The sequence below is a fragment of the Hydrogenophaga sp. H7 genome, assembly GCF_002025745.1.
Classification (GTDB): domain Bacteria; phylum Pseudomonadota; class Gammaproteobacteria; order Burkholderiales; family Burkholderiaceae_C; genus Hydrogenophaga; species Hydrogenophaga pseudoflava.
The window spans coordinates 614970-670783 of record NZ_MCIC01000001.1 but is presented as its reverse complement, the minus strand read 5'-3'; the positions used below and the strand labels follow the sequence as shown (position 1 = coordinate 670783).

The 55814-nt window shown below is 69.8% G+C and carries 54 protein-coding genes and 1 pseudogene (2 of these 55 cut by a window edge); 28 read left to right on the top strand and 27 right to left on the bottom strand.

What is annotated here, in order from left to right:
* From bioF to BC358_RS03255, 4 genes are all read left to right on the top strand, one after another.
* Positions 1-975: the 3' portion of an 8-amino-7-oxononanoate synthase gene (bioF, locus tag BC358_RS03270; RefSeq protein WP_079364633.1), read on the top strand. 291 nt of this gene lie to the left of the window's left edge; 975 of the gene's 1266 nt are visible here — the last part of the coding sequence; the start codon falls outside the window, past its left edge; the stop codon is at positions 973-975.
* A gap of 2 nt (positions 976-977) precedes the next feature.
* Positions 978-1757, top strand: coding sequence for a thiazole synthase (locus BC358_RS03265; RefSeq protein ID WP_079364632.1), 780 nt, complete (start codon positions 978-980; stop codon positions 1755-1757).
* Complete coding sequence (thiD, locus tag BC358_RS03260; protein WP_079364631.1) at positions 1754-3352, top strand: bifunctional hydroxymethylpyrimidine kinase/phosphomethylpyrimidine kinase; 1599 nt, start codon at positions 1754-1756, stop codon at positions 3350-3352. The genes BC358_RS03265 and thiD overlap by 4 nt, the downstream gene beginning before the upstream one ends.
* Before the next feature lie 97 nt (positions 3353-3449).
* Complete coding sequence (locus BC358_RS03255; protein WP_079364630.1) at positions 3450-4532, top strand: TRAP transporter substrate-binding protein; 1083 nt, start codon at positions 3450-3452, stop codon at positions 4530-4532.
* A 22-nt stretch (positions 4533-4554) separates the two neighbouring features.
* On the opposite strand, the gene BC358_RS03250 is transcribed toward BC358_RS03255, so the two are convergent.
* The 3 genes from BC358_RS03250 to BC358_RS03240 form a co-directional block, all read right to left on the bottom strand.
* On the bottom strand, positions 4555-6336 hold the full coding sequence (locus BC358_RS03250) for a monovalent cation:proton antiporter-2 (CPA2) family protein (protein ID WP_079364629.1): 1782 nt from the start codon (positions 6334-6336) through the stop codon (positions 4555-4557).
* 152 nt (positions 6337-6488) lie between these two features.
* Positions 6489-7838 (bottom strand): dicarboxylate/amino acid:cation symporter, encoded by a 1350-nt coding sequence (locus tag BC358_RS03245; protein WP_079364628.1) that lies wholly within the window; start codon positions 7836-7838, stop codon positions 6489-6491.
* A gap of 105 nt (positions 7839-7943) precedes the next feature.
* On the bottom strand, positions 7944-8966 hold the full coding sequence (locus BC358_RS03240) for a DctP family TRAP transporter solute-binding subunit (RefSeq protein WP_079364627.1): 1023 nt from the start codon (positions 8964-8966) through the stop codon (positions 7944-7946).
* Positions 8967-8987: 21 nt separating this feature from the next.
* On the opposite strand from BC358_RS03240, the gene BC358_RS03235 reads away from it, so the two are divergent.
* The 4 genes and pseudogenes from BC358_RS03235 (at position 8988) to BC358_RS22240 (ending at position 12091) form a co-directional block, all read left to right on the top strand.
* Positions 8988-10961, top strand: coding sequence for a nitrogen regulation protein NR(II) (locus BC358_RS03235; RefSeq protein ID WP_079364626.1), 1974 nt, complete (start codon positions 8988-8990; stop codon positions 10959-10961).
* Entirely contained in the window at positions 10940-11596 is a 657-nt protein-coding gene (locus BC358_RS03230; RefSeq protein ID WP_256861406.1) for a response regulator transcription factor, read from the top strand. The genes BC358_RS03235 and BC358_RS03230 overlap by 22 nt, the downstream gene beginning before the upstream one ends.
* A gap of 24 nt (positions 11597-11620) precedes the next feature.
* Positions 11621-11851: pseudogene (locus BC358_RS22245) on the top strand (DUF1653 domain-containing protein); the annotation flags it as partial.
* A 21-nt stretch (positions 11852-11872) separates the two neighbouring features.
* A complete protein-coding gene (locus BC358_RS22240; protein WP_371836598.1) occupies positions 11873-12091 on the top strand; it encodes an oxidoreductase-like domain-containing protein in 219 nt (72 codons plus the stop codon).
* Here the strand turns inward: BC358_RS22240 and BC358_RS03220 are convergent.
* The gene (locus BC358_RS03220; RefSeq protein ID WP_079364624.1) at positions 12088-13182 is read right to left on the bottom strand and encodes a PA0069 family radical SAM protein; all 1095 of its coding nucleotides are present in this window, start codon (positions 13180-13182) and stop codon (positions 12088-12090) included. The genes BC358_RS22240 and BC358_RS03220 overlap by 4 nt on opposite strands.
* Before the next feature lie 133 nt (positions 13183-13315).
* Here BC358_RS03220 and BC358_RS03215 point away from each other — a divergent pair, with 133 nt between their 5' ends.
* The 6 genes from BC358_RS03215 to BC358_RS03190 all read left to right on the top strand — a co-directional run bounded on the left by BC358_RS03215 (position 13316) and on the right by BC358_RS03190 (position 18872).
* Positions 13316-14839 carry a wax ester/triacylglycerol synthase family O-acyltransferase gene (locus BC358_RS03215; protein WP_179129998.1) on the top strand — a complete coding sequence of 508 codons (1524 nt, stop codon included), beginning with the start codon at positions 13316-13318 and terminating at the stop codon, positions 14837-14839.
* 9 nt (positions 14840-14848) lie between these two features.
* Positions 14849-15724, top strand: a complete 876-nt coding sequence (locus BC358_RS03210) for a triacylglycerol lipase (protein WP_256861405.1) — start codon at positions 14849-14851, stop codon at positions 15722-15724.
* 2 nt (positions 15725-15726) lie between these two features.
* Entirely contained in the window at positions 15727-16605 is an 879-nt protein-coding gene (locus BC358_RS03205; RefSeq protein WP_079364621.1) for an alpha/beta fold hydrolase, read from the top strand.
* A gap of 33 nt (positions 16606-16638) precedes the next feature.
* Entirely contained in the window at positions 16639-17601 is a 963-nt protein-coding gene (locus BC358_RS03200; protein ID WP_079364620.1) for an ABC transporter ATP-binding protein, read from the top strand.
* Between the two features lie 100 nt (positions 17602-17701).
* Positions 17702-18463 carry an ABC transporter permease gene (locus tag BC358_RS03195; RefSeq protein WP_079364769.1) on the top strand — a complete coding sequence of 254 codons (762 nt, stop codon included), beginning with the start codon at positions 17702-17704 and terminating at the stop codon, positions 18461-18463.
* Between the two features lie 22 nt (positions 18464-18485).
* Positions 18486-18872 (top strand): DUF488 domain-containing protein, encoded by a 387-nt coding sequence (locus BC358_RS03190; RefSeq protein ID WP_079364619.1) that lies wholly within the window; start codon positions 18486-18488, stop codon positions 18870-18872.
* Positions 18873-18967: 95 nt separating this feature from the next.
* Here BC358_RS03190 and BC358_RS03185 read toward each other — a convergent pair whose 3' ends face one another.
* The 4 genes from BC358_RS03185 to BC358_RS03170 form a co-directional block, all read right to left on the bottom strand.
* Positions 18968-19324, bottom strand: a complete 357-nt coding sequence (locus BC358_RS03185; RefSeq protein ID WP_066156195.1) for an RNA-binding protein — start codon at positions 19322-19324, stop codon at positions 18968-18970.
* Between the two features lie 187 nt (positions 19325-19511).
* Positions 19512-20471 carry a PAS domain S-box protein gene (locus BC358_RS03180; RefSeq protein WP_179129997.1) on the bottom strand — a complete coding sequence of 320 codons (960 nt, stop codon included), beginning with the start codon at positions 20469-20471 and terminating at the stop codon, positions 19512-19514.
* Entirely contained in the window at positions 20464-21471 is a 1008-nt protein-coding gene (locus BC358_RS03175; protein WP_179129996.1) for a PAS domain-containing protein, read from the bottom strand. Before BC358_RS03175 ends, BC358_RS03180 begins: the two co-directional genes overlap by 8 nt.
* Before the next feature lie 58 nt (positions 21472-21529).
* Positions 21530-22009 carry a hypothetical protein gene (locus BC358_RS03170; protein WP_079364616.1) on the bottom strand — a complete coding sequence of 160 codons (480 nt, stop codon included), beginning with the start codon at positions 22007-22009 and terminating at the stop codon, positions 21530-21532.
* Between the two features lie 57 nt (positions 22010-22066).
* Between BC358_RS03170 and BC358_RS03165 the strand changes: the two genes are divergently transcribed.
* A complete protein-coding gene (locus BC358_RS03165) occupies positions 22067-22711 on the top strand; it encodes a glutathione S-transferase (protein WP_079364615.1) in 645 nt (214 codons plus the stop codon).
* A gap of 26 nt (positions 22712-22737) precedes the next feature.
* Here BC358_RS03165 and BC358_RS03160 read toward each other — a convergent pair whose 3' ends face one another.
* The 11 genes from BC358_RS03160 to gcl form a co-directional block, all read right to left on the bottom strand.
* Positions 22738-23127 (bottom strand): DUF2894 domain-containing protein, encoded by a 390-nt coding sequence (locus BC358_RS03160; protein ID WP_079364614.1) that lies wholly within the window; start codon positions 23125-23127, stop codon positions 22738-22740.
* A gap of 2 nt (positions 23128-23129) precedes the next feature.
* Positions 23130-23825 (bottom strand): OmpA family protein, encoded by a 696-nt coding sequence (locus BC358_RS03155; protein WP_243721685.1) that lies wholly within the window; start codon positions 23823-23825, stop codon positions 23130-23132.
* Complete coding sequence (locus tag BC358_RS03150) at positions 23822-26107, bottom strand: DUF802 domain-containing protein (RefSeq protein ID WP_079364613.1); 2286 nt, start codon at positions 26105-26107, stop codon at positions 23822-23824. Before BC358_RS03150 ends, BC358_RS03155 begins: the two co-directional genes overlap by 4 nt.
* Positions 26097-26816 carry a DUF3348 family protein gene (locus BC358_RS03145; protein ID WP_165961653.1) on the bottom strand — a complete coding sequence of 240 codons (720 nt, stop codon included), beginning with the start codon at positions 26814-26816 and terminating at the stop codon, positions 26097-26099. Before BC358_RS03145 ends, BC358_RS03150 begins: the two co-directional genes overlap by 11 nt.
* A 163-nt stretch (positions 26817-26979) precedes the next feature.
* Positions 26980-27360, bottom strand: coding sequence for a glyoxalase/bleomycin resistance/extradiol dioxygenase family protein (locus BC358_RS03140; RefSeq protein ID WP_066156168.1), 381 nt, complete (start codon positions 27358-27360; stop codon positions 26980-26982).
* Between the two features lie 10 nt (positions 27361-27370).
* Positions 27371-28528, bottom strand: coding sequence for an MFS transporter (locus BC358_RS03135; protein ID WP_079364611.1), 1158 nt, complete (start codon positions 28526-28528; stop codon positions 27371-27373).
* 7 nt (positions 28529-28535) lie between these two features.
* Positions 28536-29312 carry a DeoR/GlpR family DNA-binding transcription regulator gene (locus tag BC358_RS03130; protein ID WP_079364610.1) on the bottom strand — a complete coding sequence of 259 codons (777 nt, stop codon included), beginning with the start codon at positions 29310-29312 and terminating at the stop codon, positions 28536-28538.
* Positions 29313-29371: 59 nt separating this feature from the next.
* Positions 29372-30700: a glycerate kinase gene (locus BC358_RS03125; protein WP_079364609.1), complete on the bottom strand. Its 1329-nt coding sequence runs from the start codon at positions 30698-30700 to the stop codon at positions 29372-29374.
* A 120-nt stretch (positions 30701-30820) separates the two neighbouring features.
* Complete coding sequence (glxR, locus tag BC358_RS03120; RefSeq protein WP_079364608.1) at positions 30821-31717, bottom strand: 2-hydroxy-3-oxopropionate reductase; 897 nt, start codon at positions 31715-31717, stop codon at positions 30821-30823.
* A 26-nt stretch (positions 31718-31743) separates the two neighbouring features.
* A complete protein-coding gene (hyi, locus tag BC358_RS03115; protein ID WP_079364607.1) occupies positions 31744-32541 on the bottom strand; it encodes a hydroxypyruvate isomerase in 798 nt (265 codons plus the stop codon).
* A 23-nt stretch (positions 32542-32564) separates the two neighbouring features.
* Positions 32565-34352: a glyoxylate carboligase gene (gene gcl, locus BC358_RS03110; protein ID WP_079364606.1), complete on the bottom strand. Its 1788-nt coding sequence runs from the start codon at positions 34350-34352 to the stop codon at positions 32565-32567.
* Positions 34353-34475: 123 nt separating this feature from the next.
* On the opposite strand from gcl, the gene BC358_RS03105 reads away from it, so the two are divergent.
* Positions 34476-35381 (top strand): LysR family transcriptional regulator, encoded by a 906-nt coding sequence (locus tag BC358_RS03105; RefSeq protein ID WP_066156143.1) that lies wholly within the window; start codon positions 34476-34478, stop codon positions 35379-35381.
* 1 nt (position 35382) lies between these two features.
* Positions 35383-36831 carry an 8-oxoguanine deaminase gene (locus tag BC358_RS03100; RefSeq protein ID WP_079364605.1) on the top strand — a complete coding sequence of 483 codons (1449 nt, stop codon included), beginning with the start codon at positions 35383-35385 and terminating at the stop codon, positions 36829-36831.
* Between the two features lie 12 nt (positions 36832-36843).
* Here the strand turns inward: BC358_RS03100 and BC358_RS03095 are convergent, their stop codons facing one another.
* Complete coding sequence (locus BC358_RS03095; protein ID WP_066156136.1) at positions 36844-37560, bottom strand: alpha/beta hydrolase; 717 nt, start codon at positions 37558-37560, stop codon at positions 36844-36846.
* A gap of 94 nt (positions 37561-37654) precedes the next feature.
* Positions 37655-38356, bottom strand: a complete 702-nt coding sequence (locus BC358_RS03090; RefSeq protein ID WP_079364604.1) for an alpha/beta hydrolase — start codon at positions 38354-38356, stop codon at positions 37655-37657.
* Positions 38357-38514: 158 nt separating this feature from the next.
* On the opposite strand from BC358_RS03090, the gene BC358_RS03085 reads away from it, so the two are divergent.
* From BC358_RS03085 to BC358_RS03070, 4 genes are all read left to right on the top strand, one after another.
* Positions 38515-40203, top strand: a complete 1689-nt coding sequence (locus BC358_RS03085; RefSeq protein ID WP_079364603.1) for an AMP-binding protein — start codon at positions 38515-38517, stop codon at positions 40201-40203.
* 95 nt (positions 40204-40298) lie between these two features.
* Positions 40299-40700, top strand: coding sequence for a hypothetical protein (locus BC358_RS03080; protein WP_079364602.1), 402 nt, complete (start codon positions 40299-40301; stop codon positions 40698-40700).
* Between the two features lie 5 nt (positions 40701-40705).
* Complete coding sequence (locus BC358_RS03075) at positions 40706-41224, top strand: sigma-70 family RNA polymerase sigma factor (protein ID WP_143434141.1); 519 nt, start codon at positions 40706-40708, stop codon at positions 41222-41224.
* Positions 41225-41227: 3 nt separating this feature from the next.
* Positions 41228-42010 carry an anti-sigma factor gene (locus BC358_RS03070; protein WP_079364601.1) on the top strand — a complete coding sequence of 261 codons (783 nt, stop codon included), beginning with the start codon at positions 41228-41230 and terminating at the stop codon, positions 42008-42010.
* A 28-nt stretch (positions 42011-42038) separates the two neighbouring features.
* Here the strand turns inward: BC358_RS03070 and fghA are convergent, their stop codons facing one another.
* The 5 genes from fghA to xdhC form a co-directional block, all read right to left on the bottom strand.
* Positions 42039-42902, bottom strand: coding sequence for an S-formylglutathione hydrolase (gene fghA / locus BC358_RS03065; RefSeq protein WP_079364600.1), 864 nt, complete (start codon positions 42900-42902; stop codon positions 42039-42041).
* A gap of 23 nt (positions 42903-42925) precedes the next feature.
* Positions 42926-43834, bottom strand: coding sequence for an alpha/beta fold hydrolase (locus BC358_RS03060; protein ID WP_079364599.1), 909 nt, complete (start codon positions 43832-43834; stop codon positions 42926-42928).
* Positions 43835-43841: 7 nt separating this feature from the next.
* Positions 43842-44948 (bottom strand): S-(hydroxymethyl)glutathione dehydrogenase/class III alcohol dehydrogenase, encoded by a 1107-nt coding sequence (locus tag BC358_RS03055; protein ID WP_066156111.1) that lies wholly within the window; start codon positions 44946-44948, stop codon positions 43842-43844.
* A 46-nt stretch (positions 44949-44994) separates the two neighbouring features.
* Complete coding sequence (locus BC358_RS03050) at positions 44995-46194, bottom strand: urate hydroxylase PuuD (protein WP_079364598.1); 1200 nt, start codon at positions 46192-46194, stop codon at positions 44995-44997.
* Positions 46195-46368: 174 nt separating this feature from the next.
* Positions 46369-47190 carry a xanthine dehydrogenase accessory protein XdhC gene (xdhC, locus tag BC358_RS03045; RefSeq protein ID WP_079364597.1) on the bottom strand — a complete coding sequence of 274 codons (822 nt, stop codon included), beginning with the start codon at positions 47188-47190 and terminating at the stop codon, positions 46369-46371.
* 163 nt (positions 47191-47353) lie between these two features.
* On the opposite strand from xdhC, the gene BC358_RS03040 reads away from it, so the two are divergent.
* Positions 47354-47872, top strand: coding sequence for a hypothetical protein (locus BC358_RS03040; RefSeq protein WP_127803316.1), 519 nt, complete (start codon positions 47354-47356; stop codon positions 47870-47872).
* A 12-nt stretch (positions 47873-47884) separates the two neighbouring features.
* On the opposite strand, the gene uraH is transcribed toward BC358_RS03040, so the two are convergent.
* A complete protein-coding gene (gene uraH / locus BC358_RS03035) occupies positions 47885-48238 on the bottom strand; it encodes a hydroxyisourate hydrolase (RefSeq protein ID WP_079364596.1) in 354 nt (117 codons plus the stop codon).
* Between the two features lie 71 nt (positions 48239-48309).
* On the opposite strand from uraH, the gene BC358_RS03030 reads away from it, so the two are divergent.
* From BC358_RS03030 to BC358_RS03005, 6 genes are all read left to right on the top strand, one after another.
* Entirely contained in the window at positions 48310-48978 is a 669-nt protein-coding gene (locus BC358_RS03030; RefSeq protein WP_079364595.1) for a GntR family transcriptional regulator, read from the top strand.
* A gap of 8 nt (positions 48979-48986) precedes the next feature.
* Positions 48987-49937, top strand: a complete 951-nt coding sequence (gene puuE, locus BC358_RS03025) for an allantoinase PuuE (RefSeq protein WP_079364594.1) — start codon at positions 48987-48989, stop codon at positions 49935-49937.
* A gap of 10 nt (positions 49938-49947) precedes the next feature.
* Positions 49948-51723 (top strand): 2-oxo-4-hydroxy-4-carboxy-5-ureidoimidazoline decarboxylase, encoded by a 1776-nt coding sequence (gene uraD / locus BC358_RS03020; protein ID WP_079364593.1) that lies wholly within the window; start codon positions 49948-49950, stop codon positions 51721-51723.
* 8 nt (positions 51724-51731) lie between these two features.
* On the top strand, positions 51732-52985 hold the full coding sequence (locus tag BC358_RS03015) for an ArgE/DapE family deacylase (RefSeq protein ID WP_079364592.1): 1254 nt from the start codon (positions 51732-51734) through the stop codon (positions 52983-52985).
* A gap of 67 nt (positions 52986-53052) precedes the next feature.
* The gene (locus BC358_RS03010) at positions 53053-55353 is read left to right on the top strand and encodes an NADP-dependent malic enzyme (RefSeq protein ID WP_079364591.1); all 2301 of its coding nucleotides are present in this window, start codon (positions 53053-53055) and stop codon (positions 55351-55353) included.
* Between the two features lie 166 nt (positions 55354-55519).
* Positions 55520-55814, top strand: partial view of a nucleobase:cation symporter-2 family protein gene (locus BC358_RS03005; RefSeq protein WP_066160676.1) — the start only. Its footprint extends 1193 nt past the window's final position; 295 of the gene's 1488 nt are visible here — the first part of the coding sequence; its start codon is at positions 55520-55522; its stop codon lies off the right edge, out of view.

The window sequence follows — 55814 nt, the reverse complement described above, 5'->3', positions numbered from 1 at the left end:
GAGGCGCTGGAGCGCGAGCTGGCCGCCTTCGTGGGCCTGCCGCGCGCGCTCTACTTCTACGCCGGCTACGCCACCAACATCGGCATCGTGCCGGCCCTGGTGGGCGACGGCGACGCGATCTTTTCCGACGCGCTCAACCACGCCTGCCTGATCGACGGCGCGCGGCTCTCGCGCGCGCGCATCCACCGCTTCGCCCACGCCGACCTGGCGGACCTCGCGACCCAGCTCGCCGCCAGCACGTCCCGGCGCAAGCTGGTGATCAGCGATGCGGTGTTCAGCATGGACGGCGATGTGGCCGACATCCCCGCGCTGCTCGCGCTGTGCGAGCGGCACGACGCGCTGCTGCTGCTGGACGACGCGCATGGCTTCGGCGTCTGCGGCCCGCAGGGGCGTGGCAGCCTGGCCGCCGTGGGCCTGAGCGGCGCCAGTGCCTCGCGCCGCGTGCTCTACATGGCCACGCTGGGCAAGGCCGCGGGCGTGGCCGGCGCCTTCGTGGCCGGGCCGGACGACCTGGTGGAGTGGCTGCTGCAGAAGACGCGCAGCTACATCTTCGCCACCGCCGCGCCCGCCCTGCTGGCCTGCGCGCTGCGCAGCAGCCTGCGGCTCATCGAACAGGGCGACGGGCGCCGCGCGCAGCTGCGGCGCCTGATCGCGCAACTGCGCCAGGGCCTGCAACCGGTGCTGGCGCGCAGCGGCTGGCAGCTCGGCCACTCGGACACACCGATCCAGCCGCTGCTGATCGGCGGCAACGCCGAGGCGCTGGCCGTGATGGAAGGCCTGCGCGAACAAGGCATCTGGGTGCCGGCCATCCGTCCACCCACCGTGCCCGAGGGCACGGCGCGGCTGCGCATCGCGCTCTCGGCCGCCCACACCGACGAGCACATCCACCGGCTGGTCCAGGCGCTGGACCGGCTCGCCCCCGCATCGGCATCCAAGCCCGCACCCATGCCCGCAGCGTCCTTGCCAGGAGCCTGAACATGAGCACCCTCACCGTCTACGGCACCGAGCTGTCCAGCCGCTTCCTGCTGGGCAGCGCGGGCTACCCCTCGCCCCAGGTGCTGCGCGAAGCCATCACCGCCAGCGGTACGCAGGTCGTCACCGTGGGCCTGCGGCGCACCCTGGCCGCGGCCGGCGACAACGGCTTCGTTCAGGGCATCGTCGACAGCGGCGTCCACCTGCTGCCCAACACCGCCGGCTGCCGCACGGCGCGCGAAGCCATCACCCTGGCCCACATGGCGCGCGAGCTCTACGGCACGCGCTGGATCAAGCTGGAGGTGGTGGGCGATGAGCACACCCTGCAGCCCGACCCCTGGGGCACGGTGGAGGCGGCGGCGCAGCTCATCAAGGACGGCTTTGCGGTCTTCCCCTATTGCACCGACGACCTGGTCACCTGCCAGCGCCTGCTGGACGCCGGCTGCGAACTGCTGATGCCCTGGGGCGCGCCGATCGGCTCGGGCCAGGGCCTGATAAACCCGTTCGCGCTGCGCACCCTGCGCGCGCGCCTGCCCGGCGTGCCGCTGGTGGTGGACGCCGGCATCGGCGCCCCCTCGCATGCCGCGCAGGCCATGGAACTGGGCTTCGACGCCGTGCTGCTGAACTCGGCGGTGAGCCAGGCGGTGGACCCGGTGCGCATGGCGCGCGCCTTCGGCCTGGCCATCGAGGCGGGACGCACCGCCTACGAAGCAGGCGTGATGGCGCCGCAGGACATGGCCGTGGCCTCGACCCCCGTCACCGGACATCCCTTCCTCATCGCATGAACACGCCCCCCATCCTCTGGAGCATCGCCGGCGCCGACAGCGGTGGCGGCGCCGGCCTGTCGGCCGACCAGCGCGCGGCCGATGCCTTCGGCGTGCACCTGTGCCCGGTGGTCGCCGCCGTCACGGCGCAGAGCACCACCGCGGTGACCCGCATCGACGCGGTGCCGCCCGATCTGCTGGACGCCCAGCTGGCCGCGCTGGCCGAGGACATGCCGCCCGCCGCCATCAAGACCGGCCTGCTGGGCAGCGCCGCCAACGCGCGGGTGGTCGCGCGCTGGGTGGACCGGCTGCGCACGCGCGCACCGCTGGCCTTCGTGATCGACCCGGTGCTGCGCGCGAGCACCGGCGCCGGTTTCGTGGACGAGGCGCTGATGCGGGTCTACCGCGACGAGCTGCTGCCCCGCGCCACCGCGATCACCCCAAACCAGCACGAGGCGGTGCTGCTGCTCGGCCCGGACGGCGACAGCGCTGTGCCGGCCATGGCCTCGGCACTGCGTGGGCAGGGCGTGCAGGCGGTGGTGGTCACCGGCGGCGACGCCGCCACGCCCGGGCTGTCGCACGACTGGATCGACACGCCGCACGCCCGCGGCTGGCTGACGCTGCCGCGGGTGGACACGCCGCACCACCACGGCACCGGCTGCACGTTCGCCACCTCACTGGCCGCCGCCCTGGCGCTCGGCTTTGTGGCGGCCGACGCCGCGGTGCTGGCCAAGATGGCGACCACCCACGCGCTGCGCCACGCGCGCGCCGTGGGGCGCGGCGCCGGGCCGGTGGTGGCCCGCGAAGGCTTCGGCACCGACCCCTGCCTGCTGCCCCGCCTGTCGCTTGGCACACAGGCGCCGACCGCCTGGCCCTCGAAAGCGCGCAGCCGCGACCCCGGGGTCTACGCCATCGTCGACAGCGCCGAGCGTGTGGAGTCGGTGCTGAGCGCCACGCCCACGGTGGACACGATCCAGTTGCGCACGAAACGCCCGGCGGGCCTGGACGACCGCACCTGGGCCACGCAGCTGCACGCCGCCATCGTCCGCAGCCAGCGCGCGGCCGACGCGGCCGGCGTCACGCTGGTGGTCAACGACCACTGGCAGACCGCGCTGCACGCCGGTGCCCGCGCCCTGCACCTGGGGCAGGAAGACCTGCTGGCACTCGGCCCCGACGAGCACGCGGCGCTGCAGGCGGCGCGCGAGGCGGGCGTGCAGCTGGGCCTGAGCTCGCACAGCCTCTGGGAGCTGTGCCGCGCCGCCGCGCTGCAGCCCGACCTGATCGCCTGCGGCCCGGTCTGGCCCACCACCACCAAGGACATGCCCTGGCGGCCCCAGGGCCTGGACAACCTGGCCTGGTGGGCCCACATGGCGCCGGCGCCGGTGGTGGGCATCGGCGGCGTCCTCGATCCGGCGCAACTGCGCGCGGTGGCCGCCGCAGGCGCGGCCGGCGGCTGCGTGGTGCGGGGCCTGGGCGACGACCCATCGCAGACCCTGCCGGCCTGGCGCAGTGCCTGGGCCGAGGGGCGGGCCGCCGCACAACGACACCCGGTGCCGGCCCTGCCACACCCCTCGCTGTCCGGCCCCTGCCAGCGTCCGGTAGGTGATAAGGGTTAACCCATCTCTCTGGTAAGGTTCACGGGTTTGCCAACCGCCGGGCGACCGGGGCGCCAGACGCCCCGGGGCACCGGCATTTTTCATCCCGGAGAAAACCATGGATCGTCGTTCCCTGATCAAAAACGCCGGCATCGCGGGCGTGCTCGCCGCTGGTGCGGCACCTGCCGTGCACGCCCAGGCCGCCGTGCGCTGGCGCCTGGCGTCGAGCTTCCCCAAGTCGCTGCCCACCATCTTCGGTTCGGCCGAGAAGTTCTCGGAAACCGTCAAGGCCCTCTCGGGTGGCAAGTTCGAGGTGTCGGTGCACGCCGCGGGCGAGCTGGTGCCGCCGTTCGGCGTGGTCGATGCGCTGCAGAACAGCACCATCGAGATGGCGCAGACTGCGTCCTACTACTTCACCGGCAAGAACTCCATCTTCGCCTTCGGCTGCGCGGTGCCTTTCGGCCTGACCGCCCGCCACATGGACGCCTGGATGGAACACGGCAACGGCCGCAAGCTGATGGACGAGTTCTACGCCGAGTACAACATCACCTCCATGAGCGCGGGCAACACCGGCACCCAGATGGGCGGCTGGTACCGCAAGGAGATCAAGTCGGCGGCCGACCTCAAGGGCCTGAAGATGCGCATGGGCGGCGGCCTGTTCGGCGAGGCCATGACCAAGCTGGGCGTGGTGGCGCAGAACATGCCCGCGGGCGAGGTTTACCAGGCGCTGGAAAAAGGCACGCTGGACGCCACCGAATTCGTCGGTCCGTTCGACGATGAAAAGCTCGGCTTCCACAAGGTCGCCAAGAACTACTACTACCCCGGCTGGTGGGAAGGCGGCGCCGAGCTGGAGTTCTTCATCAACAAGAAGGCGTTTGACGCGCTGTCGGCCGAGAACAAGGCCATCGTTCGTGCCGCCGGCGCCGTGGCCGCGCGCGACATGACCGCCAAGTACGACGCCCAGAACCCGGCCGCCCTGCGCCGCCTGGTGGCCGCCGGTACCAAGCTGCGCGCCTTCGACAAGTCCATCATGGACGCCGGCTACAAGGCGTCGATGGAGGTGTTCGCCGAGCACGAGGCCAAGTCGCCCGAGTTCAAGAAGATCCACCAGGACATGCGCGCCTTCCAGCGCGACCAGGTGCTGTGGAGCAAGTTCTCCGAGTGGCGCTACGACAGCTACATCGCCGGCCTGAAGCTCTGAACCCAGGCTGACGGCTCAGCCGTCAGCCTGTGACGCCGCCATGGGCGGCGTCCTTGTTCGCCATGTTGCGCAACACCAGGGCCCGGCCGGCGAACAGGCCGCCGGCCAGCTCCAGGTCGAAGCGGCCGGCGTCGCGGCGGCGCACCTCGGCCATGACCTCGTCGGCCTCTTCCGCGCTCGCACCGGTGGCGATCACCGCCTCGCGGCCCAGCAGCATGGCCGACTCGAACGTCTCGCGCACGAAAAAGTCGGCACCAGCCCTGGACAGCTCGATCGCATGTTCGCGGTCGAAGGCCCGCACCAGCACGCGCGCCTGCGGGCAGGCGTCCCTGGCAATCTCGGCGATGTGCGTGGCCGCCGCGCGGTCGTCGATGCACACCAGCACCGCGCTGGCAGAGTGCGCACCGGCCGCATGCAGCACGTCGGGGCGGCTGCCGTCGCCGTAATAGACCTTGAAGCCGTAGGATTCGGCGTCGCGGATCACCTGGGTGTCGTTGTCGATGATGGTCAGAGAGGCCCCGCGCGCCAGCACACCCTGGCTGGCGATCTGGCCGACACGGCCAAACCCGACGATGAGCACGCTGGCGGTGCGCTCGCCCACCGCCTCCACACCGTCCATCGACACCACGGCCTGGCGGGCGAAACGCTTGTGCAGCAGCACCGTCAGCGGCGTGAGCGCCATGGACAGCACCACGATGGCGGTCATGTTGGCATTGACCACCGGGTCGATCACCTTGGCGGCCAGCGCCGCTGCGAACAGCACGAAGGCGAATTCACCGCCCTGGGCCATCAGCACGGCACGGTCCAGCGCGTCGATGTGCGAGCTTCTGGCCAGACGCGCCACGCTGTAGATGCACAGCGCCTTGACCACCATCAGCGCCAGCACGCCCGAGACGATGAGCGGCCAGTTCTGAGCCACCACCGCCAGGTCGAGCGACATGCCCACGCCCAGGAAAAACAGCCCCAGCAGCAGGCCACGGAAAGGCTCGATGTCGGCCTCCAGCTGGTGGCGGAAGGTCGATTCCGACAGCAGCACACCGGCCAGGAATGCGCCCATGGCCATCGACAGACCACCCAGTTGCATCAGCAGCGCCGAGCCCAGCACCACCAGCAGCGCGGCGGCGGTCATGACCTCGCGCGCCTTGGCGTTGGCGAGCACGCGGAACAGCGGATTGAGCAGCCACAGGCCGGCCGCCACCAGCACGCCGATGGCGGCCAGGGCCATGCCCACCGCCGTCCAGCGCGCGCCCGCCGAGGCCGCCACCTCACCGGCGACAGGGGGTGCCATGAAGGCCACCAGCGCCAGCAGCGGCACGATCAGCAGGTCTTCGAACAGCAGGATGGCCACGATCTTCTGACCGCGCGGTGCCGCCAGATCGCCGCGTTCGCCCAGCAGCTGCATCACGATGGCGGTGGAGGTCAGCACAAAGCCCATGGCGCTGATGAAGGACACCGGCCACGAAAAGCCGGACGCCACCCCCACCAGCGTGAGCAGCGCACCGCACACCACCACCTGCAGGCTGCCCAGTCCGAAGATCGCGCGGCGCAGGTTCCACAGGTGCGAGGGCCGCATTTCCAGCCCGATCACGAACAGGAACATCACCACGCCGAGCTCGGCGGTGTGCAGGATGCTTTGCGGATCTGTGAACAAACCGGCCCCGAACGGACCGATGGCCAGACCCGCGGCCAGGTAACCCAGCACCGAGCCCAGGCCCAGTCGCTTGAACAAGAGCACGGCCACCACCGCCGCACCCAGCAGGCTCACCACCTGGATCAGGCTGCCCGAACTTGCTTCAGCCGCCATGAGTCCTGCCCGCAAGAGATGCCACAACGACCCCCACCATCGCCACGTGCATGGCACGCCTCCTCGTCAGATTGGAACGGAACAGTCGTCGACTGCCGCGCTAGTGTGACGCAAAGCTCATGGGGCCGGGTGGTCGACCGGCATGCCCCCGCTCAGCGTGGCGCGTCGGCAGCCACCGCCATGTGCGCCACCTGCTGGTCGAGGATGGCTTCGGGGTCGTCGGCTTCCTGGGCCGTGGGGTGGGCCAGGCCGTCGTTCAGGCGCTGCATGTCCAGGTCGCCGGTCCACTTGGCCACCACCAGGGTCGCCACGCCGTTGCCCACCAGGTTGGTCAGGGCGCGGGCCTCGCTCATGAAGCGGTCGATGCCCAGGATCAGCGCCAGGCCGGCCACCGGCACGCCGCCCACGGCCGAGAGCGTGGCCGCCAGCACGATGAAGCCGCTGCCGGTGATGCCGGCCGCGCCCTTGGAGGTGAGCAGCAGCACGGCCAGCAGGGTCAGCTGCTGCACCAGGGTCATGGGCGTGTCGGTGGCCTGGGCGATGAACACCGCGGCCATGGTCAGGTAGATGGACGTGCCGTCGAGGTTGAACGAATAACCGGTGGGGATCACAAGGCCGACCACCGACTTGCGGGCGCCCAGGTTCTCCATCTTCTCCATCATGCGCGGCAGCACCGATTCGCTGGACGAGGTGCCCAGCACGATCAGCAGTTCTTCCTTGATGTACTTGATGAACCGGACGATGGAGAAGCCGTGCAGGCGCGCGATCAGGCCCAGCACGCCGAACACGAAGATCAGGCAGGTCAGGTAGAAGGTGCCCATGAGCTTGCCCAGCGAGAACAGCGAATCGATGCCGTACTTGCCGATGGTGAAGGCCATGGCGCCGAAGGCACCGACGGGGGCCACCTTCATGATGATGCCGACGATGTCGAACAGCACGTGCGAGGACTTCTCGATGAAGTCGAACACCAGGGTGCCGCGGCCGCCGAACTTGTGCAGAGCGAAGCCGAACAGCACTGAGAACAGCAGCACCTGCAGGATGTCGCCCTTGGCGAAGGCGTCCACCACCGAGGTCGGGATCACGCCCATCAGGAAGTCGACCGTGCCCTTCATCTTGCCGGGCTCGGTGTAGGCGGCGATCGCCTTGGTGTCCAGCGCGGACGCGTCCACGTGCATGCCGTTGCCGGGCTGCACGAAGTTGACCACCAGCAGACCGATGACCAGCGCCAGCGTGGACACGATTTCAAAGTACAGCAGGGCCAGGCCGCCGGTCTTGCCGACCTTCTTCATGTCCTCCATGCCGGCGATGCCCACCACCACGGTGCAGAAGATGATGGGCGCGATGATCATCTTGATCAGCTTGATGAAGGCGTCGCCCAGCGGCTTCATCTGCTCCCCCAGTTCGGGGTGGAAGTGGCCCAGCAGCACGCCGATGGTGACGGCGGCCAGGACCTGGACATAGAGGGATTTGTAGAGCGGCTTGCGCTCGGCGGTTGCAGCCATGGCGTGTCTCCGTGGGGCTGTTTTGGGGGATGCGGGACGATACGCAGCCCCCCGCCGCGCGCCAACTGTGGCGTTCAACAGTCGTAGAACTACGTACCGGGCGGTTCAGCCGCTGCCGATGGCCCGCTGGACGTCGCGCAGCAGCCCCGCCCCCACGCTGCGCCCGAAGCCGTCCACCACCGGCCGCAGGTGGCGGCGCAGTGCCTCGCGCTCGGCCGCGCCCAGCGCGTGCAACCGCAGGCCGGGGGTCTGGCGCAGGGTCGCCAGGGCCTGGCGGTCCAGCGCCTCGGCCAGCCGGTTGCCGTGCGCCAGCGCCTCGGCCAGCGCGTCGTCCACCAGCGCCCGGTCGACCCGCGACAGGCTCTCCCAGAAGCGCGGGTGCGTCACCACGGCATAGCCCAGGTAGCCGTGCTGCGTCAGCGTCAGGTGCGGCTGCAGCGCGGCCAGGCCCTGCGTGAGGAAGTTCGACAGCGGGTTCTCCGCCGCGTCCACCACGCCGCTGGCCAGCGCCCGCTGGGTTTCGCCAAACGGCAGCGCCACCGGCTGCGCCCCCAGGGCGCGCATCTGCTCGCCCAGCACCTGCGAGGCCTGCACCCGCACGCGCAGACCGCGGTAATCGTCCGGCGTGCGCAGCGCGTGCCGGGCGCTCATCTGCTTGAAGCCGTTGTCCAGAAAGCCCAGCCCCCGCATCTGCTGGCGCGCCAGCCGCTCCAGCAGCCCGCGCCCCACCGCCCCCTGCGTCACGCGCCGCACCTGGGCCAGGTCGGCGAACAGGTAGGGCAGGTCGAACACCTCGAACTCGGGCACCCCGGCCATGCCGAACTTGGACAGCGAAGGCGCCAGCATCTCCACCGCGCCCAGGCGCAGCGCCTCCATCTCGTCGTCGTCGCCCCAGAGCGACGAATCCGGGTACAGCTCGACGCGGATGCGCCCACCCCCGCGCTGGTGCACCAGCGCCTGGAAGCGCAGCGCCATCTGGCCCTTGGGCGTGTCGGGCGCCACCACGTGCGAGAAGCGCAGCAGCACCGGCGGCGCACCCGCCAGCGCCGGCGCCCCCACCGCCGCACAGGCCGCCACCAGCAGGCGGCGGCGAGCGCACAACAGGGACGACGGGCGTTCGACAGACATGCTGGCTATGCTAGCGGGCCCATGGCTTCCGACACGCCCACGCGGCCCGCCCCCGACCTCGACGCGCTCGATCTGGACACGCGCCAGACCGCGGCCTTGACGCGCCGCGCGATGGGCTGGCTGGTGGCGCTGCTGCTGCTGGTGGCCGCGTCGGCGCTGGCGCTGTGGCTGTTCCTGCGCAGCGAGGAAACGCGCGAGGCCGACCGCCGACGCACCGCCGACGCCGAGTGGCTGGACCAGACCCTGCGCTTCCACTTCCGCCGCCTCGAAACCGACCTGGCCGCGCTGGCACAGGCCCACCAGAACGGCGGCGACGACCACGCGGTGGCCGCGCGCCACGGCCCCTGGTGGCAGAACCCCGGCCGCATCGCCTTTCACGGCTGGGTGCCGGCCGCGGCGCCGGGCGAGCGCAGTGGCTGGCCGGCCGAACTGCAGGCCGCGGCGCAGGACCCCGGACACGCCGCCGCCCTGGCCACCATGCTGGACACCACGCGCGGCCTGCAGCGCCCGGCCTACGCCGGCCCGTTCGCCACGGCCGACGGTGGCGACGCCTGGCTCTGGCTGGCCGTGCCGCACTTTGAACAAGGCCGTTTCACCGGCGACGCCGTGGCCGCGGTTCCGGTCCAGCGCCTGCTGGCCGACGTGCTGCCCGCCTGGTTCCTGCAGGACCACAACGTCGCGCTGGCCGACGAGAACAGCACGGCCGCACCCGACGACGGCCTGCACTTCACCGCCCCCATCCAGCTGCCGGGCGCCCAGCTGCGCCTGCGGGTCGCACTGACCGACAGCACACCCCCGCTGGCGCCGCGCGCCTTCTTCGCCGCGGCGCTGCTGTGCCTGCTGGGCATGCTGCTGGCGCTGCTGGCCCTGTGGCGCGACAGCGCGCGCCGCCAGCGCGCCGAGGCGCGGCTGCAGACCCAGCTGGCGCTGCGCACCGCCATGGAACGCTCGGTGACGCTGGGCCTGCGCGCCTGGGACACCCAGGGCCGCCTGCTGCACGTGAACCCGGCCTTCGCCCGCCTGGTGGGCTGGACACCGGCCGAGCTGATGGCACACACAGGACCACTCCCCTACTGGCCCGCCGACCAGGGCGACGAGTTCGAGCAGGTGCAGCGCGCCGCGCAAGCCCCCGAGGCCCTGGCCCTGCAGCTGCAGCACCGCGACGGCCAGCGGCTGGACGTGCTGGCGCACAGCGCGCCGCTGCGCCTGGCCAGCGGCGAGGTGGTGGGCTGGGTCGGCTCGGTGCTGGACGTGACCGAGCGCCGCCGCATCGAGCGCCTGGCCGCGCGCCAGCAGGAACAGCTCGAAGCCTCGGGCCGTCTGGTGGCCATGGGCGAGGTGGCGTCCACCCTGGCGCACGAGCTCAACCAGCCGCTGGGCGCGCTCAGCAGCTTCGCCACCGGCCTGCTCAACCGGGTGCGCGAGCAGCGCATCACACTCGAAGAGATCGTGCCGGTGGTCGAGCGCATGGAGCGCATGGCCGACAAGGCCGGCCGCGTGATCCAGCGCGTGAACGCCCTCGCCCGGCGCCAGGAAACCGTGCGCCTGCCGCTGGCGCTGGCCCCGTGGGCTGCGCGCGTGGCGCAGGCCGTGCCGCTGCCCGAGGGCGTGCGGCTGGAACTGGCCCTGCCTGGGAGCGACGGCCCCACCGTGCCGGCCGACGCGCTGCTGCTGGAAAACGCCCTGCACAACCTGGTGCTCAACGCCGGCGAGTGGGCCGCGCGCAGCGGCCGTACCCCGCCCACCGTGCGCGTAGGCCTGGTGACCGGCGACGGCCAGATCGGCCTGCGCGTGTGCGACAGCGGCCCCGGCGTGCCGCCCGAGCAGCGCGCCACGGTGTTCGACGCCTTCGCCAGCCACAAACCCGGCGGCATGGGCATGGGCCTGGCCATCTGCCGCTCCATCGCCGAAGCGCACCACGGCCACATCGACCTGAGCGACTGCCCCGACCTGCTCGGCGCACAATTCACGCTGTGGCTGCCCCTGAACCCCTGACCCCCCCGAACCCGCCGGTCCACATCGTGGACGACGACGCGGACTTCCGCGACGGCCTGGCCTGGCTGCTCGATTCGCGCGGCCTGCCCACCCGCGTGTGGACCGGGGGCGACGCCTTCGTGCAGGCGCTGCAGCGCGGCGAGCTGGGTGAACTGGCCCGGGCCTGCAGCGTGGTGCTGCTGGACATCCGCATGGAACCGCTCTCGGGCCTCGCCACCTTCGAGCAGCTCAAGGCGGCCCGCTGGCCCTGGCCGGTGCTCTTCCTCACCGGCCACGGCGACGTGGGCATGGCGGTGGCCGCGGTCAAGAACGGCGCCTGGGACTTCCTGGAAAAGCCGTTCCAGAACAACCAGCTGGTGGACAAGGTGGAGGCCGCGCGCGAGGCCGCCGTGCGCCTGCACACCGAGGCGCGGGAGAAGCTGCGCTTCCAGCAGGCCCTGGCCGCGCTGAGCGCGCGCGAGCGCGAGGTGCTCGACGAGCTGCTGGCCGGCCACTACAACAAGAACATCGCCGACCACCTGGGCATCGCCCAGCGCACAGTGGAGTTCCACCGCGCCAACATCTTCGACAAACTCGGCGTGGCGTCGGCGGTGGAACTGGCCCACCGCATGGGCCGGCTGATCGCCGACGACTGAGCGTCTTCCGTTTTCTGTTCCTGCATGACCGCGCCGACCGACCACGACCTGCCCCCGCTGAACGCCACCCCGCCCGGCCTGTACCGCCACTACAAGGGCGGCTGGTACGACGTGATCGACACCGTACGCTGCAGCGAAACCCTGCAGGGCATGACGCTGTACCGCGCGCTCTACGGCGGCTTCGGCCTGTGGGTGCGGCCGGCAGCCATGTTCGCCGAGCGCGGCGTGTTCGAGGGCAAGGAACAGCCGCGCTTCACCCCGCACGACCCGGCGCGGGTGCCGCTGGGCGACCTGGCCACCGCCCGCGCCCTGATCGCCCACCTGCGCGGTCGCGCGCAGCGGGAGCGCGGCACCGACCTGGACACCGCCCTGCGCCCGCCGCCCCCCGAGCCCGACAGCTGCTGCGGCCGTGGCTGCAACGGCTGTGTGTGGGAAGGCTTCTACGAGGCGATGCACCACTGGCGGGTGGATTCACTCGATCTGCTCAAGGCCTAGAACAGATCCCCCTGCCCGCGCAGCGCCGCCGGCCGGAATAGGCTCAGTTCCAGCGGCTCGCGCTCGCGGTTGAAACCGAGGCGGTCGCAGGTCTTCACGAAGCGCTGGCGAATCAGGTCGGCCCAGATGCCCTGGCCCTTCATGCGCGTGGCGAAGTCGGCGTCGTAGTCCTTGCCGCCGCGCAGGTCCTGCACCCGCGCCATCACACGCTCGGCCCGGTCGGGGTAGTGCAGGTCCAGCCACTGGCGGAACATGGGCGAGAGCTCCCAGGGCAGGCGCAGCACCTGGTAGAACGCGCGCCTCGCGCCGGCCTCCCAGGCCGCTTCGAGCACGCGCTCCATGTCGTCGTTGAGGAACGGGATCTGCGGCGAGACGCTCACGCCGGTGGGCACACCCGCCTCGGCCAGGGTGCGGATGGTGCGCAGCCGCCGGTGCGGCGCGGCGGCGCGCGGCTCCAGCACGCGGGCCAGCTTCGCGTCCAGCGTGGTGACCGTCACGTACACGGCCGCCAGACCGGCCTGCCCCATGGGCGCCAGCAGGTCCAGATCGCGCTCGACCCCGCTGCCCTTGGTCACCATGCCCACCGGGTGCTGCGCCGCGCTCAGCACCTCCAGCACCGCGCGCGTGAACCGCAGCTCGCGCTCCACCGGCTGGTAGGCGTCGGTCACCGTGCCCACCACCAGCAGGTCGGGCTGGTAGCGCGGGGCCAGCAGCTCGCGCCGCAGCAGCTCGGCGATGTTGCGCTTGGCGACGATCTTCGTTTCGAAATCGAGCCCCGGCGAGAGGTTGAGGTAGCTGTGCGTGGGCCGGGCGTAGCAGTAGACGCAGCCGTGTTCGCAGCCGCGGTAGGGGTTGAGGCCGAGCCGGAAGCCGATGTCGGGCGAGTCGTTGGTGGTGATCGCGCTGCGCGCCTCTTCGAACGTCACCTGGGTGGCGGGCGCGGCGGCCTCTTCGCCTTCGGCCCGCCGCGCGTCCAGCGTGTTCCAGCCGTCGTCGAAGGCGGCGCGCTGGTCGCGCTCGAAGCGGTGCGGCTGGCGGTGGGCCACGCCGCGGCCCTTGAGGGCGCTCGGAAGAATGTGGACGTCGGTCATGGCGGTGCAGGGTCGGGATGGATACTGTACATAAATACAGTCATTTCGCAAGAGGCAGGCGACGGTTTCCCGCGCTGCGGCGGCGGCCCACAATGGCCGGCAACCCACACACACACCGGGACACACCATGGGCATGCGACAACTCTCCGGACTGGACGCCACCTTCCTCTACCTGGAGACAGCGGAGATGCCGATGCACGTCGGCGCCATGCACCTGCTGGAACTGCCGGCCGGCCACCGCGGGCGGTATGTGAACGACCTGCGGCGCCACATCGCGGCCCGCTTGCCCGCCGCGCCGGTGCTGCGCCGCCGCCTGTGGTGGATGCCGCTGAACCTGGCCAACCCGGCCTGGGTGGATGCGGAACCCGACCTCAGCGAGCACATCGTCGAGATCCGGCTGCCCAGCGGCAGCGCCCGCCGCGCCGACGCACGCGCGCTGATGGAGGCGCAAGTCTCGCTATTGCACCCGGTGCTGCTCGACCGCCACCGGCCGCTGTGGAAGATGCACGTGATCGAAGGCCTGCCGCGCAGCGCGAATGGCCGCAAGCAGGTCGGCATCTACACGCAGCTGCACCACGCCGCGGTCGACGGCCAGGCCGCGGTGGCGCTGGCCAATGTGCTGTTCGACCTGACGCCCGAGCCGCGCGACATCGAGATCCGCCTCTCCCGCCGCACCAGGACCTTCCGGCTCGACATGGTCGAGATGCTGCGCGGCGCGCTGAGCCATGAGGCGGTGCAGGTGGCGCGCATCGTGCGCGATCTGCCGGCCACGCTGGGCACCGTCGCCGGCACGGCCAGGAGCGTGCTCAGCGCCAAGAACCTGCTGGGCCAGGGTTCGGGCAATGTCACGCTGGCGCCCGCCACGCCGATGAACGCCACCGTGACACCCGCGCGCGCCTTCGCCGCCGCCAGCGTGCCGCTGGCCGAACTCAAGGCCCTGGCGCGCGCGCACGGGGCCACGCTCAACGACGGGGTGCTCATGCTCTGCTCGTCCGCGCTGCGGACCTACCTGCAGCAGCGCGGCGCGCTGCCGCGCAAGAGCCTGGTGGCCGCGGTGCCGATCTCGCTGCGCGAGGCCGGCGACACCCGCGCCGACAACCAGGCCTCGATGAGCCTGGTCAGCCTGGGCACGCACCTGGCCGACCCGGCCAAACGGCTGGCGCACATCCGCGCCGCCACCGGGGCGATGAAGTCGACCATGGGCCGCATGAAGAGCATCCTGCCCACCGACTTCCCGTCCATCGGCGTGCCCTGGCTGATCGAGGCCGCGGCCTCGCTCTACGGCAAGGCCAAAGCCGCCGAGCGCCTGCCGCAGGTGGCGAACGTGGTCATCTCCAACGTGCCCGGGCCGCAGGTGCCGCTGTACCTGGCGGGCGCCCGCGTGCGCTCGAACCACCCGACCAGCATCGTGGTGCACGGTCTGGCGCTCAACATCACGGTGCAGAGCTTCGATGCCGCGATGGACTTCGGGCTGATGGCCGACGCCGCAGCGCTGCCGGATGTGCGGGCGCTGGCGCAGGCGGTGGACGCGGCGCTGGACGAGCTGCGGACGCTGCCGGTGCCCGCAGCGCCCGCCGCGGTGAAGCCCGGCCCCGTGTCCCGCAAGCGACCCGCCTCTAGGGCCGCCGCACCAAAGAAAAAGCCGCGCGCTGGCTAACATGGCCCGATGCCCATTTCGACGCCGCCCGGCGTCTGCGCACGCATGAGTTCCACCCGCCACCGCCGCCAGCCCGCGCCTCCCGACCCGACAGACCCGGACGCCGAGCTGCACACCGTGCCGCCCGGCCTCTGGCTGATGATGCTGGAGGCCCGCGCCCCCTGGGAGGCGATGGCGCTGGCCGCCGTCTCCCCCTGGCTCTCCCGCATGCCCTCGGGCGACGGCCACGCCGTGCTGGTGTTCCCCGGCCTGGGCGCCAACGACATGAGCACGCTGGCGCTGCGCCGTTTCCTCAGGCAGCACCGCTACACCGCCTACGGCTGGGAGCAGGGCTTCAACCTCGGCCCACGCGACGGCGTGCTCGAACGCTGCCGTGCGCGCATCGAGGCGCTGCACAAGAAACACCGGGGCAAGATCAGCCTGATCGGCTGGAGCCTGGGCGGCATCTACGCGCGCGAGATGGCCAAGGAGCTGCCCGATCTTGTGCGCTGCGTGATCACGCTGGGCACGCCCTTCGCCGGCCACCCGAAGGCCACCAACGCCTGGCGCTTCTACCAGCTGGTCAGCGGCCAGCACCCGCACGACGAGGAACTGCTGGCCCAGGTGCGCAGGCCACCGCCGGTGCCCACCACCTCCATCTACAGCAAGACCGACGGCGTGGTGGCCTGGCAGTGCAGCATCAACCCCATGCGCCACGCCCACACCGAAAACATCGAGGTGCACGCCAGCCACATCGGCATGGGCATGAACCCGATGGCGATGTACGCCATCGCCGACCGCCTGCGCCAGGACCCTGACCACTGGCGGCGCTTCGACGTGCAGGGCGCGCGGCGCTGGTTCTTCAAGGTGGCGCACCAGCCTGAAGCGCTGACCCGTTGGTACTGAGCATGAAGGTCGAAGCCAACGGCGTCCGGATCGAGGTCGACGACCAGGGCCCCGCCGATGGCCCGGTGGTGCTGCTCATCATGGGCCTGGGCATGCAGCTGATCGCGTGGCCGCAGACCATGGTGCAGATGCTGGTGCGGCAAGGCTTTCGCGTGGTCCGCTTCGACAACCGCGACATCGGCCTGAGCCAGGGCTTCGACGCCGCCGGGGTGCCCAACATGGCGCTGGCCGGGCTGCGCCACGCGATGCATCTGCCGGTGCACAGCCCCTACTCGCTGGCCGACATGGCGCGCGACGCGCTGGGCGTGCTCGACGCCCTCGACATCGAACAGGCCCACGTCTGCGGCGCGTCGATGGGCGGCATGATCGCCCAGCACCTGGCGGCCATGGCACCCGAGCGCGTCGCCAGCCTCACGCTGATGATGACCACCAGCGGCTCGCGCCGCCTGCCCCAGCCCTCGTGGCGGGTGCGGCGCGCGCTGATGTCGCGGCCCATGAAGCCGGGCGCCGACGCCGCCGTGGACTGGATCATCCAGGTGCTGCACCTCATCGGCAGCCCCGCCTATCCGAGCGATCCCCAGGCCCTGCGGGCGCGGGCGCTGGAATCGGTGCAGCGCGCCTGGCACCCGTCGGGCTCGGCCCGGCAGCTGCTGGCGGTGGTGGCCGACGGCGACCGCTCGACCCTGCTGCCCCACATCCAGGCGCCCACCCTGGTGATCCATGGCGTGGACGATCCGCTGGTGCCCGTGGCCTGCGGCAAGGACCTGGCGCAGCGCATCGCCGACGCCCGGGCCGATTTCATCCCCGGCATGGGCCACGACCTGCCCGAGGAACTGCTGCCGCGATTCGCCCAGGGCATTGTGGACAACGCCCGCCGCTGAGCAGGCAAACGCCACCCCGGCCACAATGGCGGGATGACCCTCAACCCCGTTTCCCTGCCCACCGACGCCATCGTCAGCGTGCGTGGCGTGAGCAAGACCTACGACGGCGGCTTCCAGGCGCTGAAGAACGTCACGCTCGACATCCGCCGCGGCGAGATCTTCGCCCTGCTCGGCCCCAACGGCGCCGGCAAGACCACCCTCATCAGCACCATCTGCGGCATGAGCAATGCCACCGAAGGGACCATCACGGCCGACGGCTTCGACACCGTGCGCGACTACCGCCAGGCGCGCGCCACCATCGGCCTGGTGCCGCAGGAGCTGCACACCGACGCCTTCGAAACCGTCTGGGCCACGGTCAGCTTCAGCCGCGGCCTGTTCGGCAAGGCGCCCAACCCGGCGCTGATCGAGCAGATCCTCAGAGACCTCTCGCTCTGGGACAAGAAGGACAACAAGATCATGACGCTCTCGGGCGGCATGAAGCGGCGCGTGCTGATCGCCAAGGCGCTGTCGCACGAGCCCAAGATCCTGTTCCTGGACGAACCCAGCGCGGGCGTGGACGTGGAACTGCGGCACGACATGTGGCGCCTGGTGCGCCAGCTGCGCGAGGCCGGCACCACCATCATCCTGACCACCCACTACATCGAGGAGGCCGAGGACATGGCCGACCGCATCGGTGTGATCCGCAAGGGCGAGCTCATCGTGGTGGAGGACAAGAACGTGCTGATGCGCCAGCTCGGGCGCAAGGAACTGGCGCTGTCGCTGCAGCACCCGCTGGTGCAGGTGCCCGGGGCGCTAGCGCGCTGGCCGCTGCAGCTGTCGGCCGACGGCCTGACGCTGACCTACGGCTTCGACACCCAGAAGGACGACACCGGCATCGCCGAGCTGCTGGCTGCGCTGGCCACGCAGGGCATCGCCTACAAGGACCTGCGCACCAGCGAAAGCTCGCTCGAAGACATCTTCGTCAGCCTGGTCCACGAACAGAAAGCGGAGGCCTGAACATGAACCAGAGCGCAGCGCAGGGCCGCCCCAAGCAAGCTCGCGCCCCCTCGGGGGGCAGCGCCGTACACGAAGTGACCAGCGTGGGGGCTCCATGACCTTGAACATCCATGCCGTGCGCGCCATCTACATGTTCGAGATGAACCGCGCCTTCCGCACCTGGGCGCAGAGCATCATCGCGCCGGTGCTCACCACCTCGCTGTACTTCATCGTCTTCGGCACGGCCATCGGCTCGCGCATGGGCGACATCGGCGGCGTGGACTACGGCGCCTACATCATTCCCGGCCTGCTCATGCTCTCGCTGCTGAGCGAAAGCATCTCCAACGCGTCCTTCGGCATCTACATGCCCAAGTGGTCGGGCACCATCTACGAGCTGCTGAGTGCGCCGGTGAACTGGGTCGAGGTGCTGCTGGGCTATGTGGGCGCCGCCGCCAGCAAGAGCCTGCTGCTGGGCACGCTGATCCTGCTGACCGCGCGCTTCTTCGTGCCCTACCACATCGCCCACCCGGTGTGGATGGTCGGCTTCCTGCTGCTGACGGTGGTGTCGTTCTGCCTGTTCGGTTTCATCATCGGCCTGTGGGCCGACAGCTTCCAGAAGCTGCAGGTGATCCCGCTGCTGGTGATCACGCCGCTCACGTTCCTCGGTGGCGCGTTCTACAGCATCAACATGCTGCCCGAGCCCTGGCAGACCGTCTCGCTGTTCAACCCGGTGGTATACCTCATCAGCGGCCTGCGCTGGGCCTTCTATGGCCAGGCCGACGTGCACATCGCCGTCAGCACCGGCATGACGCTGGTCTTCATGGCCGGCTGCCTGGGCGTGGTCTGGTGGGTGTTCAAGACCGGCCGGCGCATCCGGCGCTGAGCCACGCCACAGGAGCACGCCCATGACCCTGCGCATCGTCCGGCTCGGCAGCGAACGGCACCCCGAGGAAGGCATCCGCATCGGCACGGTGCGCCGCCCGCCGCGCGGCGTGCCCAAGGCGGACTTCGCCAGCGGCAACTGGTACGACGTGTGGTTCCCGGTGCTCGCCCCCAGCGCCGAGACCATGAAGCTGGGCCAGGCCGCCGAAACCCCGGCGCAGTGGGCCGTCTTCGTGCGCCAGTACCGCAAGGAAATGGCAGCCGCCGAGGCCGAACACAGCCTGAACCTGCTGGCCAGCCTCTCGCACACATCGAACCTGTCGGTCGGCTGCTACTGCGAGCACGAGTCGCACTGCCACCGCTCGGTGCTGCGCGAGCTGCTGGCAGCGCGGGGAGCCGATCTGGCCTGAACCTTGGGCACCCCAAAGAAAAAAGCCCCGGGGCTTCGGCCTTGGGGCTTTTTTGCAGGACCCGGCGCGGGGCCGGATCAACCAATCTGCAGGGCTCAGTAGCCGCCGCGGCCGTAGCCGCCGCCACCCGAGCGGTTGCCACCGCCGTAGCCGCCGCCACCCGAGCGGTCACCACCGAAACCGCCGGTGCGCGGGGGACGCGCTTCCATCGGACGGGCTTCGTTCACGGTGACGCTGCGGCCACCCAGGGACTGGCCGTTCATGCCGTTGATGGCGGCTTGCGCCTCGGCATCGCTGCCCATTTCGACAAAGCCGAAGCCCTTGGAGCGGCCGGTGTCGCGCTCCATCATGACCTTGGCGCTGCTGACAGAGCCGAATTCGCTGAAGGCCTGTTGCAGGTCGTCGTCGCGCACGCTGTAGGGCAGGTTGCCCACGTAAAGTTTGTTGCCCATGGAGGACTCCTAAGAAAGCAGATACACAAAAAGCGATGGGGTCCCGAAAGCACAACAAACCCGAAAGTGCACCGTGGCACGCGAAACTGACCGATCACTTGGAATGCCCAGGCCAAACGCCTGAGCAGTTCGCATTATGCGCCCGGCACGGCCAGACGCACCACTGCCGTGGCGCCCAGGCGTCAATTCATCGCGTTTCCAGCCGATTCACCACCGTGGTCAGGATCAGCAGACCGGCCGGGTCTTCATTCAGCTCGCTGCACACCAGCACATCGACCGCATGGCCATCGGCGTGGTGCCACCAGGCCTGCTGCCACCCGGTGTGACCCTTCTCGAACAGCACCCGGCGGTGCTCCTGCCACTGCTGCGCATCGGCCCAGAAGGCCTCCGCGCGCCGCCCCTCCACCTCGGCACCAGCGTATCCGAAGCAGCGCTCGAACGCCGGGTTGACTTCCACCACGGCCTGCGTGTTGGCCGCCTGCACCACCAGGGCCGTGGGATTGAGCTGGAAGATGCGCCGGAAGCGGCGCAGGGAGCGGTCGCGCTCGTGTTCCAGCCGCAGGCGGTCCTCCATCTGGCTCAGCCGCCGCCGGTAGACCTCGTCGGTCGACCGGCGTGTCTGGTGCAACTGAAAGCCGATCAGCAGCAGGATGGCGCTGCCTGTGAGCCAGTAGCGCAGGTCGGCCCCCATGTTCGCGGGCGGCAGGTGCCCGCCCGTCTCGGCCCAGGTCAGTCCGCCCAGGATGGCCACGCTGGCCACCGTGGTGGCCAGCAGCGCGCGCAGGCTCAGGTAGGTACCGGCCATGACCACCGCGCCCTGGAACGCGAACCCGGACGCCGCCCGCACCGAGCCGAAGCTGTACACCGACCAGGCGGCCACCATCAGAATGCCCGTCACCACCAGCGGGCTCTCCCAGCGGCGCCGATGCGATCTCAGCAGCAGGTATGAGAGCAGCGCCACCCCCGCCATCGACCAGGAAATGTGCGCCAGGGATTCGCCGGGTGGCGCCAGCAGGTGGTCCGCCAGGGCCATGCCCGCCAGAAGCAGCGCCACGCACAACTGCACCCAGCGCAGGCTGCGGTTGTCGTGCCGGTACTGGCTGCGTTCGATCTCCGACGGATCTTCGAGCGGCAGGGAGTCAAGCACCCTGGCCCCCTTCCAGCGGCGCGTACACCGTCGGCATCGCGCTGGTCGTGTGACCGGGCACGCGCAACACCGTGATGCGCAAGCCGTCGTCCGCATCGTTGTCCCGCTCGCTGCAGATCTGCAGAGGGATCTGTTGACCATTGCGCCCGATGCCGGTGATGGTGTGCCAACCGGTGCGCTGGTGGGCGCGGCGATCCTGCGAGAACGCCGCATAGGCGTCGTCGTGCAGCCAGAGGAACCCGTCGCGCCGGCTCAGCACCTCTTTGCGGGTGTAGCCCAGCACACTTTCAAAGGCCAAGTTTGCATCCAGGATGGCGCCGTTGCGCATGGACTGCACGAAGATGGGCGTGGGGCTGGCCCGGAACAGGCGCGAGAACCGGCTCTGCCCCAGGTCGCGGTCCAGCTGGGTCTGAAGGCGCTGCGTGGCTTCCCGAAGGTGCAGCTCCTGCGCCAGGCGCACCTGCGTGCGGTTGAGGGACATCATCGCGGCCACCCCCACCAGGCTCGCGCTCTGCGACAGCCAGTTGCGCCAGCTCACGGCAAAGCTCGGCTGTCCCGCCAGCAGACCGGCGGCATCGGCCCAGGTCAGGAGACCGAGCATCGCCACCGCGGCTGCGGTGGTCCAGAGCAGCCCGCGCCGGCTCAGGAAGATGCCCGCCGCGACCTGCCCCATCAGGATCAGCACGATGTTGATGGTGCGCACCGATCCGAATAAGTAGGTCGACGACGCCGCCATCCCGAACAGGAAGACCACCAGCAGCCAGGCCACGCTGTTGTAGCGGCGGACCCTCAGCAGCACCCAGGCCAGAGCCCCCATGACCGCCAGCACCAGGGTCATCATGCTGTCGGCCGTCACCGGCGTGCCGATGAATCGGTCCACGGCGAACAGCGCCAGACCCAGCAACGAGGTCATCCACGACAGGCGCATGGCGATCTTCGAGCGCGCTGCCACGATGGACGGCGGTTCGGGCCAGACGGCGGTGGGGTCGGGACGGCTCAATGGGCTCAGAAATTGGAACGAGGCGCGCATTCTGACGCAGAGCGGCCCCAAGCCGTGTTCATCGGCGCGGCTTCTCGAAGCCCGACACCACCCAGGCCTCGGCGCTGGCCACGTTCAGCCGGAAGGTCGGCGGCACCGGCACCACGGCCAGTTCCTCGTCGTATTCATTGGTGGCGCGCAGCGTGGCCGTGGCGCCCTCCTCGTCCGGCACGATGGCCAGCGCCACGCGCAGGCGCCGCCCGTCCACCGTCACATGCACGCTCTTGTTCAGCTCCGCGTGGCGCTGCTGCTCGGATCGTCGTATGAACTCGCTGGCCGTCTTCACCAGCGTGTTGAACGCGTTCACGTCCAGCGGCTTGGGGTTCTTCTTGTCGCGCCCCATGGTCCAGGGGCCGACCAGCGCGGGCTCGGCCTGCCCTTCGAGGAACATGGCCACGGCCCATCCATCGTCGTCTTCGTTCTTGATCACGCGCGCCGTCCAGCGCTCGTCGCTCCACACGCGGTCTTCGTGGATGGGGTCCTGGGTGTCTTCGGTCATGGGGGGCGATGGTAATGGCCGCGTGGGTTCGCCCGGTTTGCGCTGTAATGCCGGGCCATGGACACGCTCCCGCTGCTCTACACCTACCGCCGCTGTCCCTACGCGATGCGCGCGCGCATGGCCCTGCTGCAGGCCGGCGTGGCATTCGACGCGTTCGAGATCGTGCTGCGCGACAAACCGGCCGAGCTGATGACCCTCTCGCCCAAAGGCACGGTGCCGGTTCTGCGGCTGCACGATGGCAGCGTGCTGGAACAGAGCCTGGACATCATGCGCTGGGCCTTCGCCACCACCGGCGATGACGACGGTTGGTGGGCACGCGCGCAGAGCGACGAAAACCTCGCGCTGCTGGCCGCCTGCGATGGCCCTTTCAAACAGCACCTGGACCGCATCAAGTACCCCGAGCGTTTCGGCGAGGGCGCCGACGCCAAGGCACTGCACCACGCGCAGGCGGTGGAGGGGCTTCTCAAGCCGCTGGACAGGCAACTGCAACGTGCCGGGCAGCTGGGAGGAGCCACTCCGTGCGCCACCGACATCGCGATCTTTCCGTTCGTGCGGCAGTTCGCGGCGGTGGAACCGGCCTGGTTTGAGGCGCTGGCCCTGCCTGCGCTGCAGGGCTGGCTGGGTGGGTGGTTGTCTGACGGACTGTTCACCCGCGCCATGTGCAAGCTGGAGGCGAACCGGGTGGTGGCCTTTCCGGCATGAGCGCATACGCACAGCACAACCCTGCGTCACATCTTCTGCCGCCTTGCCTTCACGGCCTTGCCCGCTGCAGGCTGTCTGAGTACCCCATGCGCCTGCTCCAGCCAGAGCAGGGTCTCGGTGTGGGTCAGGAAGCGGCGCAGGTAGTGCGGCGAGAGCTCGCCCATGCGGGCCAGGGTCTCCAGCATCAGGCGCTGGGGATTGAGCGGGCCGGCGTTGGGCGGGGCGCGGTCCAGCGCACGCTGCACCTGCACCTCGGCGCCGATGCGCTCCCAGGTTTCGCGAAAGCGCTGCGCGCTGCGCAGTTCGGGCCAGGGGCCACCGCCGCCGGCCACCCCGTCGCGCGCGGCGGCCGACGCGCGCTCGATGTGGGCATTGAGCTCGGCCAGGGGCGATGGGCGCGCGGTGGCAGGCTTCATGGTCAGGGTCGGGTGGCCTGTGTGCCCGCGTCGCCCGCGGCGGCGCTGGCGCGCGGCACGGGCGCCATTTCCACCCGGCGGTTGAGCGCCCGGCCCTGTTCGTCGGCGTTGCTGGCCACGGGCTGTTCGGCGCCGAAGGCGGCGGCGAACACGCGCGAGCGCGGCATGCCGCTGGTGATCAGCGCCCGCGTGACCGTGAGCGCACGCTGGGCCGAGAGTTCGAGGTTGTCCTCGTAGCGCTGGCTGGGCCCCTTGACCACCGTTTTGTTGTCGGTGAAGCCGCTGACCATGAGCATTTCGTCGCGCTCGCCCAGGTAGACCTGCAGCGGCGGCACCAGGGCCTTGAGCAGTTGCTCACCTTCGGGGCGCAGCTGGTCGGAATTGAAGTCGAACAGCACGCTGCCGCTGATGCCGATGCGGCCGTTGTTGAGCGTGACACGGCCGCTGGCCAGCGGCACGGCGAGCGCCTTCTCCAGCGCCATGCGGCGGGCCTCTTCCTGCTGGCGCTTGGCGATCTCGCTCTGCAGGCTGTTGACCAGATCGACCTGGGTGAGCAGCACGCCGATGAAGACCAGCACGAAGGCTCCGACCAGACCGGCCATGAGATCGCCGAACACCGCCCAGGCGGGCGCGGTGATCTCGGCACTGTCGTCGCCGTCGACCTGCAGGTCTTCCGATGCGTCGTGGAAGGCGCTCACGCCGCGACCCCTGCGCTGGCCTTGGCAACCGGCCCTCGCAACCGGCGCAGGTCTTCGATGATGCCCTGCTGGGCACTGATCGACAGGTCGATCACCTCGCGCGCCTGCGCCACGTAGTAGGCGAGCTGCTCGTCGCTGCGCGCCAGCGACTGGCCGATGGCGCTCTCGACCTTCTGCAGGTTCTGCACCAGTTGCTCGTGGCTGGCGGCCAGCTGCTGCGTGCCCAGCTGGAAGGCCTCGCCCAGGCTGGCCAGCTGGGCCGCGCTGGTGGCGGCCTGTTCGGCCATGGCCTCGGCGCGGCCGGCCTGCGCGCCCACGGTGTCGGCGAACTGCTGGCCCACGCGGTCGAGCACGCCGGTGGCCGATCCGACCAGGTGTTCGATGGCGGCGCGCTGCTCGCCCGTGGTCTGCTGCACCTGCTGCAGCAGGGTGCCGATCTGGCCGACCAGTTCGGCGCGTTCGCCCAGCGTGGCGTTGTCGCGCTCGGCCAGGCGGCTCATCTGCTCGCGCAGCTGGCCGATCACCTCGGCCGCGGCCTTCGGCGCTTCGGACGCGGTCTGCATCAGGCGGGCCATGGGCGCTTCCAGCGCCGTGCCCAGGGTTGCGAGCTGGGTGGCCAGCGCGGCCTGCAGATCGGCCAGGCGCTGCACGGCGGCATCGCCGCGCGCGGCCTCTTCGTCGCGCAAGGTCTGCAGCTGCCGCGCGAGGGCGCTGAAAGCCTGGCCCTGCTGTTCGGACCGGGCCTGCTGGCGCTGCAGCTCGGCCTCGTGCAGGGCGGCCAGTTCGTTGCGCCACAGCGCGGCCAGCTCGTCCATGCGCTGCGCGTGCTGCTGGGTCCACGCGGCTTCGCTGGCGGTGCGCGCGTCCACCAGGGCCTCGGTCTGCGCGATGAGGCGGGCCACGCCGTCCAGGCTGCGGTCGGTCTGTTCGCTGCTGTGTTGCGTGAGGCGGGTGGCGGTGTCCTGCAGCGCCTGCAGCACGGTGCGCTGCTGCGCAAGCGTCTGTTCGCCGGCCTGCTGCCACTGGCTGCGCAGGTCCTGCGCCATGCGCTCCAGCGCGGCGGTGAGCGCGGCCTGCTGCTGCTGCTCGGCCTGGGCGCGCAGGGTCTGGGCCTCGGTCTGCGCGGCCTGCACGCTGGCCAGCAGCTGGCCGGCGCGCTGGTCGAAGCCACTGTTGAAGGCGGTGAGCGACTCACCCAGGCCTTGCAGCAGTTGCTCGCTGCCCTGCTCGTGGCGGGTCAGCGCACGCGTCCAGGTCTCGGCCACGGTGGCGGTGGTGGCGCTGAAGCGGACCGACAGGCCTTCGAGCTGTGCCTGCACCGCGGCGTTCACGCCCTCGTGCAGGCGGCTGGATTCGGCGGCAATGCCGGCCATGGCCTGCTGCACCACGGGCTGCAGGCTCTCGGTGGCGGCTCGGGCGCTGGCGGCCAGGCTCTCGCGCAGCGACTGTTCCACCGACTTCGCCAGCCCGGTGTAGGCGGCGGCGGCTTCGCGCTGGAACTCGGCCTGGCGGACCAACAGGGCCTCGTCCAGCTGCTGGCTGCGGCGTTCGACCTGTTCGATGAGCGTCTGCAGGTGCTGCGCGGCGGCGGGCAGGGCCTCGGCCTGGCGCTGCAGGGCCTCGAAGCTCTGCTGGCGCTGGTGCGCGGCCGAGAAGGGGCGCAGCGTGGTGGCGGCCAGTGCGTCCAGCGTGCGCAGGGCCTGGGCGCGCTCGCGCCGCGCCAGCGTGGCCATGAGGCCGAGCATGGCCGAGGTGGCGACACCCGCCACCGAGGTGCCGAAGGACAGGCCCAGGCCCTTGATGGGCGCGGCCAGCGCGGCGCGGATGGCGTTCAGGTCGGCCGAGCCTTCGAGCGCGAACACGGCGCCCTTGAAGGTGACCACCATGCCCAGGAAGGTGCCCAGCATGCCGAGCATGACCAGCAGGCCGATCAGGTAGGGCGTGAGCGCCAGGCCGGGGAAGGCGCTGCGCTCGCCTTCGATGCGCTGGCGCACCGCGTGGCGCAGCGGCGCGGGCACGCTGGGCAGCCAGTCGGCCAGCTGGGCCAGCGGTTGCGGCACGCCGGCCATGGCGGCGCGGAAGCCGGCGGTGGTCTGGCCGAAGCGGCGCAGCTCCCAGGCGCCGCCCAGGTAGACGGCGCCGATCAGCAGCGTCATGCCCAGCGCGAAGGCGCTGGTACCAACGAAGCCGCTGGCCACCCAGGCGACGGCGGCCAGGCCCACGAGGAAGGCCGAAAACGACAGGGCGCGGTAAGGACGGGAGGTGGAGGTTTCAGTGCTCATGGGCAAGGGCTTCGATCAGGCCGGTCACGGGCTGCAGGCGCAGGTCGAGTTCGGCGAGCAGGGTCTGCTCGAACTCGGCCGCGAAGGTCTGCAGCCAGCGCAGGTCGTCGGGGGTGTCGGGAGCGTCGGGTTCGCGGGCCTGGGCCGCTTCGCGGCGCAGCGCCGCAAAACGCGCCTTCAGAAAGGCCGGCAGGGTGGACAGCAGGCGCTGCTCGCGCCCACCGAAGAAGCCGTCCATCACGGCGTCGGTGGCGGCCAGCTGGGCCATGGCCGGCGTGGACTGCGCCAGCTGCTGGCGCACGTGTTCGCGCAGCGCGTCGATGCTCATCTCCATGCGGCGCTGCTGATCGCCCAGCCGCTGGTGGTACAGCGCGAACTCGGTGTCGAGGTCGTTCGGATCGGGCTTGTGGGCCGGCGCGGTGGTGATGGAGCGGGCCAGCACGGCGCGCACCCGGTCGAGCTCGGCGCTCAGTGCGGCGTGCAGGGCCGCCGGCCCGGTGCGCGGCGGGCGACGGGCGGCGGCCGTGCCGGCCGCCTCGATTGCCGACTGTGCGGCGTGCAGCTGGATGGTTTCGGCCACATGAAGCCAGCCACCCAGGCGCTCGGCCACGTCCTGCCGCGGCGCGTCGGGCGACGCGCCCGCAGGCAGCGCACGCGCGAGCTGGCGCGCCAGGGCAGAAGGAGCAACGTGGTGGAAGGAACTGCGCAAAACGGGTCCGCAGCGCCCCGGAGGGCGCCGGTGGTGAATCGATTCTGAAGGGGGTGTTCCCGGCCCGCGAGGGGCCGGGTGCGGCGCCGGCGGGTCGCCAGCGGCAGGGCGTAATTAGAAACGATCCGGCGGCCGGGTTTGTAACCGCCGCCCGGCCCCGCCCTCAGGCCGTGATTTCGATCCGCGTGCCGTCGGGCATGGCCAGCACCGCTTCATAGAAGCCGTCGCCCGTGGTGCGTGGGCCGGAGACGAGACAGCCCGCGTGGCGGCAGCGCGCCGCCAGGGCATTCACCGCCTCGGCGCTGCCCAGCGAAAGGGCCAGGTGGTCCCAGCCCGGGCGCTCGGCGTCGGGCACGGCCTCGATCCAGGGGCCGGTCATGAGCTCGATCTGCACGCCGCCGGGCAGCGCGGCGAAGCGGGAGACAAAGCCGGGCCGGCGCTGGCTGCGGTAGGACTCGTCGACGGTGGCGCCGAAATAGGTCTGCCAGAACGCGGCGGCGGCGTCGAGGTCGCGCGTCCAGAGGGCGATGTGGGCCAGTTTCATGGAGAGCCTTTCAGGCGGGGCGCGCCACCACGCGGTGGGCCAACAGGGGCAGCAGGGCGAGCAGGGCCGCCAGCAGGGCGAAGGCGATGGGCAGGCCCACCAGATGCGACACGAAGCCGATAGCGGCGGGGCCGAGCAGCACGCCGGCATAGCCGGTGGTCGAGATGGCCGCGATCGCCAGCCCCGGGGCCATCACGGTCTGCGCACCGGCGCGCCGGAAGAGCACCGGCACCAGGTTGGAAGCGCCCAGGCCGATGCAGAAGAAGCCCGCCATCGCCAGACCCGCCGACCCTGCCAGCAGCACCAGCACAAAGCCACCCACCGCCAGCAGACCGCCAACCGTCAGCACCACCCGGTCGCCCAGGCGGGCGCACAGCGCGTCGCCGCCGAAGCGCCCTGCGGTCATGGCCACCGAAAACACCATGAAGCCCAGGCCCCCTTGCGCCGCGGCCAGCAGGCCGCCTTCGGTCAGCAGCAGCGCGCTCCAGTCGAGCACCGCGCCTTCGACGAGAAAGCACACACCCGCCAGCAGCGCCAGCAGCAGCACCGGCCCGCGCGGCCAGGCCAGCACCGGGGCTTCTGCGGCGGGCGTGGTGCGCAGCAGCCGCGGCGCCACCAGTCCCATCGTGGCCAGCATGAGCGCAGAGCCCAGCAGCGTGCCTGCCAGCGGCGACCAGCCCGCCGACAGCAGCGCGGTCATGGCCGCCGCACCCAGCAGGCCGCCCACGCTGAACAGCGCATGAAAGCCGGACATCAGCGGCCGGCCCGCGCCGCGTTCGACCGCCAGCGCGTGCACGTTCATCGCCACGTCCAGCGAGCCGAGCGCCGCGCCGAACACCATCAGGGCCAGGCCGAGCGTCAGCGGCGCGTCCGCCAGCGCGAGCAGCGGCAGCAGCAGGGCCACGCCCAGGCCGCCTGCGATCACCACCGGCCGGCTGCCGTGGCGCGCACTGAACCAGCCGGCCCAGAGCATTGCCACCACCGAACCGATGCCCAGGCACAGCAGCAAGGCACCCAGCACGCCATCGCCCACGCCCAGGCGCTGCTTGGCGAACGGCACCAGCGGCGCCCAGCAGGCCAGCCCGAATCCGGCGACGAGAAAGGCCAGGCGCGTGGCCAGGCGGGTGGCGGGTCGGTCGGCACCCGCCGTCAACACAGCTGTGGTCATGAATGCATCACTCCGGCCGGTCCGCTTTGAGGACCTGCGTGCCCTGCTTCGCCAACGCCTTCAGGAAGGCGAAGTCGGCGTCGTGTTCGACCACGAAATGATCGATCTCGCGGGTGGGGGTGACGCGGTGCGGCAGCAGCAGGCCGAGCTTGTCGTTGGTGGCCATCGCCACGCAGCGCTGGCTGGCGGCGCGCAGCGCGCGCTTGAAGGCGGCGTCGGCAGCATCCACCGTGCAGATGCCCGTGTCCACCAGCACGCCGCAGGTGCCCAGAAAGCAGCGCTGGATGTTCATCTGCCCCACGGCCAGCACGGCGGTGGCGTCGATGCAGCCGCCCACCAGCGGGTCGACCGCGCCGCCCACCATGATCAGGTGCACGTCCTGGCGGCGCAGCAGCGCGGCGGCGATATCCACCGAATTGGTGGCCACGGTGAGCGCGTACTCGGACGGCAGGCACTGCGCCAGCGCGAGATTGGTGCTGCTGCTGTCCAGGAACAGGAATTCGCCAGGTTCGATGATGGCCACCGCCGCCCGGGCCAGCGCGGCCTTGCGCTCGCGCCGCTCGTCCATGCGCACCGCCATCGGGGTGGCGCCAGGCAGCGGCGGCAGCGCGCCGCCATAGACGCGGCGACACAGACCTTCGCCAGCGAGGGCGCGCAGGTCGCGGCGGATCGCGTCTTCCGAGACCTGGAATTCGTCCGCCAGCGTGGCGGCCACCACGGACTGGCCCTGGGCCAGCCGTGCGGCAATCTGGTCGCGGCGGGCCAGGGGGACGTCCGTGTTCATGCGCGCATCATATCGTGCACGAACAAGAACCACAACATGCACAAACGTGCACGATTGGTTTACGACCGGGTCACGAGCAGCGCGCGGAAGTCGTTGACATTGGTGTGCGTGGGACCGGTGACCACCAGGTCGCCCAGGGGCTCGAAAAAGCCGACCGCGTCGTTGCGCGCCAGATGGTCGGCCAGCTTCAAGCCATGGGCTGCGGCGCGCGCCAGCGTGTCGGGCGTGACCAGGGCGCCCGCGTTGTCCTCCACGCCGTCGATGCCGTCGGTGTCGGCCGCCAGCGCCCACACGTTCGCCTGCCCGCCCAGCGCCTGCGCCAGGCCCATGCAGAACTCCCCGGCCCGCCCGCCGCGCCCTTTGGGCTGGCCTTCGGCGCGCGGGCGCACCGTCACCGTGGTCTCGCCGCCGCTGAGGATCACGCAGGGCGCCTCGAAGCTGCTGCGCCCGAGCGCCGTGGAGCGCGCCAGCGCCGCATGCACCTTGCCGACCTCGCGCGACTCGCCCTCGATCTCGTCGCTGAGCACGTAGGCGCGCACACCCAGCGCCCGTGCGGCCTCGGCTGCGGCCTCCAGGCTCTGCTGCGGCGTGGCAATCAGGTTCGTGGTGCAGCGCGCCAGCCGCGGGTCGCCCGGCTTGGGGGTTTCGAGCGCGCCAGCTTCCAGTTGCTGCTGCACCACCGCAGGGACTTCGATGCCATAGCGCCGCAGGATGTCCAGCGCGTCGGCGCAGGTGGTCGCGTCCGCCACGGTGGGGCCGCTGGCGATCACGCTCACGTCGTCGCCTGGCACGTCGCTGATGGTCAGCGTCACCACGCGCGCCGGCGTGCAGGCCGCGGCGAGGCGCCCACCCTTGATGCGCGAGAGGTGCTTGCGCACGGTGTTCATCTCGCCGATGTGGGCACCGCTCTCCAGCAGCTGACGGTTGATGCGCTGCTTGTCTTCCAGCGTCAGGCCTTCACACGGCAACGTGAGCAATGAAGAGCCCCCGCCCGAGATCAGGCACAGCACGAGATCATCTTCGGTCAGCCCTTGCGTCAGCGCCAGGATGCGCTGTGCCGCTTCAAGACCCGCCGCATCGGGCACCGGGTGCGCGGCCTCCACGACCTCGATGCGCTGCGCCAAACCGACAGGCCTTGGCGGGATGTGGCCGTAGCGGGTGACCACCAGACCCGAGAGCGGCGCCTCGGGCGGCCACAGGGCTTCGACCGCCTGCGCCATCGCCCCGCCCGCCTTTCCGGCGCCCAGCACCAGCGTGCGACCCTTGGGTGGAGGCGGCAGGTGCGCGGCGGTGTTGTGCAGCGGCAGCGCGCGCTGCACCGCCACGTCGTACAGGTGGCGCAGCAGGGCGCGGGGGTCTTCGATAGCGGGTGTTGAGATGGCGTTCATGCGGGCAGTCTAGCGATGCGGTGACGCGCAGTGGGTCCGTCGCGAAACACCGCGGAACCGGCTTTGCCGGGCCGCCGGTGTTGCCCCCTGGGGGGTCGCGCGAAGCGCGGCAGGGGGTGCCTATTTCCCGATCTCATGGTTCGACGCGATCTCCAGCGACCGGCACAGCGCCGAATGGTCCAGCCCCGCCAGGCCGTGCGCCGCGCAGCTCTGCATCAGCTGCGCCGCGCTGGCGGTGTTCGGCAGGCTCACGCCCAGTTCCCTCGCGCCCTGCAGCGCGAGGTTGAGGTCCTTCTGGTGCAGCTCGATGCGAAAGCCCGGGTTGAAGGTCCGTTTGACCATGCGCTCGCCATGCACTTCCAGGATGCGGCTGGCCGCGAACCCGCCCATCAGGGCCTGACGCACCTTGGCCGGGTCGGCGCCAGCCTTGCTGGCGAACAGCAGGGCCTCGGCCACCGCCTCGATGTTGAGCGCCACGATGATCTGGTTGGCCACCTTGGTGGTCTGGCCGTCGCCGTTGCCGCCCACCAGCGTGATGTTCTTGCCCATGGCCTCGAACAGCGGCTTCACGCGTTCAAACGCTGCCTCCGGCCCGCCGACCATGATGGTCAGGCTGCCCGCCTTGGCGCCCACCTCGCCACCGCTGACCGGCGCGTCCAGGTAGTCGCAGCCCAGCGCGTTGATCTGCTGCGCGAACTGCTTGGTCGCCATCGGGCTGATGGAGCTCATGTCCACCACGGTCTTGCCAGCGCCAAGCCCCTTGGACACGCCGTGTTCGCCGAACAGCACGTCCTGCACATGGGGCGTGTCCGGCACCATGGTGATGATCACGTCGGCCCGCCTGGCCACCTCGGTGGCGTTGGTGCAGACCGTCGCGCCCGCCTCCGCCAGTTCGGCCGGGATCTTGCTGCGGCTGGCCACGAAGAGGGTGTGGCCGGCCTTGATGAGGTTCAGCGCCATGGGCGTGCCCATGATGCCCAGGCCGATGAAGCCGACCTTGGTGCCGCTCTTGGTCATGTGTCTTGTCTCCTCGTGGGTTCTGTTCAGAGCTTCTGCCCATGCGCCGCGATCCAGCCCAGACCGCGGTCCGTGCCGCCGGGCGTGCCGTCCTTCGGCTTGTATTCACAGCCGATCCAGCCGCTGTAGCCCAGCGCGTCGATGTGGTCGAACACATTGCGGTGGTGGATCTCGCCGGTGCCCGGTTCGTGGCGGCCGGGTGTGTCGGCCAGCTGCATGTGGGCGATGCGCGGCAGCAGCTCACGGATGGTGTTGCAGAGCTCCCCTTCCATGCGCTGCGCGTGGTAGATGTCGTACTGCAGGAAGACGTTGTCAGCACCCAATTCGTCCATCAGCGCGATGGCCTGGCGCGGGCGGTTGACGAAGTAGCCCGGCATGTCGAAGCTGTTGATGGGTTCGATCAGCAGCGGCAGGCCCAGCTTCTTCGCCTCGGCGGCGGCATGGCGCACGTTGGCCACCCAGGTGGCGCGCGCCTGCGCCTCGCTCACGCCCGCGGGCACCAGACCGGCCATGCAGTGCCAGCGCTGCACGCCGATCACCGGCGCGTAGGCGGCGGCTTTGGCCACCCCGGCGCGGAACTCGTCTTCACGGCCCGGAATGCAGGCCAGGCCGCGCTCGCCCGCCGCCCAGTCGCCCGGCGGCAGGTTGTGCAACACCAGCTGCAGGCCGTTGCGCTGCAGGCGCTCGGCGATGTCTTCGGCCTTGAAGTCATAAGGGAACAGGAACTCCACGGCCTTGAAACCGGCCTTCGCCGCCGCGTCGAAGCGGTCGAGGAAGGGCAGCTCGTTCCAGAGCATGGAAAGGTTGGCGGCGAATTGCGGCATGTCGTTTTCCTTTGTTGTTGTGTTCAGTCCAGCAGGCCCGCAGTTTCGAGACCCTGCGCGGCGCGGCAGTCGATGTCCTCGAACTCGACCACCTTGTCGATCTCGGTGCCCATGGCGATGTTGGTGATCCGTTCCAGTATGCATTCCACGACGACAGGCACGCGGTGCTCGGCGGCCAGTTGCTGCGCCTGGCTCAGCGCGCCTTGCAGTTGCTCCGGGTCGGTCACGCGCAGGGCCTTGCAGCCCAGGCCTTCGACCACGGCCACGTGGTCCACGCCATAGCCCCGCAGATCGCCCGCGGCATCGGGCACGTTCTGGTTCTCGAAGGCCAGCTGCACGCAGTAGTCCATGTCGAAGCCGCGCTGGCTCTGGCGGATCAGACCCAGGTAGCTGTTGTTGACCAGCACGTGCACATAGGGCAGGCGGAACTGTGCGCCCACCGCCAGCTCCTCGATCAGGAACTGGAAGTCGTAGTCGCCCGACAGCGCCACCACGCTCTTGGTCGGTTCGGCCGCCACCACGCCCAGCGCGGCCGGCAGCGTCCAGCCCAGCGGGCCGGCCTGGCCGCAGTTGATCCACTGGCGCGGACCGTAGACGTGCAGGAACTGCGCCGCCGCGATCTGCGAGAGGCCGATGGTGCTGACGTACACCGTGTCGCGGCCGAAGACCTGATTCATCTCCTCGTACACGCGGTGCGGCTTCATCGGGATCTGCTCGAAATGCGTCTTGCGCAGCATCACGCGTTTGCGTTCGGCGCAGCGCTCGGCCCAGTCGGTGTAGCTCGGCCAGGCGTTTGCAGCGACGCGCTCGCGCGCCACCTGCACGAACAGCTCCAGCGCTGCCTTCGCGTCGCTCACGATGCCGAAGTCGGGCTCGAACACGCGGCCGATCTGCGTCGGCTCGATGTCCACGTGCACGAACTTGCGACCCTTGGTGTAGGTCTCGACGCTGCCGGTGTGGCGGTTGGCCCAGCGGTTGCCGATGCCCAGCACGAAGTCGCTGGCGAGCATGGTCGCGTTGCCGTAGCGGTGGCTGGTCTGCAGGCCCACCATGCCCGCCATCAGCGGGTGGTCGTCGGGGATGGCGCCCCAGCCCATGAGCGTGGGGACCACCGGCACGCCGGTGAGTTCGGCGAACTCCACCAGCAGGTCCGCCGCATCCGCATTGAGGATGCCGCCACCGGCCACGATCAGGGGCTTGCTCGAAGCGGCCAGCATGTCCAGCGCCTTCTGAATCTGCTTGCGCGTGGCGGCGGGCTTGTAGACCGGCAGCGGCTCGTAGGTGTCGATGTCGAACTCGATCTCGGCCATCTGCACGTCGAACGGCAGGTCGATCAGCACCGGGCCCGGGCGACCCGAGCGCATGAGGTGGAAGGCCTGCTGGAACACGCGCGGTACCAGGGCCGGCTCGCGCACCGTCACCGCCCACTTGGTCACGGGCTTGGCGATGCTCTCGATGTCCACCGCCTGGAAGTCTTCCTTGTAGAGGCGTGCGCGCGGCGCCTGGCCGGTGATGCAGAGAATCGGTATCGAATCGGCGCTGGCCGAGTACAGGCCGGTGATCATGTCGGTGCCGGCCGGACCGCTGGTGCCGATGCAGACGCCAATGTTGCCGGCCCTGGCGCGGGTGTAACCCTCGGCCATGTGCGAGGCGGCCTCCACGTGGCGGGCCAGCACGTGGGCGATGCTGCCGCGCTCGCGCAGGGCCGCATACAGCGGATTGATGGCGGCGCCGGGTACGCCGAAGGCCTGGGCAATGCCCTCCTTCTCCATCACCAGCACCGCCGCCATCGCGGCCTTCATCTTCGCCATGTCTGTCTCCAGTGGTTTGTGGACTGGGACCGATGCTATGGAGGCCATACGGTCTTGTGAATGCCACTGGCGGTCAGTTGATTCGATACTTGCGGTATGCAATCGCGCCGATAACATGCCCCCATGGACCGTTACAAGGAAATCGAAGCCTTCGTGCAGGTGATGGAGCACGGCAGCCTGGCCGCCGCTGCGCTGCACGCCGGCATCACCCCGGTGATGATGGGCCGGCGCATCGACGCGCTGGAGAAGCGCCTGGGCACGCAGCTGATGCACCGCTCCACCCGGCGGTTGGTGCTGACCGACGCGGGCGCACGCTTCCTGGACGAATGCCGCCCGCTGCTGGCACAGTGGGCGCAGGCGGAGGCCAGCGTGGCGGCGCAGAAGCACCAGGCCAGCGGGCACCTCATCGTCTCGGCGCCGGCGGCCTTCGGGCGGCTGCACGTGGCGCCGCACGCCAGCGCCTTCCTCAAGGCCAACCCGGAGGTCAAGCTGTCCTTCAACCTGACGGACCGGGTGGTGGACCTGGTGCGCGAGGGCTACGACATGGGCATCCGCATCGGCGGTGCGATCGACCCGAACTTTGTGGCCATCAAGCTGGCCACCAACCAGCGCGTGGTCTGCGGCACGCCGGCCTACTTCCGCAAACACGGCAAGCCCGCGACGCTGGACGACCTGAAGGACCACAACTGCCTGGCCTTCAACTTGCAAGGGGGCCAGCAGCGCGGCTGGTATTTCCAGCAGGACGGCAAAACGGTGACGGTGCGCGTGGACGGCAACCTGGACTGCAACGACGGCGAGCTGCTGCACCGCTGGGTCAGCGAAGGCATGGGTCTGGGCTGGCGCAGCACCTGGGAGATCCAGGCGCAGCTGCAGCGCGGCGAGCTGGTGACCGTGCTCGACGACTTCGCCCTGCCCGCCTACGACATCCTGGCCGTGTACCCGCAGCAGCGCCACCTGCCGGCCAAGGTGCGCTTTTTCATCGAGCACCTCAAGAAGACCTACGCCAAACCCCACTACTGGTTGAAGTGACATGAACTCCCTGCTGATCCACAACGCCGCCTGCATCGCCACCTTCGACCACGCCGACCCGTCGAAAGGGCGCGAGCTAAAGGACGCTTCGCTGTTCGTGCGCGACAACGTCATCGAGTGGATCGGCCCCACCGCCGAGCTGCCGCGCGCGCTGCGCGAATCGGCCGGCGAGGTGATCGACGCGCATGGCCACCTGGTCACGCCCGGGCTGGTGAACACACACCACCACATGTACCAGTCGCTCACGCGCGCCATCCCCGGCGTGCAGGACGCGGAGCTGTTCTCCTGGCTGCGCGGGCTCTACCCGATCTGGGCCGGCCTCACGCCGGAGATGGTGCAGGTTTCGACCCAGGTGGCCATGGCCGAGCTGCTGATGAGCGGCTGCACCACCAGCAGCGACCACCTCTACATCTACCCCAACGGGGTGCGGCTGGAAGACAGCATCGAAGCCGCACACCGCATCGGCATGCGCTTTGTCGCCACGCGTGGCAGCATGAGCGTGGGCCAGTCGCAGGGCGGGCTGCCGCCGGACCGCGTGGTGGAAAAGGAAGACGCAATCCTGAAAGACAGCCAGCGCCTGATCGAGACCTGGCACCGCGCCGAACACGGCGCCATGGTGCAAGTGGCCCTCGCGCCGTGCTCACCGTTTTCGGTCAGCCCGGCGCTGATGAAGCAGAGTGCCGAGCTCGCGCGCAGCTTCAAGGGCCTGGGGGTGCGCCTGCACACCCATCTGGCCGAGAACGCCCACGACATCGCCTACAGCCGCGAGAAGTTCCACATGACTCCCGCGCAGTACGCGCAGGAACTGGGCTGGCTGGGCGACGACGTCTGGCACGCGCACTGCGTCAAGCTCGACGACGAGGGCATCTCGCTGTTCGCGGCCAGCCGCACCGGGGTCGCGCACTGCCCCTGCAGCAACATGCGCCTGGCCAGCGGCATCGCGCCCGTCCGCCGCATGCTGGACGCCGGGGTGCCGTTGGGCCTGGGCGTGGACGGCAGCGCCAGCAACGACGGCGCGCACATGGTGAACGAAGCGCGGCAGGCGCTGCTGCTGGCGCGCGTGGGCCGCGCGCTCTCAGCCCCCGAGACCCGCGAGGGCAAGACCTTCTTCGGCTGCGACCTCGGCCCGGCCGAGATGACCGCGCGCGACGCGCTGCACATCGCCACCCGCGGCGGCGCGCAGGTGCTGGGCCGCCAAGACATCGGCCACCTGACGCCGGGCATGTGCGCCGACCTGGCGCTGTTCGACCTGCGCAGCCTGGGCTTTGCCGGCGGTGCGGTGCACGACCCGCTGGCGAGCCTGCTGCTGTGTGCCAGCCCGCAGGCGGCCTACACGGTGGTCAACGGTCGGGTGGTGGTGCGGGAAGGCCGGCTCGTCACCGTGGACCTTGGCCCACTCGTGGAACGGCACAACCGCCTGGCCATCGAACTGGCGAACGCGGCACGCTGAGCGCCGCCGCGCTCAGTGCCAGGGCGCGAGCAGCACCGATAGCCAGCCGTTGAGGTCGCGGATCTCCCGCGGGCAGACCTCGTGCCCCATCGGGTAGTCGTGCCAGGCGATGTCGTAGCCCAGGCGCAGCAGCTTGTCGCGCGAGGACTCGGCGCGCTGCGGCAGAACCACCGGGTCCTGCCGGCCGTGCGCCATGAAGATCGGCACGTCGCGGTTGGCGGGGCTGGCCTCGGCCTCGGTCGCAATCGACAGCGGCAGGTAACCCGAGAGCACCACCAGGCCGGCCAGCCGCTGGGGCGCCCGCAGGCCCGCCATCAGCGTCATCACCGCGCCCTGAGAAAAACCCAGCAGCACCACGTGGCCGGGTGGCACGCCGCGCGCCGCCTCGCGGTCGATCAGCGCCTGCACCACCTCGCAGGAGGCGCGCAGGCCCTCCTCGTCCTGCGTCGACACCGCACCGGTTTCGGCCGCCACCGGGCGCGGGTCGTACCAGGCGCGCATGGGCTGACCGGGTTCACCGTCGCCGAGGCTTACGGTGCGCAGCGGGGCGTTGGGAAACACGAACCGCACCGGCCCGGCGGACGACAGGTCCAGCTCGGTCACCAGCGGCGCAAAGTCCTGCCCGTCGGCCCCCAGTCCGTGCAGGACGATCAGGGTGGCGGAAGGCACCGCCGAAGGGTCACCGCCGGTCACGGTTTCGCGCAGCTGGATCTTCCGACGGGTGCTCATGGCGTCAGCATAGCGCCAGCCATGGCGTTGTTACAGGTCGCCGGCGCTCTGGCGCAGGCTGGTTGCAGTTGAATTGATCGGTAACAAATATTTGTCACGCCGGGTTCGACAACCGACCCTCCAGCCAGGCGTTGAGGTCGGCGATCTCGTCCATACACACCTCGTGCCCCATGGGATAGGAATGCCAGTGCACCGGGTAGCCCAGAGCCGCCAGCGCGTCGCGCGCCGCCTCGCCGCGCGCCAGCACCACGATGTCGTCGGCATCGCCATGCGCCATGAAGACTGGCACCCCCCGGTTGGCCTCGCTGGCCTGCGCCGCGGTGGTCGCCGCCAGCGGCAGGTAGCCCGACAGCGCCACCAGGCCCGCCAGCCGCTGCTGTGCGCGCAGGCCGGCCAGCAAGGTCATGGCGCAGCCCTGCGAAAAGCCCATCAGCACCACGCGGTGCGCCGGCACACCGCGCTGCACCTCCCGTTCGACCAGCTGCAGCACGATGGCCTGGCTCTCGCGCAGGCCCGCCTCGTCCTCCTTGCGCGGCGCGGCCGGGTCTGTGCTGAGGGAAAAGATGTCGTACCAGGCGCGCATCTCGTAGCCCCCGTTGATCGTCACCGGCCGCGCCGGTGCGCTGGGGAACACGAAGCGCACCGGTCCGATGGTCGAGAGGTCCATGGCCTGGGCCACCGGCACGAAGTCGCGGCCGTCGGCCCCGAGGCCGTGCAGCACCACAATGCTGGCCACCGGCTGGGCGGCCGGGTCACCGCCGGTGGTGAATTCAATGAGTTCGATGGAAGAGGTCATCCGGTCAGCATAGCGCTGGTCTGTGGCATTGAGATGCGACCCATCCTGGTCAGCGCTGCGTGCAAACTGGAGCGCAGGCTCTAGAAAACACGCGGGAAAGCCCGCTGCCGGCGGCCGGCCTGGCCCCGGTAGAGTCCGGCATTCACCTGGAGACACGCATGAGCAAGATATCGCCCGACTACCTCGCCCTTCAACGCCTGTACCACTGGGAGAAGACCGCCCCGACGCGGGTGGCCCTGACCCAGCCCATGGGCGCCGGTGCGGTGCAGGACTTCACCTGGGCCCAGGTGGCCGACCACAGCCGGCGCATGGCCGCGCACCTGAAGGCCCAGGGCTGGGCGCCCGGCAGCAAGGTCGCCATCCTGTCCAAGAACTGCGCCTGGTGGATGATGAGCGACCTGGCGATCTGGATGGCCGGTTACGTCTCGGTGCCGCTGTACCCCACGCTGGCGCCCGACACCATCACCCAGATCCTGACCCACAGCGAGTCCAAGGCGCTGTTCGTCGGCAAGCTCGACGGCTGGGAGCACATGAAGCCCGGTGTGCCCGCCGGCCTGCCCTGCATGAGCTACCCGCTGTCGCCCGACGACGCGAAGCAGGCCTACGAGGGCTGGAACGCCATCGTGGCGCGCACCGCGCCGATGAAGGAGTCGCCCGTCCGCGGCGAGGACGAGCTGGCCACGCTGATCTACACCTCGGGCACCACCGGCCTGCCCAAGGGCGTGATGCACTCCTTCGGCAACTTCGCCTGGGCGCTGGACCGCGGCCTCAAGCGCATTCCCCTGACCCAGGACGACCGCATGCTGTCCTACCTGCCGCTGGCCCACGTGGTCGAGCGCATGCTGGTCGAGCACGGCTGGCTGCGCACGGCCATGCACGTGTATTTCGCCGAGTCGCTGGACACCTTCGCCGCCGACCTGCAGCGCGCGCGCCCCACAGTGTTCTTCTCGGTGCCGCGCCTGTGGGTCAAGTTCCAGCAGGGCATCCACCACAAGATGCCGCCGGCCAAGCTGAACCGGCTGCTGGGCATTCCCCTCATCGGTGGTCTGGTGCGCAAGAAGATCCGCAAGGCGCTGGGCCTGGACCAGTGCGTCTTCGCCGCGGGTGGCGCGGCGCCGATGCCGCTGGCCCTGCTGGAGTGGTACGGCCAGCTCGGCATTGCCATCAACGAGGGCTACGGCATGACCGAGAACCTCGCGCTCTCGCACATCACCGAATCGGGCAAGAACCAGCGCGGCACCGTCGGCCCGACCTACCCCGACGTGCAGCAGCGCATCGACCCCGAGACCGGCGAGATCCAGATGAAGAGCCTGGCGCTGATGCAGGGCTACTACAAGGAGCCCGAGAAAACCGCCGAGGTGTTCACCCCCGACGGCTGGCTCAAGACTGGCGACAAAGGAAGCATCGACGCGCAGGGCCTGCTGCGCATCACCGGCCGGGTGAAAGACCTGTTCAAGACCGGCAAGGGCAAGTACGTGGCGCCAGCGCCCATCGAAGACAAGCTGGTGATGCACGAAGCCATCGAGGCCTGCGTGGTCACCGGCGCCAACCTGGGCCAGCCGCTGGGCATCGCCATGCTCAATGCTGATGCCGTGGCCCAGTCGGCCAGCGCCGAGGGTCGCGCCGCCCTGGAAAGCTCGCTGGCCGCCCACATCAAGGCCATCAACGCCACGCTGGACCCGCACGAGCGCCTGCAGTGCCTGGTGGTGACCACCACCGCCTGGACGGTGGACAACGACGTGATCACGCCGACCTTCAAGGTCAAGCGCAACCGCATCGAAGACCTGTACGCAAAACACTACGAGGCATGGGAAAACTCCGGCAAGACCGTGCTCTGGCAGTCCTGAGGTAAAAAAAGCGGGATCGGCAGGGAATAAACCGGTGGGCCACGGTGTTTACCGTTTGCCAACCGGTTTTTTTCTTTCCCTTCCAGGAGCTCACCATGTCCCGATTCCCAATCCTTCGCACGGCCGCCGCCCTGACGCTCGGCACCGCCGCACTGATCGGCTGTGCCAGCACCACCAGCAGCACCAGCGCGCCCGGCGGCGTCATGGCCCGCGACGGCATGCTCACCGGCCCCAACGGCATGACGCTCTACACCTTCGACAAGGACGTGGCCGGCAGCGGCAAGAGCACCTGCAACGGCCCCTGCGCCACCAACTGGCCCCCGCTGATGGCCGGCGCTGCCAACGCATCGGGCGACTACAGCGTCATCACCCGCGACGACGGCGGCCGGCAGATCGCCTACAAGGGCAAGCCGCTCTACTACTGGATCAAGGACACCAAGCCGGGCGAGAAGACCGGCGACGGGTTCAACAAGGTCTGGCGCGTGGCCACCCCCTGATCCCCTTGGGCCCCGAAGACACCCTGCCCCACATCCCCCGCCTGCGTCGATACGCGCGGCTGCTCACGGGGGACGCCAGCCGCGCCGACGATCTGGTGCAGGACACGCTGGAACGCGCCTGCCACAAGTGGCCGCTCTGGAAGCCGCGGCCCGACGGCAGCGGCCTGCGCGCCTGGCTGCTGTCGCTGATGCACAACCTGCACCTCAACCAGGTCCGCGACCAGATGCACGAGCGCGACACGGTCGAACTGGAGGAGCGCCATGAACCCAGCCACGACCCCTTGGCGCGGGTGCCCGAGCGGCTGGACCTGGAGCACGCGCTGGCCGAGCTGAGCCCGGTGCTGCGCGAAACCGTGCTGCTGGTCTGTGTGGAAGAGCTGTCCTACATCGAAGCCGCCCTGGTCCTGGGTGTCCCCGTGGGCACGGTGATGTCGCGCCTCTCCCGGGGCCGCGAACAGCTGCGCCGGCTCACCAGCGGAGAGCCTCCCGCCGCGGTCACGCCCCGGCTGAAAATCGTTGCCTGAACCATGAACGCCGACCCCATCCCGCCCGTGACCGACGCCGAGCTGCATGCCTGGGTCGACGGCCAGCTGCCGGCCGACCGCTCCGACGCGGTGTCGGCCTGGCTGCAGGACCACCCCGAGGACGCGCGGCGCGTCCAGGACTGGCAGGCCCAGCGCACCGCGCTGCAAGGCCTGCAGCGCAGCGTGCTCGACGAGCCGGTGCCGCTCGCGCTGGCCCGGGCCACCCGCCCGGCGCGCCGCGCCGTCTGGCCGCAGGCGCTGGCCGCCAGCGTGCTGCTGGCGCTGGGCTTCGCTGGTGGCTGGTGGGGCCGCAGTGCCGGCGATCCGGCCGCCCGCCTGGCCGGCGCGACTCCGGGCTTTGTGCAGGAAGCGCGCGTGGCCCACGCGGTCTACACGCCCGAGAAGCGCCATCCGGTCGAGGTCGGCGTGGCCGAGCAGGCGCACCTGATCCAGTGGCTGTCCCGGCGGCTGGGCACACCGCTCACCGCCCCGCAACTGCAGGAGCAGGGTTTTGCGCTGATCGGCGGGCGCCTGCTGCCCGGGCAGAACAGCGAGGCGCGTGCCCTGTTCATGTACGAATCGGCGGCCGGCGAACGCGTGACCCTGCACGTCTCGGTGCTGGGCGACCAGGCCGGCCAGGACACTGCGTTCCAGTTCACACGGGTGGGCGAGACCGAGACCTTCTACTGGGTCGACCGCCGCATGGGCTATGCCCTCAGCGGCAACCTGGCGCGCGAACGGCTGGCGGTGCTGGCTGATGCGGCCTACCGGCAGTTGCCGCGCTGACCAGGGGTCCGGTGCGCTGGGTGATCGCTCAGGCCAGCGCCTGCGCGTGGTGGCGCAGGTGGTCGTCGATGAAGCTGCTGATGAAGTAGTAGCCGTGGTCGTAGCCGGCGTGGCGGCGCAGCGTGAGCGGCTGGCCCGTCTGGGCGCAGGCGGCCTCGAAAGCTTCAGGGTAGAGCTGCTCGGCCAGGAATTTGTCGGCCAGGCCCTGGTCGATGAGGATGCCGCCAGGGAACGGTGCCGTGGTCTGAGCGGCCATGAGCAGGCTGGCGTCGTGCGCCGCCCAGGTCGCTTCGTCCTGGCCGAGGTAACCCAGGAAGGCCTTGTGGCCCCAGGGGCACTTCGTCGGCGCACAGATGGGCGCAAAGGCCGAGAGGCTGCGGAACACGCCGGGATGGCGCAGCGCGAGCGTGAGCGCGCCGTGGCCACCCATGGAGTGGCCCGTGATGCCGAGGCGGTCGCCGTCGAGGCCGAATTCGGCCACCACGCCGGGGATCAGGTCCTGCAGCAGGTAGCTCTCCATCTGCCAGTGGCCGGCCCAGGGGTGTTCGGTGGCGTCCAGGTAGAAGCCGGCGCCCACGCCGAAGTCCCAGTGGTGGTCCTCGCCGTCGATGCCGCTGTTGCGCGGGCTGGTGTCGGGGAACAGCAGGGCCAGTCCCAGCTGCGCGGCCATGCGCTGCGCGCCGGCCTTCATGGTCGCGGTTTCTTCGGTGCAGGTGAGACCGGCCAGATACGTGAGCAGCGGCACTTTCTGCCCGGCCAGCGCCTGCGGCGGCAGGAACAGCGCAAAGCGCATCGGCAGGCCGATCTGGTTGACCGAGAAGTGTTTGTAGAAGCGCTGCACGCCGCCGAAGCAGCCGTGTTCGCTGAGCAGTTCAAGTCGTTCGAGGGCCATGGTGTTGTTCGTGATGAAAAGAGTCAGCGGCGGATCAGTTCAAGAACTGCGTCGGCAAACGCGCGCGGCGCTTCCTGCGGCAGGTTGTGGCCGATGCCGGGCAGCACGCGGTGCTGGCGCAGGCCGGTGAAACGGTGGGCGTTGGCGGCGGCGGGCTCCCAGGGGCGCACGCCGTCGGCCGTGCCGTCGAAGCTGATGGTGGGCACGGTGATGGGTGGCTGGGCGGCGATGCGGCGCTCCACCGCGGCCACCGCCGGATCGCCCGGCACCAGGCCAAAGCGGTGGCGGTAGGAGTGGATGACCACGTCCACAAAGTCGGGGTGGTCGAAGGCGGCGGCGCTGCGCTCGAAGGTGGCGTCGTCGAACGCCCAGGTCGGCGACCAGAGTGCCCACAGCCGGCGGCACAGCGCGCGCCGGTCCTGCGTCAGCGCCGCGCGGCCGCGCTCGCTGTGGAACAGGTACTGGTACCAGAGGCGCTGCTCGTTCTCGGGCGTGTCCGGCACCATCGCGCGGGCGATGTGCTGCAGGTTGTAGCTGTTGACCGTGACCAGACCGGTGCAGCGTTCGGGCCACAGCGCTGCCACCACGCAGGCAGCGCGGCCGCCCCAGTCGTAGCCGGCCAGCACGGCGCGTTCGATGGACAGCGCGTCGAGCAGCGCCCGCAGGTCATCGCCCAGCACCGCCTGCTCGCCCGAGCGCGGCGTGGCCGCGTCGAGAAAGTGCGTGCCGCCGTAGCCGCGCAGGTAGGGCACGACGACGCGACAGCCGGCCTCGGCCAGCATCGGCGCCACGTCGACATACGAATGAATGTCGTACGGGAAGCCGTGCATCAGCAGCACCGGCGGGCCGTCGGCCGGCCCGGCCATGTGGCAGGCCACCTCCAGCACGCCGGCGCGCACGCGGGTGTCGGCGTTCAGCAGCGGCAGCGCCATGGCGGGCTCAGAACTCGACGACGGAACGGATGGACTCGCCGCGCTTCATCAGCGCAAAGCCTTCGTTGATGTCTTCGAGCTTGAGCTTGTGGGTGATCAGGCTGTCGATGTCGATCTTGCCTTCCATGTACCAGTCGACGATCCTGGGCACGTCGGTGCGGCCGCGCGCGCCGCCGAAGGCCGAGCCTTCCCACTTGCGGCCGGTGACCAGCTGGAACGGCCTGGTGCTGATCTCGGCGCCAGCCTCGGCCACGCCGATGATGATGCTGCGGCCCCAGCCCTTGTGCGTGCACTCCAGTGCCTGGCGCATCACCTTGGTGTTGCCGATGCACTCGAACGAGTAGTCGGCGCCGCCGTCGGTGAGCTGCACGATGGCATCGACGATGTTCTCGTGGTCCTTGGGGTTGAGGAAGTGCGTCATGCCGAACTGGCGGGCCATGGCCTCGCGCTCGGGGTTGAGGTCGATGCCGATGATCTTGTCGGCACCCACCATCCTTGCGCCCTGGATCACGTTCAGGCCGATGCCACCCAGGCCGAACACCACCACGTTGGCGCCCGCCTCCACCTTGGCGGTGAACAGCACCGCGCCGATGCCGGTGGTGACGCCACAGCCGATGTAGCAGACCTTGTCAAACGGCGCGTCCTCGCGGATCTTGGCCAGCGCGATCTCGGGCACCACGGTGTGGTTGGCGAAGGTGCTGGTGCCCATGTAGTGCAGGATGGGCTTGCCGTCGATGGAGAAGCGGCTGGTGGCATCGGGCATCAGGCCCTTGCCCTGCGTGCCGCGGATGAGCTGGCAGAGGTTGGTCTTGCGGCTCAGGCAGAACTTGCACTGGCGGCATTCGGGCGTGTAGAGCGGGATGACGTGGTCGCCCTTCTTGAGCGAGGTCACGCCGGGGCCGACGTCCACCACGATGCCCGCGCCTTCGTGGCCCAGGATGGCGGGGAAGAGACCCTCGGGGTCGGCGCCCGAGAGCGTGTAGTAGTCGGTGTGGCAGATGCCGGTGGCCTTGATCTCGACCAGCACCTCGCCGAACTTGGGGCCCTGCAGATCGACGGTTTCGATGGTCAGGGGTTCGCCGGCCTTCCAGGCCACGGCAGCGCGTGTTTTCATGGGGTCTCCCGTTGGTTGGAAAACCCTGAGGGTAGCGCAGGACGCTCTAGTTCACCGGTGCGCCGGCCTTGAACCACTGCGCGAACAAGGCCCGTTCGTCCTCGGTCAGGCCGGTGGCGTTGTTCATCGGCATGAGCTTCTGCACCACCACCTGCTGGTAGACCATCTGGGCGTTCTTCTTGAGCTCGTCCGCCGAGTCCAGGCGCACGCCCTTGCTCTGCAAGGCTTCGCCGTGGCACATCACGCAGCGCTGCGCCACCACCGGCTGCAGCTGGGCATAGCCCACAGTGGCCGGCGCCGCTGCCGCCGGCGCGGTGGGCGCGGGCCGCAGCCAGACGATCAGGCCCAGCAGCACCACCACGCCCACGGCCGCGTATTTCCAGGGGTGCGGGTTGCGGCCGAGCTTGTAGCCGTGGCGCATGACGAAGAACTGGCGGATGGCCGCGCCCGCGAACATGATGGCGATCAGGATCAGCCAGTTCTGCGGGTGGGCGTAGGTGAAGCTGTAGTGGTTGCTGAGCATGGCGAACAGCACCGGCAGCGTGAAGTAGGTGTTGTGCACGCTGCGCTGCTTGCCGCGGATGCCGTGGATCGGGTCCACCGGCCGGCCGGCCTTCATGTCGGCCACCATGGTGCGCTGGCCGGGAATGATCCAGAAGAACACGTTGGCGCTCATGGCCGTGGCCAGCATCGCGCCCATGAGCAGGAAGGCGGCGCGGCCGGCGAACATCTGCGTGGCCGCATAAGCCGCGATGCAGACCAGCACCAGCACCAGCGCGCCCACCTTGGCGTCGCCGTTCTTCGTCTGGCCCAGGGTGCGGCAGATGATGTCGTACGCGAACCAGAACACCACCAGAAAGGCCAGTGCCGCGGCAATCGCGCCCGCAGGCGACCATTCCATGACCCGAGGGTCGATCAGGTAGACGCTGGGGCTCCAGAGATAGGAGATGAGGAACAGCGCAAAGCCCGAGAGCCAGGTGGAATAGCTTTCCCAGTAGAACCAGTGCAGGTGGTCGGGCAGTTTGGGCGGCGCGGCCTTGAACTTGACCGGGTGGTAGAAGCCACCGCCGTGCAGCGCCCAGAGTTCGCCGCCGACGCCGTCCTTCTTGAGCTGTTCGTCCTCGGGCGGTGTGAGGCTGCTGTCGAGAAAGACGAAGTAGAAGGAAGACCCGATCCAGGCGATGGCGACGATGACGTGCAACCAGCGCAGCAGCAGATTGGCCCAGTCGAGCAGATAGGTTTCCATGGCACCTCAACACGTGGACGGTGACACCGTCAGGGTTTGCGACTCACCACCGCGGGCGCTCTGAGCCGACTGAGGGCCGCGTAAATGAGCGCCCGGGCTGAGGCCCAGGCACCCGCTCCGCTGCGACCGGATGAACAAAGTGTATACACTTTTTGGAGACAGTTGGTTCCGTACTTACCCTGAGCGGACAAGCAACAACTGAGCCACCACCGAGGCAGCGATCACCGCCGGCTCCTTGCCGCCAATGCCGGGCAGTCCGATCGGGCAGGTGATGCCCCCGAGTTCATCTTCCGTGAAACCCCGCTCCAGAAGCCGGCGCCGGAAGGTGGCCCATTTGGTCCTGCTGCCGATCAGGCCCACAAACGGCAGGTCGCCCGACGCCCGGCGCCGCTGCAGGCAGGCCGCCACGATGTCCAGATCCTCGGCGTGGGAGAAGCTCATGATCAGCACCCGCGCGCCAGGCGGCAGATCGCGGACCGCGTCCTGCACCGGCTCGGAGTGTTCGGTGCACACGGTCGGCGGCACCTCGGCCGGGAACACGCCATCGCGGCTGTCGATCCACTGCACCGCGAACGGCAGCGGCGCCAGCGCCCGCACGATGGCCTGTCCGACGTGGCCGCCGCCGAACAGGGCGACCGGCGTGAGCACCGGCACCAGCCGCTGCTGCAGGGCGCCCGCCTCGGCCAGCGTGACCGGCTCGAAGCGCAGCTCCACCACCCCGCCGCAGCACTGCCCGAGGCTGGGACCGAGCGCCACCCGGTGAGTCCAGGGCGCCGACGCGCCGGCTGCCAGCGCGTCCCGGGCCTGCTTCAGCGCGTCCCATTCCAGGTGGCCGCCACCGATGGTGCCGATCTGCTCACCGGGCCAGACGGCCATCCAGGTGCCGGCCTCCCGCGGCACCGAGCCCTGGGTGCGGAAAACGGACACCAGCACCGCCGGTGCCCGCGCCAGGCGTTCAAACAGGGGGGCAAGATCGGGGTGCTGTGTGGCGTGCATGCCAAAAATCCGTCCATATGCGCCGACGCGGCGACCGCCTGGCAGTATCCACCGGGTTCTTGCTTGGGCAAGTGGGCAAAGAGCCATAAACTGCATCCTCCCAGCCCTATGGCGCCCTGCCTGGCGGCGACTTCGCCGATCACGAAGACACCGAGAGACAACCATGCACGCTCCAACTGCCCGTTTCATTGCCTCCCACCGACTGGCCTCCCTGGCCCTGGTGACCCTGCTCGCCGCCTGCGCCGCACCGGTGCCCACGCCGCCGGCCGAGCCCGTGCTGGAAACCACGGCCCCGGCGTCCGAAGCGCCGGTGGCCGTCGAACCGCCACCCACCTACGTGTCGCACGCGGCCACTCCGCGCGACTACCGCCGCGATGGTGCACAACACATCTACGGCAAGAACGCCCACCGCATCTTCAAGGGCAAGATGCCGCCGCTGCTGCAGGGCGTGGGCACCATGCAGCTGGAGCTGGACCACCGCGGCCGGATCGTCACCATGAACTGGATGCGACCGCCCAGCCATCCGGGCGCCAAGGCCGAGATCGAGCGCGCCATCCAGGAAGCCGCGCCCTACCCCGCGCCAGTGCTCATGGGCCGTGTCTACTACGTCGACACCTGGCTCTGGGACAAGAGCGGGCAGTTCCAGCTCGACACGCTGACCGAAGGCCAGAGGAACCGGTGACCCCCGGCAGCTTCAGCTGCCTCTGTACGTGCTGTAGCTCCAGGGGCTGACCAGCAGCGGCACGTGGTAGTGCTGGTCGGTATGGGCGACGCCGAAGTCCAGCGCCACGCGGTTCAGGAAATTGGGCTCGGGCAGCGCCACCCCCCTGGCCGCGAAATAACCCTTCACATCGAACACCAGCCGGTAGGTGCCGACCTTCAGGCTGGCGTTGTCGTACAGCGGCCCGTCCGGGTTGCGGCCGTCGTGGTTCAGCGTGAAGCGCCTGACCAGCGTGGCCTGCTCGCCGTCGGTGGTGTAGAGCTCGACAGCCATGCCCGCCGCGGGGCAGCCGTGCATCGTGTCCAGAACGTGGGTGCTCAGGCCCATGGTGAAGTCCTCGTGAAGTTCGGTCGACCAAAAGTGTATACACTTTTTGTTTTTCTGGATATGATGACTTCATGGAAACGTCCAGCACCAGCCAGATCGTCGAATCGCTGACCCGGGCCATCGTCGAGCACCGCCTGCACCCGGGCACCAAGCTCGCCGAGCAGAAACTGGCCGACCACTTCGGGGTGTCGCGCACCCTGGTCCGCCAGGCCCTGTTCCAGCTGTCCCAGAACCGCCTGATCCGGCTCGAACCCGCGCGCGGCGCCTTTGTGGCCGCCCCCTCGGTGGAGGAGGCCAAGCAGGTGTTCGCGGTGCGGCGCATGCTGGAAGTCGAGATGACACGCGCGTTCGTTCGCCAGGTCAGCCCCGCCAAGCTCAAAGCCCTGCGCGAGCACGTGGCCCAGGAGAAACAGGCCGTGAACAACCAGGACGTGCCCGGCCGCACCGAGCTGCTGGGCGACTTCCACGTGCGCATGGCCGAACTCATGGGAAACGAGGTGCTGGCCGAGCTGCTGCGCGACCTGATCTCGCGCTGCGCCCTGATCACGCTGATGTACCAGAGCACCGCCGCCGCCGAGCACTCCAACGAAGAGCACGCCGACATCGTCAAGGCGCTCGCCGCCAGGGACGAAGAACTGGCCGTGCGCCTGATGAACGAACACCTGCTGCATGTGGAGGAGGGCCTGACCTTCGACCGCAAGCTGCCCACCAACGACCTGTCCCTGGCCCTTTCTTCCTGAGCACCCGCATGATCTACGACAGCACCGCCCCCTACCCGCGCGACCTGATCGGCTACGGCCGCGACGTGCCCCACGCCCGCTGGCCGGGCGGTGCGCGCATTGCGGTGCAGTTCGTCCTCAACTACGAAGAGGGCGGCGAAAACTGCGTGCTGCATGGCGACAAGGCCAGCGAACAGTTCCTCTCGGAAATGTTCAACCCGGCCGCCTTCGAGGCCCGCCACATCAGCATGGAAGGCATCTACGAGTACGGCTCACGCGCGGGCGTCTGGCGCATCCTGCGCGAGTTTGAGAAGCGCGGCCTGCCGCTGACCGTGTTCGGCGTATCGACCGCCCTGCAGAAGCACCCGGAGCTGACCGCGGCGTTCAGGGAACTCGGCTACGACATCGCCTGCCACGGTCTCAAGTGGATCCACTACCAGAACATCGACGAAGCCACCGAGCGCGCGCACATGGCCGAGGCGATGCAGATCATCGAAGGGCTGACGGGCGAGCGCCCGCTGGGCTGGTACACCGGCCGCGACAGCCCCAACACGCGCCGCCTGGTGGCCGACTTCGGCGGCTTCGAATACGACAGCGACTACTACGGCGAGGACCTGCCGTTCTGGATGAAGGTGCGCAAGACCGACGGAACGGACGCGCACCAGCTCATCGTGCCCTACACCCTCGACTGCAACGACATGCGCTTCGCACTGCCGCAGGGCTATTCGCACGCCGACCCGTTCTTCCAGTACATGAAAGACACCTTCGACGCGCTCTACGCCGAAGGCAACCCGGACGGCCTGGACCGGCCCAAGATGATGAGCATCGGCATGCACTGCCGCCTGCTCGGCCGCCCCGGCCGCATCACCGCGCTGCAGCGCTTCCTCGACCACATCCAGTCGCACGACCAGGTGTGGGTGGCGCGCCGGCTGGACATCGCGCGCCACTGGAAGGCCACGCACCCGCTGAACCCTGCCTGAGGCCGCCCCCATGCCCCTGACCCTGGACCAACTCAACGCCGCGCCCCTGCCCGAGGCGCGGCAGATGCTCGACGGCCTGTACGAGCACTCCCCCTGGATCGCCGAGCGCGCCCTGGCGCAACGACCCTTCGCTTCGCTGGCGCAGCTCAAGCACGCGATGACGCGCGTGCTCGACGAGGCCGGTGTCGAACCGCAGCTGGCCCTGATCCGCGCCCACCCGGAACTGGCCGGCAAGGCCATGGTGAGCAAGACGCTCACGGCCGAGTCGACCAACGAACAGACCAAGGCCGGCCTGACGAACTGCACGCCGGAAGAGTTCGCGCACATCCAGCAGCTCAACGCCGACTACAACGCGCGCTTCGGTTTCCCCTTCATCCTGGCGGTGCGCGGCCCGCGGGGCACCGGCCTCACCAAGGCACAGATCATCGAGGCCTTCGAGCGCCGCGTGCACGGCCACCCGGACTTCGAACGGCAGGAGTGCCTGCGCAACATCCACCGCATCGCCGAGATCCGGCTGAACGACAAGTTCGGCTTCGAGCCGGTGGACGGTCAGTTGGTGTGGGACTGGCAGGAGAAGCTGGCCCAGCACAGCGACCCGGGCTACGCCGAGAAGGGCCAGCTGACCGTCACCTATCTCACCGACGCGCACCGCGCCTGCGCCCAGCGCATCAGCCACTGGATGAAGGACTGCGGTTTCGACGAGATCGAGATCGACGCCGTGGGCAACGTGGTCGGGCGTTACCACCCGGCGGCGCCCGGTGCGAAATACCTGCTGACGGGTTCCCACTACGACACCGTGCGCAACGGCGGCAAGTACGACGGGCGCCTGGGGATCTTCGTGCCCATGGCCTGCGTGCAGAAGCTGCACGCGGCCGGCCAGCGCCTGCCCTTCGGCATCGAGGTCGTGGGCTTCGCGGAAGAAGAAGGCCAGCGCTACAAGGCCACCTTCCTCGGCTCGGGCGCGCTCACCGGCCACTTCGACCCCGCCTGGCTGGACCAGAAGGACGCCGATGGCATCACCATGCGCGAGGCCATGCAGCACGCCGGCCTGTGCATCGACGACATCCCTAGGCTGCAGCGTGACCCGGCGCAGTACCTGGGCTTCATCGAGGTGCACATCGAGCAGGGGCCGGTCCTCAACGAGCTGAACCTGCCGCTGGGCATCGTGACCAGCATCAACGGCAGCGTGCGCTATCTCGGCGAGGTTCTGGGCATGGCCAGCCACGCCGGCACCACGCCCATGGACCGCCGCCGCGACGCCGCCGCTGCGGTGGCCGAACTGATCCTCTACGCCGAGCAGCGCGCCGCGCAGGATGGTGACTCGGTCGCCACCGTGGGCATGCTGCAGGTGCCGAATGGTTCCATCAACGTGGTGCCCGGCGCCTGCCGGTTCAGCCTGGACATGCGTGCACCGACCAATGCGCAACGCGATGCGCTGGCGCAGGACGTGCTGGCGAAGCTGGGCGAGATCTGCACACGCCGCGGCCTGCGCCACTCGCTGGAAGAAACCATGCGCGCCGCCGCAGCGCCCAGCGCCCCCGCATGGCAGGCGCGCTGGGAGGCCGCCGCCACCGCGCTGGGCGTGCCGCTGCACCGCATGCCCAGCGGCGCGGGTCACGACGCCATGAAGCTGCACGAGGTGATGCCGCAGGCCATGCTGTTCGTGCGCGGCGAAAACAGCGGCATCAGCCACAACCCGCTCGAATCCAGCACCGCCGACGACATGGACCTGGCCGTCAAGGCCTTCGACCACGTGCTGCACCAACTGACCACCGAATCCCACTGAAAGCCGCCATGACCACCGCCCAACAGCAACTCGACGCCTGGATCGACGCCCACTTCTACGAGGAGGTGAAGTTCCTGCAGGAACTCATCCGCGTGCCCACCGACACGCCCCCGGGCAACAACGCGCCGCACGCCGAGCGCACCGCCGAACTGCTCGCCGCGATGGGCCTGACCGCCGAGAAGCACGCCGTGCCCGAGGCCGAGGTCAAGGCCGCCGGGCTGGAAACCATCACCAACCTGATCGTGCGCCGCCGCTTCGGCGACGGCGGTCAGACCATCGCGCTCAACGCCCACGGCGACGTGGTGCCGCCCGGTGAGGGCTGGACGCACGACCCCTATGGCGGCGAGATCGCGGACGGCAAGATCTACGGCCGCGCCGCCGCGGTGAGCAAGTGCGACATCGCCAACTTCACCTTCGCGATCCGTGCGCTGGAAGCGCTGGGTGCGCCCCTGAAGGGTGGCGTGGAACTGCACGTGACCTACGACGAGGAATACGGCGGCGAGGTCGGCCCGGGCTGGCTGCTGGAGAAGGGCCTGACCAAGCCCGACCTGATGATCGCCGCCGGCTTCAGCTACCAGGTGGTGGTCGCGCACAACGGCTGCCTGCAACTGGAAGTGACGGTGCACGGCGACATGGCGCACGCGGCCATCCCCGACAGCGGCACCGACGCACTGCAGGGCGCGGTGCACATCCTGAACGCGCTGTACGCCCTGAACGCCGACTACCTGAAGGTGCGCTCGGGCGTTGAAGGCATCACCCACCCCTACCTCAACGTCGGCCTGATCCAGGGCGGCACCAACACCAACGTGATCCCCGGCAAGGTGGTGATCAAGCTGGACCGCCGCATGATTCCCGAGGAAGACCCGGCCGAGGTCGAGGCTGCGCTGCGCCGCACCATCGCCGAGGCCGCCGCCCGCTACCAGCCCCCGCGCGGCGGGCGCGCCATCAGCGTGGATGTCAAGCGCATCCTGCTGGCGCGCGCGCTCAAGCCCCTGCCGGGCAACAAACCTCTGGTCGAGGCCCTCCAGAAACACGGCAGCGAGCTGTTCGGCGAACCCATCCCCGCCGTCGGCACGCCGCTCTATACCGACGTGCGCATCTACGGCGAACACGGCATTCCGGGCGTGATCTACGGCGCCGGCCCCCGCACAGTGCGCGAGTCGAACGCCAAGCGCGCCGACGAGAACCTGGTGCTGGAAGACCTGCGCCGCGCCACCAAGGTGGTCGCCCGCACCTTGCTGGACCTGTTGAAGTCCGCATGAACGCGCCCCCCACCCCGTGACACAATGACCGCCCGCCCCGCCGGGCGGTTCGCACTCTGGAGACCTCATGACCCCCGCCGAACAAGCCCTGCGCGACGCCGCGCTCGAATACCACCGCTCGCCCAACAAGGGCAAGATCGCCGTCGTCCCGACCAAACCGCTGTCCAACCAGCGCGACCTTTCGCTGGCCTATTCGCCGGGCGTGGCCTTTCCCTGCCTGGCCATCGAGGCCGAGCCGGCCCTGGCCTCGGAGTACACCAGCCGCGGCAACCTGGTGGGCGTGATCACCAACGGCACCGCCGTGCTGGGCCTGGGCGACATCGGCCCGCTGGCCTCCAAACCGGTGATGGAGGGCAAGGGCTGCCTGTTCAAGAAGTTCGCCGGCATCGACGTGTTCGACATCGAGCTGGCCGAGCGCGACCCGGACAAGCTGGTCGACATCATCGCGGCGCTGGAGCCCACGCTGGGGGGTGTGAACCTGGAAGACATCAAGGCGCCCGAGTGCTTCTACATCGAGCGCAAGCTGCGCGACCGCATGAAGATCCCGGTCTTCCACGACGACCAGCACGGCACGGCCATCATCTCCAGCGCGGCGCTGATCAACGGCCTGGAACTGGTCAAGAAGGACATCGGCGCTGTCAAGGTCGCTGTCAGCGGCGCGGGTGCGGCGGCCATCGCCTGCCTGGACCTGATGGTCAACCTGGGCGTGAACATCGAGAACATCCTGGTCTGTGACTCCAAGGGCGTGATCCAGACCGAACGCGACGACGCCAAGGCCGGCAAGCTGGACGAGTCCAAGCAGCGTTACTGCCGCACCTCGTCGGCGCGCACCCTGGCCGACGCCATGAACGGCGCCGACGTGTTCCTGGGCTGCTCGGCGGCCGGCGTGGTGGACGCCGACATGGTCAAGAGCATGGGCCGCCAGCCCATCATCCTGGCGCTGGCCAACCCCGAGCCCGAGATCCGCCCCGAGGTGGCCAAGGCCGCGCGGCCGGACTGCATCATCGCCACCGGCCGTTCGGACTACCCGAACCAGGTCAACAACGTGCTGTGCTTCCCGTACATCTTCCGTGGCGCGCTGGACTGCGGCGCGACCAAGATCACGGAAGAAATGAAGATGGCCTGCGTGCGCCAGATCGCCGACCTGACCAAGGCCGAGACCAGCGACGAAGTGGCCGCCGCCTACGCCGGGCAGGACCTGGTGTTCGGCCCCGACTACCTCATCCCCAAGGCCTTCGACACGCGCCTGATCCTCAAGATCGCGCCGGCCGTGGCCCAGGCTGCCGCCGACTCGGGCGTTGCGACCCGCCCGATCACCGACATGGACGCCTACCGCCAGTCGCTCTCGCGCTTCGTGACGCAGACCGGCATCCTGATGCGCCCGATCTTCAACGCCGCCAAGGCCCTGCCCGCGAACAAGAAGCGCGTGGCCTACGCCGACGGCGAGGACGAGCGCGCGCTGCGCGCCGCGCAGATGGCGATCGACGACGGCCTGGCCACGCCGATCCTGATCGGCCGCCCGGCCGTGATCGAGGCGCGCATCCAGAAGGCGGGCCTGCGCATCCGTCTGGGTGTGGACGTGGAGAACGTCAACCCCGAAGGCGACCCGCGTTTCCGCCAGTACTGGGAGCACTACCACGGCCTGATGAAGCGCAATGGCGCCACGCCCGAGGTGGCCAAGGCCGCGGTGCGCCGCTCCAACACCATCATCGGTTCGCTGATGCTCTCGCTGGGCGATGCGGATGCGCTGATCTGCGGCCTGGTCGGCACCTACGCCACCCACCTGGAGCGCATCGACGCCATCCTGGGCAAGGCGCCCGGCGTGAACAACTACGCCGCGGTCAACGCGCTGATGACGGCCAGCGGCCCACTGTTCATCGCCGACACCTACGTCAACGAAGACCCGACGGCCGAGCAGCTGGCCGAGATCGCCTGGATGGCGGCGCAGCAGGTGCAGCGCTTCGGCCTGCCGCCCAAGGTGGCCTTCCTCTCGCACTCGAGCTTCGGCTCCAGCAAGCGCGCCTCCGCGAAAAAGATGCGCGCCGCGCGCGACCTGTTCGTGGCCCAGCACCCGGGCATCGAGTGCGACGGCGAGCTGCACGGCGACGCCGCGCTGCAACCCGAGATCCGCCAGGCCTACCTGGGCGACTCCACGCTCAGCGGCTCGGCCAACCTGCTGGTCTGCCCCAACGTGGACGCCGCCAACATCCTCTACAACGTGCTCAAGACCACCGCCAGCGGCGGCGTGACCGTGGGCCCGGTGCTGACCGGCGTGGCCCGCCCCGCCTACATCCTGACGCCGGCCGCCACCGTGCGCCGCGTGCTCAACATGACGGCCCTGGCCGCAGCGGCCAGCCCGCGCGGCTGAGCGGCCACCCGCCCAGCACACAGGGACGCTCCGGCGTCCCTTTTTTTGTGCCCGCGGCCCGGACGCCACCCGTCGGCCAGCGCCGCTCACGAGGGTTTCCCCGATGTCTTCGCCAGATACGGGTACACATAATGTGTATACAGTTTTGCATGCAAAAGGAGATGCCATGTCAACAACGGTGCACCCCGTGGACGAACAACTGCCCGGCAGCAAGCTGACCGCGCTGGGCCTGCAACATGTGCTGGTGATGTACGCGGGCGCGGTCGCGGTTCCGCTGATCGTCGGCCGGGCCCTCAAGCTCAGCCCGCAGGAGGTGGCCATGCTGATCTCGGCCGACCTGTTCTGCTGCGGCATCGCCACGCTGATCCAGGCGCTGGGCGTCACGCAGTGGTTCGGCATCAAGCTGCCGGTGATGATGGGCGTGACCTTCGCCGCCGTCGGCCCCATGGTGGCCATCGCCA

Excerpts from the sequence above, each read along its gene's own strand:
- BC358_RS03265 (WP_079364632.1), top strand. The coding sequence starts at position 978 with ATGAGCACCCTCACCGTCTACGGCACCGAGCTGTCCAGCCGCTTCCTG.
- thiD (WP_079364631.1), top strand. The coding sequence starts at position 1,754 with ATGAACACGCCCCCCATCCTCTGGAGCATCGCCGGCGCCGACAGCGGT.
- BC358_RS03255 (WP_079364630.1), top strand. The coding sequence starts at position 3,450 with ATGGATCGTCGTTCCCTGATCAAAAACGCCGGCATCGCGGGCGTGCTC.
- BC358_RS03250 (WP_079364629.1), bottom strand. The coding sequence starts at position 6,336 with ATGGCGGCTGAAGCAAGTTCGGGCAGCCTGATCCAGGTGGTGAGCCTG.
- BC358_RS03245 (WP_079364628.1), bottom strand. The coding sequence starts at position 7,838 with ATGGCTGCAACCGCCGAGCGCAAGCCGCTCTACAAATCCCTCTATGTC.
- BC358_RS03240 (WP_079364627.1), bottom strand. The coding sequence starts at position 8,966 with ATGTCTGTCGAACGCCCGTCGTCCCTGTTGTGCGCTCGCCGCCGCCTG.
- BC358_RS03235 (WP_079364626.1), top strand. The coding sequence starts at position 8,988 with ATGGCTTCCGACACGCCCACGCGGCCCGCCCCCGACCTCGACGCGCTC.
- BC358_RS03220 (WP_079364624.1), bottom strand. The coding sequence starts at position 13,182 with ATGACCGACGTCCACATTCTTCCGAGCGCCCTCAAGGGCCGCGGCGTG.
- BC358_RS03215 (WP_179129998.1), top strand. The coding sequence starts at position 13,316 with ATGCGACAACTCTCCGGACTGGACGCCACCTTCCTCTACCTGGAGACA.
- BC358_RS03210 (WP_256861405.1), top strand. The coding sequence starts at position 14,849 with ATGCCCATTTCGACGCCGCCCGGCGTCTGCGCACGCATGAGTTCCACC.
- BC358_RS03205 (WP_079364621.1), top strand. The coding sequence starts at position 15,727 with ATGAAGGTCGAAGCCAACGGCGTCCGGATCGAGGTCGACGACCAGGGC.
- BC358_RS03200 (WP_079364620.1), top strand. The coding sequence starts at position 16,639 with ATGACCCTCAACCCCGTTTCCCTGCCCACCGACGCCATCGTCAGCGTG.
- BC358_RS03190 (WP_079364619.1), top strand. The coding sequence starts at position 18,486 with ATGACCCTGCGCATCGTCCGGCTCGGCAGCGAACGGCACCCCGAGGAA.
- BC358_RS03185 (WP_066156195.1), bottom strand. The coding sequence starts at position 19,324 with ATGGGCAACAAACTTTACGTGGGCAACCTGCCCTACAGCGTGCGCGAC.
- BC358_RS03170 (WP_079364616.1), bottom strand. The coding sequence starts at position 22,009 with ATGACCGAAGACACCCAGGACCCCATCCACGAAGACCGCGTGTGGAGC.
- BC358_RS03165 (WP_079364615.1), top strand. The coding sequence starts at position 22,067 with ATGGACACGCTCCCGCTGCTCTACACCTACCGCCGCTGTCCCTACGCG.
- BC358_RS03160 (WP_079364614.1), bottom strand. The coding sequence starts at position 23,127 with ATGAAGCCTGCCACCGCGCGCCCATCGCCCCTGGCCGAGCTCAATGCC.
- BC358_RS03150 (WP_079364613.1), bottom strand. The coding sequence starts at position 26,107 with ATGAGCACTGAAACCTCCACCTCCCGTCCTTACCGCGCCCTGTCGTTT.
- BC358_RS03140 (WP_066156168.1), bottom strand. The coding sequence starts at position 27,360 with ATGAAACTGGCCCACATCGCCCTCTGGACGCGCGACCTCGACGCCGCC.
- BC358_RS03135 (WP_079364611.1), bottom strand. The coding sequence starts at position 28,528 with ATGACCACAGCTGTGTTGACGGCGGGTGCCGACCGACCCGCCACCCGC.
- BC358_RS03130 (WP_079364610.1), bottom strand. The coding sequence starts at position 29,312 with ATGAACACGGACGTCCCCCTGGCCCGCCGCGACCAGATTGCCGCACGG.
- BC358_RS03125 (WP_079364609.1), bottom strand. The coding sequence starts at position 30,700 with ATGAACGCCATCTCAACACCCGCTATCGAAGACCCCCGCGCCCTGCTG.
- glxR (WP_079364608.1), bottom strand. The coding sequence starts at position 31,717 with ATGACCAAGAGCGGCACCAAGGTCGGCTTCATCGGCCTGGGCATCATG.
- hyi (WP_079364607.1), bottom strand. The coding sequence starts at position 32,541 with ATGCCGCAATTCGCCGCCAACCTTTCCATGCTCTGGAACGAGCTGCCC.
- gcl (WP_079364606.1), bottom strand. The coding sequence starts at position 34,352 with ATGGCGAAGATGAAGGCCGCGATGGCGGCGGTGCTGGTGATGGAGAAG.
- BC358_RS03105 (WP_066156143.1), top strand. The coding sequence starts at position 34,476 with ATGGACCGTTACAAGGAAATCGAAGCCTTCGTGCAGGTGATGGAGCAC.
- BC358_RS03100 (WP_079364605.1), top strand. The coding sequence starts at position 35,383 with ATGAACTCCCTGCTGATCCACAACGCCGCCTGCATCGCCACCTTCGAC.
- BC358_RS03095 (WP_066156136.1), bottom strand. The coding sequence starts at position 37,560 with ATGAGCACCCGTCGGAAGATCCAGCTGCGCGAAACCGTGACCGGCGGT.
- BC358_RS03090 (WP_079364604.1), bottom strand. The coding sequence starts at position 38,356 with ATGACCTCTTCCATCGAACTCATTGAATTCACCACCGGCGGTGACCCG.
- BC358_RS03085 (WP_079364603.1), top strand. The coding sequence starts at position 38,515 with ATGAGCAAGATATCGCCCGACTACCTCGCCCTTCAACGCCTGTACCAC.
- BC358_RS03080 (WP_079364602.1), top strand. The coding sequence starts at position 40,299 with ATGTCCCGATTCCCAATCCTTCGCACGGCCGCCGCCCTGACGCTCGGC.
- BC358_RS03070 (WP_079364601.1), top strand. The coding sequence starts at position 41,228 with ATGAACGCCGACCCCATCCCGCCCGTGACCGACGCCGAGCTGCATGCC.
- fghA (WP_079364600.1), bottom strand. The coding sequence starts at position 42,902 with ATGGCCCTCGAACGACTTGAACTGCTCAGCGAACACGGCTGCTTCGGC.
- BC358_RS03060 (WP_079364599.1), bottom strand. The coding sequence starts at position 43,834 with ATGGCGCTGCCGCTGCTGAACGCCGACACCCGCGTGCGCGCCGGCGTG.
- BC358_RS03055 (WP_066156111.1), bottom strand. The coding sequence starts at position 44,948 with ATGAAAACACGCGCTGCCGTGGCCTGGAAGGCCGGCGAACCCCTGACC.
- BC358_RS03050 (WP_079364598.1), bottom strand. The coding sequence starts at position 46,194 with ATGGAAACCTATCTGCTCGACTGGGCCAATCTGCTGCTGCGCTGGTTG.
- xdhC (WP_079364597.1), bottom strand. The coding sequence starts at position 47,190 with ATGCACGCCACACAGCACCCCGATCTTGCCCCCCTGTTTGAACGCCTG.
- BC358_RS03040 (WP_127803316.1), top strand. The coding sequence starts at position 47,354 with ATGCACGCTCCAACTGCCCGTTTCATTGCCTCCCACCGACTGGCCTCC.
- uraH (WP_079364596.1), bottom strand. The coding sequence starts at position 48,238 with ATGGGCCTGAGCACCCACGTTCTGGACACGATGCACGGCTGCCCCGCG.
- BC358_RS03030 (WP_079364595.1), top strand. The coding sequence starts at position 48,310 with ATGGAAACGTCCAGCACCAGCCAGATCGTCGAATCGCTGACCCGGGCC.
- puuE (WP_079364594.1), top strand. The coding sequence starts at position 48,987 with ATGATCTACGACAGCACCGCCCCCTACCCGCGCGACCTGATCGGCTAC.
- uraD (WP_079364593.1), top strand. The coding sequence starts at position 49,948 with ATGCCCCTGACCCTGGACCAACTCAACGCCGCGCCCCTGCCCGAGGCG.
- BC358_RS03015 (WP_079364592.1), top strand. The coding sequence starts at position 51,732 with ATGACCACCGCCCAACAGCAACTCGACGCCTGGATCGACGCCCACTTC.
- BC358_RS03010 (WP_079364591.1), top strand. The coding sequence starts at position 53,053 with ATGACCCCCGCCGAACAAGCCCTGCGCGACGCCGCGCTCGAATACCAC.